Annotated in this window: 54 protein-coding genes and 2 pseudogenes (2 of these 56 cut by a window edge); 36 read left to right on the top strand and 20 right to left on the bottom strand. The window is 68.8% G+C overall.

What is annotated here, in order from left to right:
• From eccA to eccD, 10 genes are all read left to right on the top strand, one after another.
• Positions 1-671 carry the end of a type VII secretion AAA-ATPase EccA gene (gene eccA, locus K0O62_RS01090; RefSeq protein ID WP_073859441.1) on the top strand. The gene continues 1051 nt to the left of window position 1, outside the view, so 671 of the gene's 1722 nt are visible here — the last part of the coding sequence; the start codon falls outside the window, past its left edge; it ends in the stop codon at positions 669-671.
• Positions 672-673: 2 nt separating this feature from the next.
• The gene (gene eccB / locus K0O62_RS01095; protein WP_073859423.1) at positions 674-2224 is read left to right on the top strand and encodes a type VII secretion protein EccB; all 1551 of its coding nucleotides are present in this window, start codon (positions 674-676) and stop codon (positions 2222-2224) included.
• Positions 2221-4458 (top strand): type VII secretion protein EccCa, encoded by a 2238-nt coding sequence (gene eccCa, locus K0O62_RS01100; RefSeq protein ID WP_073859422.1) that lies wholly within the window; start codon positions 2221-2223, stop codon positions 4456-4458. Before eccB ends, eccCa begins: the two co-directional genes overlap by 4 nt.
• A 31-nt stretch (positions 4459-4489) precedes the next feature.
• Positions 4490-6268, top strand: a complete 1779-nt coding sequence (eccCb, locus tag K0O62_RS01105) for a type VII secretion protein EccCb (protein WP_073859421.1) — start codon at positions 4490-4492, stop codon at positions 6266-6268.
• A gap of 149 nt (positions 6269-6417) precedes the next feature.
• Positions 6418-6714 (top strand): PE domain-containing protein, encoded by a 297-nt coding sequence (locus K0O62_RS01110; RefSeq protein ID WP_073859420.1) that lies wholly within the window; start codon positions 6418-6420, stop codon positions 6712-6714.
• A 56-nt stretch (positions 6715-6770) separates the two neighbouring features.
• A complete protein-coding gene (locus tag K0O62_RS01115; RefSeq protein WP_234800300.1) occupies positions 6771-8111 on the top strand; it encodes a PPE family protein in 1341 nt (446 codons plus the stop codon).
• A 91-nt stretch (positions 8112-8202) separates the two neighbouring features.
• On the top strand, positions 8203-8502 hold the full coding sequence (locus K0O62_RS01120) for a WXG100 family type VII secretion target (RefSeq protein WP_073859418.1): 300 nt from the start codon (positions 8203-8205) through the stop codon (positions 8500-8502).
• A gap of 30 nt (positions 8503-8532) precedes the next feature.
• Complete coding sequence (locus tag K0O62_RS01125) at positions 8533-8820, top strand: WXG100 family type VII secretion target (protein WP_073859417.1); 288 nt, start codon at positions 8533-8535, stop codon at positions 8818-8820.
• Between the two features lie 87 nt (positions 8821-8907).
• Positions 8908-10356: a MinD/ParA family ATP-binding protein gene (locus K0O62_RS01130; protein ID WP_073859416.1), complete on the top strand. Its 1449-nt coding sequence runs from the start codon at positions 8908-8910 to the stop codon at positions 10354-10356.
• A complete protein-coding gene (eccD, locus tag K0O62_RS01135; protein WP_073859415.1) occupies positions 10353-11891 on the top strand; it encodes a type VII secretion integral membrane protein EccD in 1539 nt (512 codons plus the stop codon). Before K0O62_RS01130 ends, eccD begins: the two co-directional genes overlap by 4 nt.
• On the opposite strand, the gene K0O62_RS01140 is transcribed toward eccD, so the two are convergent.
• From K0O62_RS01140 to mycP, 4 genes are read right to left on the bottom strand one after another with little or no spacing between them, the layout of a single operon-like run.
• Positions 11888-12202 carry a YbaB/EbfC family nucleoid-associated protein gene (locus tag K0O62_RS01140; RefSeq protein WP_073859440.1) on the bottom strand — a complete coding sequence of 105 codons (315 nt, stop codon included), beginning with the start codon at positions 12200-12202 and terminating at the stop codon, positions 11888-11890. The two genes, eccD and K0O62_RS01140, sit on opposite strands and share 4 nt — an antisense overlap.
• A gap of 26 nt (positions 12203-12228) precedes the next feature.
• Positions 12229-13761, bottom strand: a complete 1533-nt coding sequence (locus K0O62_RS28840; protein WP_073859414.1) for a PPE domain-containing protein — start codon at positions 13759-13761, stop codon at positions 12229-12231.
• Positions 13758-15161, bottom strand: coding sequence for a type VII secretion protein EccE (gene eccE / locus K0O62_RS01150; protein WP_073859413.1), 1404 nt, complete (start codon positions 15159-15161; stop codon positions 13758-13760). Before eccE ends, K0O62_RS28840 begins: the two co-directional genes overlap by 4 nt.
• Positions 15158-16504 (bottom strand): type VII secretion-associated serine protease mycosin, encoded by a 1347-nt coding sequence (gene mycP, locus K0O62_RS01155; RefSeq protein WP_073859412.1) that lies wholly within the window; start codon positions 16502-16504, stop codon positions 15158-15160. The genes eccE and mycP overlap by 4 nt, the downstream gene beginning before the upstream one ends.
• 439 nt (positions 16505-16943) lie before the next feature.
• Here mycP and K0O62_RS01160 point away from each other — a divergent pair, with 439 nt between their 5' ends.
• On the top strand, positions 16944-18380 hold the full coding sequence (locus K0O62_RS01160; RefSeq protein WP_073859411.1) for a hypothetical protein: 1437 nt from the start codon (positions 16944-16946) through the stop codon (positions 18378-18380).
• Between the two features lie 70 nt (positions 18381-18450).
• Here K0O62_RS01160 and K0O62_RS01165 read toward each other — a convergent pair whose 3' ends face one another.
• From K0O62_RS01165 to K0O62_RS01180, 4 genes are read right to left on the bottom strand one after another with little or no spacing between them, the layout of a single operon-like run.
• On the bottom strand, positions 18451-18708 hold the full coding sequence (locus K0O62_RS01165; protein ID WP_073859410.1) for an HPr family phosphocarrier protein: 258 nt from the start codon (positions 18706-18708) through the stop codon (positions 18451-18453).
• Between the two features lie 31 nt (positions 18709-18739).
• Positions 18740-20707: a PTS fructose transporter subunit IIABC gene (locus K0O62_RS01170; protein ID WP_073859409.1), complete on the bottom strand. Its 1968-nt coding sequence runs from the start codon at positions 20705-20707 to the stop codon at positions 18740-18742.
• Positions 20708-20721: 14 nt separating this feature from the next.
• Entirely contained in the window at positions 20722-21699 is a 978-nt protein-coding gene (pfkB, locus tag K0O62_RS01175) for a 1-phosphofructokinase (protein ID WP_073859408.1), read from the bottom strand.
• Complete coding sequence (locus tag K0O62_RS01180; protein WP_073859407.1) at positions 21696-22475, bottom strand: DeoR/GlpR family DNA-binding transcription regulator; 780 nt, start codon at positions 22473-22475, stop codon at positions 21696-21698. Before K0O62_RS01180 ends, pfkB begins: the two co-directional genes overlap by 4 nt.
• 100 nt (positions 22476-22575) lie before the next feature.
• Here K0O62_RS01180 and K0O62_RS01185 point away from each other — a divergent pair, with 100 nt between their 5' ends.
• On the top strand, positions 22576-24255 hold the full coding sequence (locus K0O62_RS01185) for a phosphoenolpyruvate--protein phosphotransferase (protein ID WP_372512883.1): 1680 nt from the start codon (positions 22576-22578) through the stop codon (positions 24253-24255).
• A 10-nt stretch (positions 24256-24265) separates the two neighbouring features.
• Here the strand turns inward: K0O62_RS01185 and K0O62_RS01190 are convergent, their stop codons facing one another.
• Positions 24266-24421 (bottom strand): hypothetical protein, encoded by a 156-nt coding sequence (locus K0O62_RS01190; RefSeq protein WP_097933685.1) that lies wholly within the window; start codon positions 24419-24421, stop codon positions 24266-24268.
• A gap of 141 nt (positions 24422-24562) precedes the next feature.
• Here K0O62_RS01190 and K0O62_RS01195 point away from each other — a divergent pair, with 141 nt between their 5' ends.
• From K0O62_RS01195 to K0O62_RS28595, 11 genes and pseudogenes are all read left to right on the top strand, one after another.
• Complete coding sequence (locus K0O62_RS01195) at positions 24563-25534, top strand: pirin family protein (RefSeq protein ID WP_073859439.1); 972 nt, start codon at positions 24563-24565, stop codon at positions 25532-25534.
• A gap of 95 nt (positions 25535-25629) precedes the next feature.
• Entirely contained in the window at positions 25630-26265 is a 636-nt protein-coding gene (locus K0O62_RS01200; RefSeq protein ID WP_073859405.1) for a TetR/AcrR family transcriptional regulator, read from the top strand.
• Positions 26266-26326: 61 nt separating this feature from the next.
• A complete protein-coding gene (locus K0O62_RS01205) occupies positions 26327-27271 on the top strand; it encodes an SAM-dependent methyltransferase (protein WP_073859404.1) in 945 nt (314 codons plus the stop codon).
• 106 nt (positions 27272-27377) lie between these two features.
• On the top strand, positions 27378-28781 hold the full coding sequence (locus K0O62_RS01210; RefSeq protein ID WP_073859403.1) for an aldehyde dehydrogenase family protein: 1404 nt from the start codon (positions 27378-27380) through the stop codon (positions 28779-28781).
• A 32-nt stretch (positions 28782-28813) separates the two neighbouring features.
• Positions 28814-29677 carry an SDR family oxidoreductase gene (locus K0O62_RS01215; protein ID WP_073859402.1) on the top strand — a complete coding sequence of 288 codons (864 nt, stop codon included), beginning with the start codon at positions 28814-28816 and terminating at the stop codon, positions 29675-29677.
• A gap of 6 nt (positions 29678-29683) precedes the next feature.
• On the top strand, positions 29684-30649 hold the full coding sequence (locus K0O62_RS01220) for an NADPH:quinone oxidoreductase family protein (RefSeq protein ID WP_073859401.1): 966 nt from the start codon (positions 29684-29686) through the stop codon (positions 30647-30649).
• 27 nt (positions 30650-30676) lie between these two features.
• Entirely contained in the window at positions 30677-31387 is a 711-nt protein-coding gene (locus tag K0O62_RS01225) for a methyltransferase domain-containing protein (RefSeq protein WP_073859400.1), read from the top strand.
• Complete coding sequence (locus tag K0O62_RS01230) at positions 31384-31872, top strand: DUF456 domain-containing protein (RefSeq protein ID WP_073859399.1); 489 nt, start codon at positions 31384-31386, stop codon at positions 31870-31872. Before K0O62_RS01225 ends, K0O62_RS01230 begins: the two co-directional genes overlap by 4 nt.
• On the top strand, positions 31869-32417 hold the full coding sequence (locus K0O62_RS01235) for a YceI family protein (RefSeq protein ID WP_097933687.1): 549 nt from the start codon (positions 31869-31871) through the stop codon (positions 32415-32417). Before K0O62_RS01230 ends, K0O62_RS01235 begins: the two co-directional genes overlap by 4 nt.
• A 120-nt stretch (positions 32418-32537) precedes the next feature.
• Positions 32538-33107, top strand: coding sequence for a hypothetical protein (locus K0O62_RS01240; RefSeq protein WP_073859397.1), 570 nt, complete (start codon positions 32538-32540; stop codon positions 33105-33107).
• A 1946-nt stretch (positions 33108-35053) separates the two neighbouring features.
• Positions 35054-37240: pseudogene (locus tag K0O62_RS28595) on the top strand (cation-translocating P-type ATPase); the annotation flags it as partial.
• Positions 37241-37320: 80 nt separating this feature from the next.
• Here the strand turns inward: K0O62_RS28595 and K0O62_RS28955 are convergent.
• Positions 37321-37449 carry an Rv1535 domain-containing protein gene (locus tag K0O62_RS28955; protein WP_337373173.1) on the bottom strand — a complete coding sequence of 43 codons (129 nt, stop codon included), beginning with the start codon at positions 37447-37449 and terminating at the stop codon, positions 37321-37323.
• Positions 37450-37512: 63 nt separating this feature from the next.
• On the opposite strand from K0O62_RS28955, the gene K0O62_RS01250 reads away from it, so the two are divergent.
• Entirely contained in the window at positions 37513-37785 is a 273-nt protein-coding gene (locus K0O62_RS01250) for a hypothetical protein (protein ID WP_073859396.1), read from the top strand.
• 21 nt (positions 37786-37806) lie between these two features.
• Here the strand turns inward: K0O62_RS01250 and K0O62_RS01255 are convergent, their stop codons facing one another.
• From K0O62_RS01255 to K0O62_RS01270, 4 genes and pseudogenes are all read right to left on the bottom strand, one after another.
• On the bottom strand, positions 37807-38631 hold the full coding sequence (locus K0O62_RS01255) for a tyrosine-protein phosphatase (RefSeq protein WP_272939038.1): 825 nt from the start codon (positions 38629-38631) through the stop codon (positions 37807-37809).
• Entirely contained in the window at positions 38595-39848 is a 1254-nt protein-coding gene (locus K0O62_RS01260; RefSeq protein WP_073859395.1) for an acyl-CoA dehydrogenase family protein, read from the bottom strand. Before K0O62_RS01260 ends, K0O62_RS01255 begins: the two co-directional genes overlap by 37 nt.
• Positions 39849-39871: 23 nt before the next feature.
• A pseudogene (locus tag K0O62_RS01265) lies at positions 39872-41078 on the bottom strand (MFS transporter).
• Positions 41079-41136: 58 nt separating this feature from the next.
• Positions 41137-42018: a LysR family transcriptional regulator gene (locus K0O62_RS01270; RefSeq protein ID WP_073859394.1), complete on the bottom strand. Its 882-nt coding sequence runs from the start codon at positions 42016-42018 to the stop codon at positions 41137-41139.
• 71 nt (positions 42019-42089) lie between these two features.
• On the opposite strand from K0O62_RS01270, the gene K0O62_RS01275 reads away from it, so the two are divergent.
• Genes K0O62_RS01275 through K0O62_RS01285 form a run of 3 tightly spaced genes read left to right on the top strand, consistent with a single transcriptional unit; the run spans position 42090 to position 44863 of the window.
• Positions 42090-42737, top strand: a complete 648-nt coding sequence (locus K0O62_RS01275; RefSeq protein ID WP_073859393.1) for a response regulator — start codon at positions 42090-42092, stop codon at positions 42735-42737.
• A 1-nt stretch (position 42738) separates the two neighbouring features.
• The gene (locus tag K0O62_RS01280) at positions 42739-43947 is read left to right on the top strand and encodes a sensor histidine kinase (RefSeq protein ID WP_073859392.1); all 1209 of its coding nucleotides are present in this window, start codon (positions 42739-42741) and stop codon (positions 43945-43947) included.
• 10 nt (positions 43948-43957) lie between these two features.
• On the top strand, positions 43958-44863 hold the full coding sequence (locus tag K0O62_RS01285) for an alpha/beta fold hydrolase (RefSeq protein WP_073859436.1): 906 nt from the start codon (positions 43958-43960) through the stop codon (positions 44861-44863).
• Here K0O62_RS01285 and K0O62_RS01290 read toward each other — a convergent pair.
• On the bottom strand, positions 44853-45992 hold the full coding sequence (locus K0O62_RS01290; RefSeq protein ID WP_073859391.1) for an acyl-CoA dehydrogenase family protein: 1140 nt from the start codon (positions 45990-45992) through the stop codon (positions 44853-44855). The genes K0O62_RS01285 and K0O62_RS01290 overlap by 11 nt on opposite strands.
• Before the next feature lie 91 nt (positions 45993-46083).
• Here K0O62_RS01290 and K0O62_RS01295 point away from each other — a divergent pair, with 91 nt between their 5' ends.
• Positions 46084-46668: a TetR/AcrR family transcriptional regulator gene (locus tag K0O62_RS01295; RefSeq protein ID WP_073859390.1), complete on the top strand. Its 585-nt coding sequence runs from the start codon at positions 46084-46086 to the stop codon at positions 46666-46668.
• Between the two features lie 66 nt (positions 46669-46734).
• On the opposite strand, the gene pntB is transcribed toward K0O62_RS01295, so the two are convergent.
• The 4 genes from pntB to K0O62_RS01315 all read right to left on the bottom strand — a co-directional run bounded on the left by pntB (position 46735) and on the right by K0O62_RS01315 (position 51798).
• The gene (pntB, locus tag K0O62_RS01300; RefSeq protein WP_220045488.1) at positions 46735-48156 is read right to left on the bottom strand and encodes a Re/Si-specific NAD(P)(+) transhydrogenase subunit beta; all 1422 of its coding nucleotides are present in this window, start codon (positions 48154-48156) and stop codon (positions 46735-46737) included.
• A 38-nt stretch (positions 48157-48194) separates the two neighbouring features.
• Positions 48195-49730, bottom strand: coding sequence for a Re/Si-specific NAD(P)(+) transhydrogenase subunit alpha (locus tag K0O62_RS01305; protein ID WP_220045489.1), 1536 nt, complete (start codon positions 49728-49730; stop codon positions 48195-48197).
• 128 nt (positions 49731-49858) lie between these two features.
• Positions 49859-50746, bottom strand: a complete 888-nt coding sequence (locus tag K0O62_RS01310) for an oxygenase MpaB family protein (protein ID WP_073855334.1) — start codon at positions 50744-50746, stop codon at positions 49859-49861.
• 35 nt (positions 50747-50781) lie between these two features.
• Positions 50782-51798, bottom strand: a complete 1017-nt coding sequence (locus K0O62_RS01315) for a magnesium transporter CorA family protein (RefSeq protein ID WP_073855335.1) — start codon at positions 51796-51798, stop codon at positions 50782-50784.
• 109 nt (positions 51799-51907) lie between these two features.
• Here K0O62_RS01315 and K0O62_RS01320 point away from each other — a divergent pair, with 109 nt between their 5' ends.
• The 5 genes from K0O62_RS01320 to K0O62_RS01340 all read left to right on the top strand — a co-directional run bounded on the left by K0O62_RS01320 (position 51908) and on the right by K0O62_RS01340 (position 55601).
• Positions 51908-52342 (top strand): hypothetical protein, encoded by a 435-nt coding sequence (locus tag K0O62_RS01320; RefSeq protein WP_073855336.1) that lies wholly within the window; start codon positions 51908-51910, stop codon positions 52340-52342.
• A 91-nt stretch (positions 52343-52433) separates the two neighbouring features.
• Entirely contained in the window at positions 52434-52787 is a 354-nt protein-coding gene (locus tag K0O62_RS01325) for a hypothetical protein (protein ID WP_131817382.1), read from the top strand.
• A gap of 152 nt (positions 52788-52939) precedes the next feature.
• On the top strand, positions 52940-53803 hold the full coding sequence (locus K0O62_RS01330) for an ABC transporter permease (RefSeq protein ID WP_073855338.1): 864 nt from the start codon (positions 52940-52942) through the stop codon (positions 53801-53803).
• A complete protein-coding gene (locus K0O62_RS01335) occupies positions 53804-54832 on the top strand; it encodes a taurine ABC transporter substrate-binding protein (protein ID WP_073855339.1) in 1029 nt (342 codons plus the stop codon).
• Positions 54786-55601, top strand: a complete 816-nt coding sequence (locus K0O62_RS01340; protein WP_073855340.1) for an ABC transporter ATP-binding protein — start codon at positions 54786-54788, stop codon at positions 55599-55601. Before K0O62_RS01335 ends, K0O62_RS01340 begins: the two co-directional genes overlap by 47 nt.
• Positions 55602-55674: 73 nt before the next feature.
• Here the strand turns inward: K0O62_RS01340 and K0O62_RS01345 are convergent, their stop codons facing one another.
• The gene (locus tag K0O62_RS01345) at positions 55675-55785 is read right to left on the bottom strand and encodes a hypothetical protein (protein ID WP_019514171.1); all 111 of its coding nucleotides are present in this window, start codon (positions 55783-55785) and stop codon (positions 55675-55677) included.
• A 146-nt stretch (positions 55786-55931) separates the two neighbouring features.
• Here K0O62_RS01345 and K0O62_RS01350 point away from each other — a divergent pair, with 146 nt between their 5' ends.
• The 3 genes in view from K0O62_RS01350 to K0O62_RS01360 are tightly spaced (at most 50 nt apart) and all read left to right on the top strand, a layout consistent with a single transcriptional unit that may run on beyond the window.
• Complete coding sequence (locus K0O62_RS01350) at positions 55932-56573, top strand: TetR/AcrR family transcriptional regulator (RefSeq protein ID WP_073855341.1); 642 nt, start codon at positions 55932-55934, stop codon at positions 56571-56573.
• A 33-nt stretch (positions 56574-56606) separates the two neighbouring features.
• Positions 56607-57383, top strand: a complete 777-nt coding sequence (locus K0O62_RS01355; RefSeq protein ID WP_073855342.1) for an SDR family oxidoreductase — start codon at positions 56607-56609, stop codon at positions 57381-57383.
• Positions 57384-57433: 50 nt separating this feature from the next.
• Positions 57434-57671, top strand: partial view of a ferredoxin reductase gene (locus K0O62_RS01360; protein ID WP_073855343.1) — the start only. Its footprint extends 902 nt past the window's final position; the window shows 238 of its 1140 coding nt (coding positions 1-238); the start codon lies at positions 57434-57436; its stop codon lies beyond the right edge, outside the window.

Consider the following 57671-nt stretch of genomic DNA (forward strand, 5'->3'; position numbering starts at 1 on the left):
TGGCCGGGCTGGGCGTGATCGCCGAACCGAAGCTGGTGGAGACCTCCCGCAAGGACTTCGTGGCCGAGTACGAGGGCCAGTCGGCGGTCAAGACCTCGCGAGCCATCGACCGCGCGGTCGGCGGGGTGTTGTTCATCGACGAGGCCTACACCCTGGTCCAGGAGCGCGACGGGCGGGCGGACCCGTTCGGCACCGAGGCGCTGGACACGCTGCTGGCCCGGATGGAGAACGACCGTGACCGCCTGGTGGTGATCATCGCCGGCTACAGCGCCGACATCGACCGGCTGCTGGAATCCAATGACGGTCTGCGGTCGCGTTTCTCGACTCGGGTCGAGTTCGATTCGTACTCCGCCGAGGACATCGTCGACATCTCGAAGGTCATTGCCGAGGCCAACGACTCGCAGTTGAGCGAGGAAGCCGCCAAGCGGGTGCTCGATGCCGCGACCCTGCTGCAGGATCGCACGCTGAACGGTAAGCCGGCACTGGACATCGCCGGTAACGGCCGGTACGCGCGGCAGCTGGTCGAGGCCGGGGAGCAGAGCCGGGACATGCGGCTGGCCCGCTCCCTGGACATCGAGAGCCTCGATGTGGCACAACTCAGCGAGATCAGTGCCGAGGACATGAGTTCCGCGATCGCCGCGGTGCACGCCCGGCTGAACATCGGCGAGTAGCGATGGCAGGTTTCCGGCTCACCACCAAGGTTCAGGTCAGTGGCTGGCGATTCCTGCTCCGTCGTGTCGAGCACGCGATCGTGCGGCGCGACACCCGGATGTTCGACGATCCGCTGCAGTTCTACAGCCGGGCGGTGATGGCCGGTGTCGTCATCGCGGTGGTGGTCTGCATCGGTGCGGTTCTGCTCGCCTATTTCAAGCCACTGGGCAAGCGAGGTTCGGACACCCTGCTGGTGGATCGCACGACCAACCAGCTGTACGTGCTGGTGCCCGGATCCGACGATCTGCGGCCGGTGTACAACTTGACCTCGGCGCGGCTCGTGCTGGGAAACCCCGCCAACCCGTCGGCGGTGAAATCCGAAGAGCTGAACCGGATGCCGAAGGGACAGCCGATCGGCATCCCGGGCGCGCCCTATGCCACCCCGCTCGGTGCCCCGACCTCGAGTTGGTCGTTGTGCGACACCGTGATCAAGCCGGACAGCGTGGCCCCCGAGGTGCAGACCTCGGCCCTGGTGATGCCGCTGGCGACGGACGCCTCGGTCGGGCCGATCAAAGCGAACCAGGGTGTGCTGGTCACCTATCAGGGCCGTACCTGGCTGGTCACCCAGGACGGCCGGCATTCCATCGACCTGGCCAACCGGGCCGTCACCTCCGCGGTGGGGATCCCGGTCACGGCCAAGGCGACCCCGATCTCGACCGGGCTGTTCAATGCGCTACCGAACGTCGGACCCTGGCAACTGCCTGCGGTGCCGTCCGCCGGAGGCCCGAATACCGTTGGGCTGCCGCCGAATCTGGTGATCGGATCGGTTTTCAAGACCATCACCGACAACACCGAACAGCGCTATGTGGTGCTGAGCGACGGGGTGGCCAAGGTCAACGGCACCACCGCGGCGGCGCTGCGTGCCACCAACTCGTTCGGGCTGATCACCTCACCGTCGGTGGAAGCCAGTGACGTCGCGGCAATCCCGGAGGAGGTGTTCGTGTCCCCGCTGCCCGATGAACCGATGGACATCCGGCTGCCGCAGGACGCGCCCACGCTGTGCTGGTCCTGGCAGCGTGAACCGGGAGACCAGGCGCCGCGGCAGACCGTCATCAGCGGCAGGCACCTTCCGGTGCCGGCCTCTCGGATGAACGGTGGCATCGATCAGATTGCCGGTGATGCAACCGTGTTCATCGATGGCGGCCAGTTCGTCCGGCTCCAGTCGCCAGACCCCCGGTACGGCGAGAGCCTCTACTACGTGGACCCGCAGGGCGTGCGGTACGGGCTGCCGAACGAGGACACCGCCGGCGCGCTGGGCCTGAGCGGCCCGTTGACCGCACCGTGGCAGGTGGTCAGCCTGCTGATCGATGGGCCGGTGCTGACCAGGCAGGCCGCCCTCCTCGAACACGACACGCTGCCCCCGGACCCCAACCCGCGCAAGGTCGATGGCGCCCCGAACCAGGCGACACCGGTCGGTGCGGCGAACCCGCCGCCCGCGCCGGGCGCGCCGGCGGCCGGATTGCCCGCGCCGGCCCCGGGCTCGCCACTGCCTCCCGAAGGAGCAGGCGGATGACGACCAAGAAGTTCACCCCGATCATCAAACGCGGGCCCCGGCTCACACCGGGCGAAATCAACATCACCCCACCGGACGACCTGGGCATCGACATCCCACCGTCGGGCATCCAGAAGGCGCTGCCCTGGGTGATGGGCGGCGGCATGCTCGGGATGATCGCGATCATGATCTTCACCGGGATCCGGCAGTTGTCGCCTTACATGCTGATGATGCCGCTGATGATGATCATGGCGACCGTCGGATTCATGGCCGGCGGTGGTCCGGGCGGCAAGAAGGTGCCCGAGATCAACGCCGATCGCAAGGAGTACCTGCGTTACCTGGCCGGGCTGCGCACCCGGGTGACGACATCGGCGGCCGCGCAGGTGACCTTCTTCAACTACCACGCGCCGCACCCGGAAGATCTGTTGTCCATCGTCGGGACCCACCGGCAGTGGTCCCGGCAGGCCAATGCCGACTTCTACGCGGCCACCCGGATCGGGGTCGGCGCCGAGCCGGCGGTCGACCGGTTGCTCAAGCCGTCGGTCGGCGGTGAGCTCGCCGGGCCGCAGGGCGCACCGCAGCCGCATCTGGAGCCGGTCAGCCACATGTGGCTGATCAAATTCCTGCGTACCCACGGATTGATCCACGACTGCCCGAAACTGGTGCAGCTGCGGACCTTTCCCACCATCGCGGTCGGTGGCGACCAGGAACGCGCGGCCCGGCTGCTGACCGCGATGATCTGTCACCTGGCGGTGTTCCATCCGCCGGACCTGCTGCAGATCCGGGTGCTCACCGACAGTCCGGAAGACCCGGAGTGGACCTGGCTGAAGTGGTTGCCGCATGTGCAGCATCAGACCGACACCGACGCGGCCGGCCCGACCCGGCTGGTGTTCACCCGCCCGGACGCCCTGGCCGATCTGACCGCGCGCGGGCCGCACACCGCGGATGCGGCACCCAGCGGGCCCTATGTCGTGGTCATCGATCTCACCGGGGGCAAGGCCGGCTTCCCGGTCGACGGTCGGGCGGGCGTCACCGTCATCACGCTGGGCAACCACCGGGGCTCGGCCTACCGGATCCGCCTCGACGCCGACGGCTCCGCCGATGACCGGCTGCCGAACCAGACGTTCCGGCTGGTGGCCAACGCCGCCGACCAGATGACGCCGGCACAGGCCGGCCGGCTGGCGCGCAAGCTCGCCGGCTGGTCGATCACCGGCACGATCATCGACCGCAATACCCGGGTGCAGAAGAAGGTCGCCACCGAATGGCATCAGCTGGTCGGCGCGCAATCCGTCGAGGAGGTGACACCGGCACGCTGGCGGATGTTCACCGACACCGACCGCGACCGGCTCAAGATTCCGTTCGGCCACGAACTCAAGACCGGCGACATCATGTACCTCGACATCAAGGAGGGCGCGGAGTTCGGCGCCGGCCCGCACGGCATGTTGATCGGGACCACCGGCTCCGGAAAGTCCGAATTCCTTCGCACCCTGATCCTCTCGTTGGCCGCGACCCACCATCCAGACCAGGTGAACCTGCTGCTGACCGACTTCAAGGGCGGATCGACCTTCCTGGGCATGGAGAAACTGCCGCACACCGCGGCGGTGGTGACCAACATGGAGGAGGAGGCCGAGCTGGTCAGTCGGATGGGGGAGGTGCTCTCCGGTGAACTCGACCGCCGCCAGTCCATCCTGCGCCAGGCCGGCATCCAGGTCGGCGCGGCCGGTGCGCTCTCCGGTGTGGCCGAGTACGAGAAACATCGTGAGCGGGGCGCCGATCTGGCGCCGTTGCCGACGTTGTTCGTCGTCGTCGACGAGTTCGCCGAGCTTCTGCAGAACCATCCGGACTTCATCGCGCTGTTCGACCGGATCTGCCGGGTCGGCCGCTCACTGCGGGTGCACCTGCTGCTGGCCACGCAGTCGCTGAACACCGGCGGCGTCCGCATCGACAAGCTGGAGCCGAACCTCACCTATCGAATCGCACTGCGCACCACGAGTTCTGCCGAGTCCAAGGCGGTGATCGGCACCCCGGAGGCGCAGTACATCACCAACAAGGAAAGCGGTGTGGGCTTCCTGCGGGTCGGCATGGAGGATCCGGTGAAGTTCCGAAGTGTCTACACCGGAACCAACCACGTACCCGCGTCGGCGATCACCGCCGACGGTGAGGTGGCGCCCCGGCAGCATCCGCCGAGCGAGGTGCGGATCCAGCCGTTCACCGCCGCGCCGATGATGGATGCGACCGGGGTGACGTCGCGATGACCGTCAGTGAAGGGCCGGAGGCGGATCGCGCATGACGACGGCAGAGGAACCGCGCGTTCTGCGGGAGGTGGTGCTCGGTCAGCTGGCCACCGGGGAGGCCCGCGCCTACAAGATGTGGCTGCCGCCGCTGACCGATCCCACACCGGTCGACGAACTCGTGGAACGCGATCAGCGCCAACCGCTGCGCTTCGGTCTCGGCATCATGGACGAGCCACGCCGGCACCGCCAGGAGGTGTGGGGCATCGATGTTTCCGCCGCGGCCGGCAACATCGCGATCGGCGGTGCGCCGCAGACCGGAAAGTCGACTTTCCTGCAGACGTTGGTGCTTTCGGCGGCTGCCACCCATACCCCGCGTCAGGTGCAGTTCTATTGCATCGATCTCGGCGGCGGTGGCCTGATGTATCTGGAGGACCTGCCGCACGTCGGTGGCGTGGCCACCCGCTCTGAGCCGGACCGGGTGAACCGGGCCGTCGCCGAGATGAAAGCCGTTCTGCGCCAGCGGGAGGCGATGTTCAAGCAGTTCCGGGTGGGCTCGATCTCCAGTTACCGCCAGATGCGGGAGGACCCCCAGCATCCGGCCTCCGCAGACCCGTTCGGAGACGTCTTCCTGGTGATCGACGGTTGGCCGGCGTTCGTGGCGGAGTTCCCCGATCTGGAACCGGTGGTGCAGGATCTGGCCGGGCAGGGGCTGGCCTTCGGCGTGCACACCATCATCTCCACGCCGCGCTGGACGGAGCTGAAGTCCCGGGTCCGTGACTATCTGGGCACCAAGGTCGAGTTCCGCCTCGGCGATGTCAATGAGACCCAGGTGGACCGGATGACCCGGGATATCCCGGCGAATCGGCCGGGCCGCGCCATCTCGATGGAGAGGCACCACCTGATGATGGGCGTGCCGCGGCTGGACGGGGTGCACAGCGCCGCGGACATCGTCCCGGCGATCACCGCGGCCGTCGAGCACATCGCCGCACTGCACACCGACGAGGCGCCGCGGGTCCGGGTGCTGCCCGAGCGGATCCATCTGCGCGAGCTCGATCCGGCGCCGCCCGGACCGGATTCGGATTACCGCACCCGGTGGACCATTCCGCTGGGGATCCGCGAATCCGACCTGTCGGTGGCGGCCAACAACATGGCGATCACCCCGCATCTGCTGATCTTCGGAGCGCCCAAGTCGGGTAAGACGACGATCGCGCACGCCGTCGCGCAGGCGATCTGCGCGCGCAACAGCCCGCAGCAGGTGCGCTTCATGCTCGCCGACTACCGGTCCGGGCTGCTGGACGCGGTGCCGCAGAGCCATCTGCTCGACGCCGGCGCGGTCAACCGCAACAGCACCACGCTGGAGGAGTCCATCAAGGCGCTGGCGGTCAACCTCAAGAAGCGTCTGCCTCCACCCGATCTGACCACCGCGCAACTGCGTTCGCGGTCCTGGTGGACGGGCCCGGATGTGGTCCTGCTGGTGGACGATTGGCACATGATCGTCGCGGCCGGCGGGATGATGCCGCCGATGGCTCCGCTGGCCCCGTTGTTGCCGGCGGCGGCGGATATCGGGCTGCACATCGTGGTGACCTGTCAGATGAGCCAGGCGCATCGGGCGACCATGGACAAGTTCGTCGGCGCCGCCTACGGCGCCGGATCCCCGACCCTGTTCCTGTCGGGGGAGAAGACGGAATTCCCGACGAGCGAGTTCAAACTCAAGCGCAGGCCCCCTGGCCAGGCACTTCTGGTGTCGCCGGACGGCAAGGAAGTCGTGCAGGCGGCCTACATCGATCCCCCGGCAGAAGAAGTGCTCCTAGCACACCCAAACCGCGGTTAGGATGGGATTCGAGGCGCTTCAGCAAAATTTACGACTGGGCGCCAGCAACGGGTCGGGGGGAACGATTCTGATGCGACGGAGCAACGGCTGCGTCCCCCCTTATGGAAGCTATTTCCAGCAGTTTTGGAATCTGTGAGGAGGAACGGCACATGCAACCCATGCAGCACAACCCCGCGGTGGTGGGCATCGGCGGCCAGGTGGTCGCAAACGGTTCACGTGGCCTGGCGACCGGGACGGCCGCCACCGCGGAGGCGGCCGCGCTGGTACCGGCCGGAGCGGAAGAGGTATCGGCGCAGGCTGTGATCGCTTTTGCCGGTGAGAGCGTGCAGATGGCCGCACTGAACGCGTACGCGCAGCAGGAACTGGCACGTGCCGGCGCCGCCTATCTGGAGGCGACCGGCATCTACACGACGGTGGACGGCGAAGCCGCCGCGACACTCTCCTAGCCCCATCCGGCTTCCGCTCCCGACGAGACCGAGCAGCAGACCATGGCCAGCAAACTATGACAACGGTACCCGCAATCGTGCCGATGCTGTATGCGGCGTTGCCACCGGAGATCAACACCGGCCGCCTGATGGCGGGTGCCGGTGCTGCGCCGATGTACCAGGCTGCTGCTGCTTGGGAGATGCTCGCCATCGCCATGGAGACCCAGGCCGAGGAGCTGTCGGCCAGTCTGGCCTCGCTGGCGGGGGCTTGGCAGGGCGGGGCGAGCGAGCGGGCGGTGCAGGCGACCATGCCGATGGTGGTGTGGCTGCGGACCAGTGCGCTGCAGGCGCAGAAACGGGCCATGCAGGCCATTGCGCAGGCAAACTCGTATCTGCTGGCGATGGCGGTCACTCCACCGCTGGTCGAGATCGAATTGAACCATGTCACCCACGCGGTGCTGGAGGCGACGAACTTCCTGGGCGTGAACGCGATCCCGATCGGCATCAACGAGTTCGACTACTTCGTGCGGATGTGGACCCAGGCCGCCACCGCGATGCACGGCTACCAGGCAGAGACCGCGGCGAATACGGTGTTCGAACCGATCTCGCCGTTGAAACCCATCGTGATGCCCGGTGTCGGCGAGGCCGCACTGGGATTCGCGTCGGGCAGACTCGCCGCGACGCTGCCCGGATCGATCATGCGGGAGACGGCGTTCGCGCACGTGACCGCCCAGGCGACCACCGAGTCGGCCGCACTGCTGGCCGGACGTGGTGCGGCACTGGGTAATCAAGCGGCCAACGCGGCGCAGAGCCAGACCCGCAAGGCCGACAACACCGCGCAGCAGGCCCAGGGCGAGCCCGAGCAGCTGATGAGTTCCGTGCAGCAGGGCGCGCAGATGGGTATGCAGCTCGGATCCCAGCTGGGTTCCATGGCGATGCAGGCGCCGCAGCAGATGATGCAGTCCGTCGCGCAACCGATGCAGCAACTGGTCGCACCCCTGCAGCAGGTCAGTTCGATCTTCGGGCAGATGGGTTCCGGTGGACCGAACAACGGCGCCCAGTTCGGGTTGATGGGTGCGAGCCCGTTCTCGAACCACCCGCTGGCCGGCGGAGCCGGTCCGGCCACCGGTGCCGGCCTGGTGCGGGCGGCCTCGCTGCCCGGTGCGGGCGGCAGCATGGCGAGCACGCCACTGATGAACAGCCTTGTCGCACAACCATCGACCACGGCTGCCGCACCGGTCGGCGCCGCGGCAGGCGGCAGCGGTTCGGGTCTGGCCCCGGTGGGGGGCGCCGGCGGCGGACCGATGGGGGCGATGGGGAATGCCGGCAAGAGCGGCGGCAAGAAGCAGAGCCTCGCGGCGCCGTCGCAGCTCGCCCATGATCTGGGCGAGGAAGAGGACGACGGGGACGACTGGTGAATCGTCACACGACACATGACTTCCCGGCCGAGGGGGCTGGAAGACTCGCCATCCGTGGTGAGGACACAGGAAAACAGAAAGAGTACCGAGCATGGCAATGAATACCGATGCCGCTGTCCTCGCCAAGGAGGCAGCGAATTTCGAGAGCATTTCCGGCGAACTGAAGGGGGTCATCGCTCAGGTCGAGTCGACCGGCGGTGCGCTCGCCGCGCAGATGGTCGGCCAGGCCGGCACCGCCGCCCAGGCGGCGCTGATGCGCTTCCACGAGGCCGCCGCGCGTCAGGTCCAGGAGCTCAACGACATCTCCGCCAACATCCACACTTCCGGTACGCAGTACACCGCGACCGACGATGACCAGGCCGCGACGCTGTCGTCGGCGATGAACCTCTGACCTCGACGACTTTGTAGAAGGAGCTGACACATGACGAATCAAGTTTGGGATTTCGGTGGAATCGAAGGCGGCGCCGGCGAGATCCACGGCGCCGTGGGCGTCACCCAGGGACTGCTCGACGAAGGCAAGGCCTCGCTCGCCTCGCTCGCCTCGGTGTGGGGAGGCTCCGGCTCGGAGGCCTACCAGGCGGTGCAGATGCGTTGGGACAGCACCTCCGCCGAGCTCAACGCTGCGCTGCAGAACCTCGCGCAGACCATCAGCGAGGCCGGATCGTCCATGGCACAGACCGAAGCCGGTGTCACCGGGATGTTCGCCTGATACCACGCGACCTCGGGTGGGCGGACCAGCCTTGGCATGTCCGCCCACCCAGTGCGTTTCGTGGTCCGTCTGACTTGAGAGGTATCTATGTCGGCCGACTATGACCGGCTCTTCCACTCCTCGGGTGCTGCCGACGCGGCCGACGAGGACGCCGCACACCGCGAAGGCGGATCGTCGCCTACCGGGGCCGGCCCGATGCCGATCAGCCCATCCGGGTCGGGCGCACCCGGTTACGCCGGTGAGCACGTGGCCCCGCCCATGCCGATCGCGCCCGCCTCGACGTCCGCGGCTGCGCCGCCGACGCAGACCTCGTCGGCGCCGCCCGAGCGAGCCACCGAGGTCACCACACAGATTCCTGCGACGCCCTCGACCACCGGGCCGCAGCGTGTCCAGAACGGGATGCTGCGCACGCCGCAGACCAACCCGTCACCCGGCGCCCGGTTCGAGCAGCATTACGCCGCGCCGCCGCCACAGCCGCGCCCGGCTCCGGCCCCGGCACCGAGCCAGCACTTCAACACCGAGGCAACGGAATCCACCTGGTCCCCGGCTCAACCTCCGCCCGCCACCGGGCAGCCGGCCCCGACATCGGCGGCCACCATGGGCAACCACCGCGCGATCGACGCACTGTCGCATGTCGGCGTGCGCGCCGCGGTGAAGATGCCCTCCCAACGCGGGTGGCGGCATTGGCTCTACATGCTGACCCGGATCAACATGGGTCCCTCGCCGGACGAGTTGTACGAGATGGACCTGCAGGCACGCGTCCGCCGAAATGCCCGGGACTCGTACCAGATCGGTGTGTTCGGGCTCAAGGGCGGAGTCGGCAAGACCGCCGTCACCGTGGCGCTGGGGTCTGCCTTGAGCCGGGTCCGGGGCGACCGCATCCTGGCCATCGACGCCGACCCCGATGGTGGCAACCTGGCCGATCGGGCCGGCAGGCAGTCCGCGGCGACCGTCTCGGATCTGTTGTCGGACAAGGAATTGTCGAGGTACAACGATATCCGCGCGTACACCAGCATGAACGCCGCGAACCTGGAGGTGCTGTCCTCCGAGGAGTACAGCGCCGCCCGTCGGGAGTTCAACGACGAGGACTGGAAAGCCGCCATCGGGGTGGTCTCCCGGTACTACAACCTGGTGCTCGCCGACTGCGGTGCGGGGCTGTTCACCAACTCGTCGCGCGGGGTGCTGTCCACCGTCTCGGGCATGGTCATCGTGGCCAGCGCCTCGATCGACGGGGCGCGTCAGGCGGCGGTGACGATGGACTGGTTGCGCCAGAACGGATATCAGGATCTGCTCGGCCGGTCGTGTGTGGTGGTCAACCACGTCACCCCCGGAAAGACGAACATCGACGTCGAGGACCTGGTCCAGCAGTTCGAGCGGCATGTGGCTCCCGGCCGGGTCGTGGTGTTGCCCTGGGACAAGCACATCGCCGCGGGCACCGAGATCCAGCTGGAACTGCTCGGCCAGACCTTCCAGCGGCGCATCCTGGAACTGGCCGCGGCACTGTCCGATGACTTCGACAGGCTCGAACGGCGTTGACCACCACCGCAGCCCCGTCCGGGGCCTCCGCGCCGTCGGCGGTCACCCCGGGCCGGCCCTCGACCACCAGGGTCACCATCCTGACCGGCCGGCGGATGACGGACCTGGTGCTGCCGTCGTCGGCGCCGATCGAGGCCTATATCGACGAGACCGTGTCGGTGCTGGCCGAGTTGCTCGATGATGCCCCCGCCGATGTGTTGTCGGGCTTCGACTTCAAGGCACAGGGCGTATGGGCGTTCGCCCGGCCCGGTGCGCCGCCGCTGAAGGCGAGCGAATCGCTGGATGATTCGGGGGTGGTCGACGGCTCGCTGCTGACCCTGGTTTCGGTGAGTCGGACCGAGCGCTACCGGCCGCTCGTGGAGGACGTCATCGACGCCATCGCGGTGCTGGACGAGTCCCCGGAGTTCGACCGCGGCTCGCTGAACCGGTTCGTGGGATTGGCGATCCCGGCGGTGTCGACCACCGGCACGCTGACCGCACTGGCGGCCTGGGCCCAGTCCGGGCAGTCGTGGTGGTGGGCGGTCGCGCTGGCGGTGCTGGGGCTGGGTCTGCTCGCCGGTGGCATGGTGTCGCAGAGCCGGTACCAGAACATCGATCTGGCCGAGAGCCTGATGCTGGCCGCGTTGCCGCCGTTGGCCGCGGCGGCGGCGCTGGCGGTGCCATTGCCCAGGGAGGCCGACGGACTCGGCGCGCCACAGCTTGCCGCCGCAGCCGGGTTGACACTGCTGTTCACGCTGGCCACCCGCGGTGGGCCGCGCAGACGGGCCGATGTGGCGTCGTTCATCGCGGTGCTGACGGTGGCGATCACCGCGGCAGCCATCACCTTCGGCTACGGCGGTCAGGAGTGGGTACCGGCCGGTGCCATCGCATTCGGACTGATCGTGGTCACCAACGCCGCGAAACTGACGGTCGCGGTGGCCCGCATAGCGTTGCCGCCGATTCCGGCGCCGGGGGAGGCCGTCACCAACGACGAACTGCTGGACCCGGTTTCGCGGCCCGACATCGCCGACGAGGAATCGCCGACCTGGCAGGCGATCATCGCGTCGGTACCGGACTCCGCGGCGCGGCTCACCGAGCGCAGTCAGCTGTCGAAACAACTGCTCATCGGGTTTTTGTCGGCCGGAGCGGTGATCCTGGCCGGTGGGGCGATCTCGGTAGTGGTGCAGGGGCACTTCTTCGTGCACAGCATGATCGTGGCCGGGCTGGTCACCGTGATCTGCGGGTTCCGGTCCCGGCTGTACGCCGAGCGGTGGTGCGCCTGGGCGTTGATGGCCGTGACCGTCGCCGTCCCGACCGGGGTGGCGATCCGGCTGTGCCAGTGGTACCCGGACCGGGCTTGGCTGGTGCTGGCGATCTACCTGCTCGTCGCGGTGGTCGCGCTGATCACGGTCGCTGCCACCGATAACGTCAACCGGCTGTCACCGGTCACCAAACGCATCTTCGAGTTGTTGGACGGGGCCTCGATCGCTGCCGTCATCCCGCTGCTGCTGTGGATCGCCGGCGTCTACGACCTGTTGCGCAACCTGCGTTTCTAGGGGGTCCCGGTGATCTCGGCGACCGCCTCGTTGAGGCGGTCCTGGTCGGCGGCAATGGATTCCGACGCTTCGGCGGTGGCGTTGAGCAACGCCTCGTTCAGGCGCTGCTCCACGGTGTCCGAGCCCAGGCGCAGCAGACCGTCGGCGATGAAGACGTCGACCAGATGCTGGTGCCCGTTGAGGGTCACCTCGACGGTCTCGGATTCGTCTGTGGCGGTGAAGGACTCACTGGCCATCTTGTGGAGCTGCTGATCCATCAGTTCTTGCAGGCGGCCGGCCTGACGCAGCACCGCAGCCACCTCGGGGTGCATCCCGGTATCGCCGGCGGGATCGGTGCTCACTTGGCATCCTTGTCCTGCACGTCCCTGCGCCGCCGGTTCCCGATCACGGGCTCAGTGTAGGGCCGGTCCTCCACGTACAGTTCCTCATCCGGCGCGAAGCGCGGGTCGCGGCGTTTCTCCTTGCCCTGCTGGCCACCGCCGTGGCCCATGCCGCCCATACCGCCCATGCCGGCGCCCATGGCCGAGGCCGGAATGGCGCCGGACCCGCCACCGCGCGCGGCCGCAGGTCCCGGAGCCACGGTCTCGGGCCCGACGTTGGGCTGCAACGGCATCGACGGGACACCGCCACCGCCGGCGCCCCCACCAGAGCCGCCGCCGGCGCCCGCCGGGGAGACGCCCGGATCGTCGAGGCCCAGATCTGGCAGCCCGGGCTCGGGCATGCCACCAGCGGGTAGCCCGCCACCGGGGAGACCGCCGGAGGGCGTGCCTCCGGAGGGCGTGCCGCCGGAAGGGGAACCCCCACCCGGTGGTGACCCGCCGCCCGCGGGCGGACCGCCACCCGGCGGGGCGCTCGGGGCCTGCCCCGGTGCGGCGGTGCCCACGGGCTGCGGCGCGGTCGCTGTTGGCGATCCGCCGCCGGATCCGGCACCCGATCCGCCGCCGGTGCCGTCCGTGCCCGGGCCGGTGGGTTTCTCCTCGAGCTTCTTGAACTTGCCACTCCGGTCGAGCTTCGTGCCGGGAGAATTCAAGGCAGCACGGATCGGTGGCGCCGGCGGTTTCACCGGCGTGATCATCGATCCGGCGGCGTACTCGCTGAGCACCTGTTCGGACCGGGCCTGCAATTGCTGGTACTTGACCATCAGCAGCGCCATCTGGGCTGCGTCGGTGGTGCTGCGCAACGGGACGGTGACCGCCTGGACCTCGGCCTCGGTCGGGTGCGCGGCGACGGCGCTGCGATGGACGCCGGACAGATGCCTGGCATGCTCGGCCAGTGTCCGCGCGGCGTCCGCCATCTCCTGCAACCATGCCTTGTGACGGCCCAGCGCAGTGCCCGCGACCTCGGCGGCGGTGCCCTCCCAGCCGATGGCGTCCAGGTCGAAAACCTCGGCACGTGCGTCCAATTGGCCGGCGTAGGCGGTCCAGTCCGAGGCGAAGTCATCCAGTGTGGCGGCCTGGTCGGGCTGGGCGATCTGCTTGGCGGCGACCTCGACGTCCAGGTAGCCCGGTGGCGCCGGGCAGCCCGCAATGGGCATGTGCGGCGTGGGAATCGCGCCGTCGGCCTGGGGAACTTCGGCCGCTGCGATCTCGGCCACGGTACCGTCGAGTGCTGCCGCTCCGGCCGCATCGGTCGCTTCGTAGGTGGCGGCCGCCCCCTGGAACGCCCGTGAGAGCAGCTTGGCCTCTTCCTGTCCGGCCTCGATGAAGGACTTCATACCGTCGCCCTCGGCGATGACCTGCCGGACGGCGACGCCGGCGAGATCCAGGCCGCAGGGGGGATTCGGTGGTGTCGGTGTGGCCGGCAACGGTATGTCGAGTTGGGCAGCCTTGTTCCGCAGGTCTGCGGGCTCCACCTCCAAGGGCGCTGTCATGACACCCCCTCCAATGCCATCTGGTAGCGGCTCTCCTCACGCGGATTGATCAACCGGATCGGTAGCTGACCGTGCCGCGGAGTCTCGATGAAGTTGCTGCGCAACACAACCCGGCCGATCCCGGGATGGGGGCCGAGATAGGTCGTCGAATTGGGCCAGGACACCTTGGCCACCTGCCCGATCCGGCCGTTGACGAAACCGGCGAATTCGCCGAACTGAGGGCCGAGCGTGATGACTCCGCCGGCCGCCGCGGATCGGATCACGAACTGGGTGAACAACCGGGCGTCGCCGAGATTGATGCTGACGTCGACATCGTCGAACGGCATGTACACCGGGTAACGGTCGGCGGTCTCGCCGATGAGCACACCGGCCGACCCGATGGGCAGCTCGTAGTGCCGGTCGGTGACCGGGCTCTGCCCCAGCAGGGCTGCCCGCTGGCCGCCGAACAGGCACGAAAATCCGCGCGGTGTCGATGGATTGGCGAGCGTGGTCAGCAGGACCGTGGTGGTGGGCGCCTGGCCGGGCCGGATCCGCACCCGGGTGATGGTGTGATCGGCGCGTGCCGACCACCACATGTCGGGTCCGCCCGGCGCCACGTACGCGGCGGTGAAGGTGCTGCGACCCTTGATCGAGGACCAGGATTCACGTTCGAAACTGATTTCGGTGGCGCGGTCGAAGTCATCGAAGCTGCGACTGCAGCGCGCATCGATCCCGTTGCCGGCCAGTTGATCCGCGATGCGGGTGGCCGAGGCGACCAGATACCGGGCCAGCCCCGAGACGCCGGCGTCGCGGCGTTGAGCGGGCCTGCGGGTGTCCTCGGGGTCGGCGCGCAGCACGATCCAGGTTCGGCGGTTCGCCGGGGCCGGGTAGGGGCCGACCACCTGTTCGTAGAGCGCGACCAGCCCGGCCGGTGCCGTCTTCCCGACGCGGAACCCGGCCGACACCACATCGGCTTCGACTTCCGGGCAGTGCGCCCGGAGAAGTTCTTCCACCACGCGGGTATCGACCACGTCATCGGTGAACGCCTCGCCGTCGACCAGCACGGTCGGGGTGAACGGCCGGGGGATCAGCTCGATGATCGCGACGAGATGGTCGCCCTGCCAGCGCACCGCGACGTGATCGCCGGGGAGCACCGTCGATCCCACGGCCGGCTCCGAGGGTGGCGGTGGCGGTGTGGTGTGCCGTCTCCGCCAGGAGAACAGGGCCGCAATCCAGCCGGTCGCCCGGCGGCCACGGACGGTGAGTGTGGTCGCGGTGGCGATCAACACGGCCAAGACGATGCCGAGCCAGAGCAGATGGAGTGCGGAGAAGATCGCGACGACGGCCGGGATGAGGATCGCCGCCCACAACAGGTGGCCGGTGCTGAAGCGGAAACCGAACTGGCCGAGGAACTCCTTCATCGGCGCCTCATGGCTCGTCGGGCCAGCGCGCCGATCCCGAGGACCAGTGCCAGGCCGGCGCCGATCAGCACGACCATGGTGATCGGGCCGCGGTCGGGAGGGTCGATGACCACCGGGGGCGGTAATTGCTTGACCCGGTAGGGCGCCGCCTTCGGGCCGGGCGGGACATCCCAGGTCAGCGCCGCCACCGGGTCGATGACCCCGGCGCCGACGTAGTTGTCCACCCCGCCGCCGGGGTGGCGGGCGGTGGAGGTGATGCGGTTCGTGATCTGAGCGGCGGTCAGGTCCGGGAAGCGTTGGATGAGCAAGGCGGCCAGGCCCGAAACGTACGCGGCGGCAAAGGAAGTACCGGCGATCGGGATAGGCCCGTCGGCGCCGTTGAGCGCGTTCACCGGATTACCGTCGTAGCCGAGCGCGGTGATGTTCTCCGCCGGCGCGGCGGCGTCGACCCAGGGCCCGGACATCGAGAAGGTGCTGGGCTGACCGGTCTGCCCGATACCGCCGACGGTGAGCACCAGCGGCGAGTACCAGGCGGGCGACACGATGGTCTGGACCTGTTTCCAACCGCGTGGATCGTTGGGCACATCGGCTTCCGGTGGCGGATTCTGCGTGCAGTCCTGACCGGTATTCCCCGCTGCCACAACAACGATCGCCCCCTTGATGTTGACCGCGAAGTTGATCGCCGCGCCCACCGTGGCCTCGTCGATGGGCCGGGTCGACTTGTAGCAGGCGGCCTCGCTGATGTTGATGACCTGGGCGCCGAGGTTGGCCGCATGCACGATGGAGCGCGCCAGGCTGCGGAGCGATCCGGCGGTCTGGGTGCTGTTCGGATCGTTCGGGTCACTGCGCGAACCCACCGGCTGGAAGTTGTCCGAGGTCTGGCGCAACGACAGGATCCGTGCCTGCGGGGCGACCCCGACGAACCCGTCGGTGGGTGCGGGCCGACCCGCGATGATGGCCGCGGTCAGGGTGCCGTGTGAGTCGCAGTCCGACATCCCGTTGCCGGCCTTGTCCACGAAATCACCGCCGGGTTCGGCGGGCACCCGGGGCGAACCGTTCACGCCGGTGTCGATGACCGCGACGGTCACCCCCGCGCCGGTGGCGAACTTCTGCGCATCGGCGATGCGCAGGTAGTCGTTCGCCCACGGCCTGTCGGTGAAATTCGAGTCCGGGAAGCTGATGGGCGAAGAGCACTGGCGACGTTGCTCGGTCGGCTGGTCGGGGCCGGTCTCGTCGGGCGGAACGGCTGCCGCGTCGATGGTCGGTGGCTCGATCGCGGTGGCCGGCGGCGCCGTCAGCAGGACCAGCGCCATGGCCGCGAGCAGCGCACCGATGCGTCGCACAGTTGTTCTCCCCCTTGCAATCCCCGGTTGCGGGTGGTGCTGACACGACCCGCGGCAGAGAAAAAGCCACCTTCCGGCGGCGTACGAACGCCGTCGGCCGAGCTGTCACCTTTGCCAGAGCAAGTTTAGTGCTGTGCGGACCCGCCACGTTCCGCTTTCTCGGTCCGCTCCGCCGCGGACTGCGCCGACCGAATCCGCTGTTCACCGGGGGCGCTGAGGCTGATGCCGAACGCAAAATTGAGGGGCGCTAAATAAGGTTAGGCGATCCTATTGCCAATTAGCTAAGGCTAAGTTAATGTTCCGTCCGCACTTGGCAAATTTTAACTAAGGCGTCAGTAAGTCACCACCAGGAGAGAACGTGTACCTAACAGCCCCCGCCGCTGCCGCGGCCGGCGCATCGTGCGTCGCAGCCCCCTCGGCTTCCCGCCCTAATCGGTTCATGATTGCCGGTGTGGCGGCGGCCGGTGCCGCAGCCATGGCGATCAACCCGGTCGCCCCGATGGTCCCGGCCCTGCCGGATGTCAAGCAACACGCCATCCAGCTCGCGGCAAACCCGCTCGCGGACTTCGGTGGGCTGTTCAAGAACACCCTCACCAACGTCGGCGTGCTCGGCGACCAGGTGATCGCCGGCACGATCCCGGCCGTGGCGCAGGCCATCACCAACCCGCAGCTGTACGCCGACTTCATCAAGTTCCTCGGCTCCAACGTGCTGAACCCGCTGCCCGCATTGCAGCAGGTCCTCGGCTTCAACTCGCTCTACGGCGGCGTCCTGGGCCTCGGCATGAAGGAAGGCGCCGTAGCGCTGCAGGAGCGACTGCAGCAGCTTCCCGGCAAGCTGGCAGCCACCTTCGAGTTCCTGCAGAAGGGGCAGTTCGTCGAGGCGTTCAGTGAGATCAACGTCTGGTTCCTGGTGAGCATCGAGCGCGCCCTGGTGCCGCTGCTGCCCACGCTGGGCATCCCCGGCGACATCCTGGCGGCGCTGCCCGGCGGCGAGCGCCTCTCGGCGGTGTTCGACACCATCCTCAAGCGCGGCATCTTCACCGAGTTCACCCGGTCGATCATGGGCCCGCCGATCACCGCGCTGCTGCAGTTCTCGGTGATCCTGGACACCGTGCGGCACGCGGTGGTCACCGGTGACGCCAAGACCGCCATCAGCGAACTGGTCGCTCTGCCGATCAAGGTCGTCAACGCCTTCGTCAACGGCTTCACCCCGCCGTTCGAAACCCGTAGCCCGTGGACGGGCGTCCTGGGCCCGAAGGGCACGCTGACCTACTTCCTGCACGACCTGCCCAAGGCGTTGTTCGACGCCATCAACAACCCGGTGTACCCGACGCCGCCGGTCACCACGCCCACCACACCGGCACTGGCCCAGGCGACGTCGATCTCGACGGGCGGCGCCACCGTGGCCGTCGACCTCGCCGACGAGTCGTCGGCCGAGGCCGCCCCGGTCGCCGGGGACGCGCCGGCGGAGGCTCCGGTCGGAGCGCCGGAGGAGACCGTGGTCCCCGTCGCCGAGGAGGAAGACGACAGCGAGGCCGCCGATGAGGCCGCCGATGAGGCGGTCGACGAGGCCGCCGACGAGGCGGGTGACGAGGCCGGTGGCGGCGCGGACGGGTCGGACAGCCTGTCCGATGACGACAGCGAAGCCGATACCGACGGCGATGAGGACCGGGACTCCTTGTCGGGCAACGGCTCGACCGGCAACGGTTCGACCGCGCAGGACGATTCCGACACCGACAGCGACAGCGACTCGGACAGCGGCTCGTCGCGCGGCGGCTCCTCGTCGAGCAGCGGCTCGACCGATGGCGACTCGTCGACCGGCAGCTCGTCCGGTGGGAGCGGCTCGGGCGGCGACAGCTCGGGTAGCGACGACTAGCCACACCCCGTGATCGTGAGATGGCCCCCTCGGAAACGAGGGGGCCATCTTCGTTCTGCGCAGGATGCGGTCAGGCGTCGAGATCCTGGGTGACCAGGTCGGCGATGGTGGCCAGCGCCGCCTCGTCCTCGGAGGCCACCGTGACCTGTGCGCCGTGGCCGGCGCCCAGCGTCATGATCATCAGGGCGGAGCCGGCGTCCACGGGTTCGCCGCCGTCGACGGACAGGGTCACCTCTGCCCCCGCGTTGACAACGGCCTCGGCGATGATCGCGGCCGGCCGCGCGTGCAGGCCGATCGAGGATCCGACGGTGACGGTCTTCTCGGGCATTGCGTAACTCCTTCTCGTTGGGTGGTGCGGGTCAGGCGGAAACAGCGCGGCGGGGCGAGATGAACTGCTTGGCGGCGACGACCGTGAGAGCCGAGACGACGGTTCCCGCCACCAGTGCGATCAGGAACCACAACAGGTTGCCGATCGCGAAGAACACGAAGATGCCGCCGTGCGGGGCCCGCAGCGTCACGCCGAACGCCATGCACAGCGCACCGGTGATGGCACCGCCGAACATCATCGACGGGATGACCCGGAGCGGGTCGGCAGCGGCGAACGGGATGGCGCCCTCGGAGATGAACGAGGCACCGAGTAGCCAAGCGGCGCGGCCGTTCTCCTTCTCCGGCTCGCTGAACAGTCCCGGCCGGATCGTCGTGGCCAGCGCCATCGCCAACGGCGGCACCATGCCGGCGGCCATCACCGCGGCCATGATCTGGAACGACCCGGTGGTGGCCGCGGCGAGACCCGCGGTGGCGAAGGCGTAGGCCGCCTTGTTGACCGGGCCACCGAGGTCGAAGCACATCATCAGACCGAGGATCACCCCGAGCAGCACCGCCGAGGTGCCGGTCAACCCGTTGAGCCAGTCGGTCAGGCCGGTGTTGATCAGGGCCAGCGGCCGGCCGATCAGGAAGAACATGATCAGGCCGACGACCAGCGAGGCGACCAGCGGGATGATCACGACCGGCATCAGGCCGCGCAGCCATTGCGGCACCTTGAGATTGCTGATCCACAGCGCGACGAACCCGGCGATCACGCCGCCGACGATGCCGCCGATGAAGCCGCCGCCGACGAACACCGCCAGCGCACCGGCGGTGAAGCCGGGGGCGAGGCCCGGCCGGTCGGCGATCGCGAACGCGATGTAGCCGGCCAGCGCGGGCACCAGGAAGTTGAAGGCCAATCCACCGAGGGTGAACAGGATGGCGCCGAGGTACTGCATCAGACCACCCTCGGGCAGGTTGGTCAGCGAGTTGTTCAAGGCGATGTCGTTGCCGTTGTCGGTGATCTCGTAGCCGCCGAACAGGAAGCCCAGCGCGATGAGCAGACCGCCCGCCGCGACGAACGGGATCATGTAGCTCACCCCGGTGAGCAGGATCTGTCGGGTGCGGGTGCCCCAGCCGACGTCCGAAGAACCCTCGGTGTCGGCCGCCGCGCCGGCACTGCCCTCTACCCGGGGAGCCTTCGGATTGTCCGCGGCGGCAACCGCTTCGGCGATCATGGTGTCGGGCTCGTTGATTGCGCGTTTCACGCCGGAGGCGATCACCGGCTTGCCGGCGAATCGGCCGCGGTCCTTGACGCCCACGTCGGTGGCGAAGATGACGGCGTCGGCCCGGGCGATGGTCGAGGCGGGCAGTGGGGTGCTGCCCGAGGAGCCCTGGGTCTCCACCACCAGGTCGACGTCGGCGCGTTCGGCGGCCAGCTTCAGCGCGTCCGCGGCCATGTAGGTGTGCGCGATCCCGGTGGGGCAGGCCGTGATCGCCGCGATGGTCTTGCGCGTGGCGGGCGGTTGCGCGGGCTCGGCGGCCGGTGTCGGACTCGCCGGCGCCGGATTGACGACCCCGTCGACCAGCGCGACGAGTTCGTCGGCCGTGGTCGCCGTCCTCAGTGATTCGACGAAGTCCTTGCGCACCAGTGCGCGGGCCAGGCTGGACAGCAGCTTCATGTGCTCCTGGCCGCCGGATTCCGGTGCGGCGATGAGGAACACCAGGTCGGCGGGTCCGTCCGGAGCGCCGAAGTCGACCTTCGGGGACAGCCGGGCGAAGCCGATCGTCGGGGTGTCGACGTAAGGCGAGCGGCAGTGCGGGATCGCGATGCCACCGGGCAGCCCGGTGGCGGACTGGGCTTCACGGGCCATCGCCGCGGTGATCAGGCCGTCGGCGTCGGTGGTCCGACCGGCGCGGGCCAGCAGTCCGGCGATGCGCGAGATGACGGCCTGCTTGTCGGTGCCGGCGTCGGCGTCGAGCAGGACCAGGTCGGTGCTGATCACCGAGGTTGTACTGGACATGGTGGCCTCTTCGTTCAGGAGTCGGTCGGGGTCGGCGAAATGACTTTCACCGGTACCGCATTGAGATCGATCAGGTCGGGGGACGGTAGGGCGGATCCGGGCAGCGCGGCCGCTGCGCTGCCGTAGGCGACGGCCATCCGCAACCGGTCGGGGGCGTCCGCGCCGGACAGGGCGGCCCGGACATAACCGGCGAGCGCGGAATCGCCTGCGCCGACGGTGCTGCGCGGGGTGATGGGCGGTGAGCCGGCCAGCCAGTTGCCGGCCGGGTCGACCAATACCGCGCCCGCCGCCCCGAGGGTGACCAGGATGGTGCGGGCCCCGCGGTCCACGAGTTGGCGTGCGGCGTCGACCACCGGTCCCGGATCGCCCGCGGCGGCGGCATCTTCGAGTTCCTGTGCGGACGCCCCGGTCAGGCCGGCCAGCTCCTCGGCATTCGGTTTGATGAGATCGGGAGCGGCCCGGCCGAAGGAGGCGGCGAGGGCGGCCAGCGGGGCGTCCGAGGTATCCACCGCGACCCGGCAGTCCTGTTCCGCGAGCTGGGCGACCACCTCGGCGTACCAGTCCGCCGGGACGCCGGGTGGCAGCGAACCCGACATCACGATCCAGTCGGCCCGGTGTGCGGCCTCCACGACGCTGCGGGTCAGTGCCGACAGCGCGTCGGCGGTCATCGCCGTACCGGGCTCGTTGAGTTTGGTCGTGGTGCCGTCATCCTCGGTGATGGCGATGTTGGTGCGGACCGCGCCGTGCACGTGCACCGCGGCGAACGGGACCCCGGCGGCGCGCAGTGCCGCCAGCATCGGATCGTCGTCGGCTGCGGGCAGCACCGCGAGTGCGTCCACCCCGGCAAGGCCGAGGGCCCGCGCCACGTTCACCCCCTTGCCGCCGGGTTCGTCGGTCACCGAGCTGATCCGGTGCACCGCTCCGCGGGTGAGGGTCCCGGGCAGCGTGACGGTGCGGTCGATGCTGGGGTTGGGGGTGACCGTGACGATCATGCGGTTGCTCCTGCGCAGGTGACTTCGACGCCGAGCCCGACGAGCTCGTCACGGGCCGAGTCGGCGATCTCGGTATCGGTGATGAGTGCGTCGACGCTGGAGATCGGCGCAAAGCTGTGTAGTTCCTCGCGGCCGATCTTCGACGAGTCTGCGACCACCACAACGTAATTCGCGGACCGCACCATGGCCCGTTTGATGGCGGCCTCCTCGCCGTCGGGAGTCGAGAGGCCGTGCCGGGCGGTGATGCCGTTGGTGCCGATGAACGCGATGTCCACCCGCAGCCGGCCCAGGGTGGCCAGGGCCTGTTCGCCGACGGCTGCCTGGGTGAGGCCGCGGACCCGTCCACCCAGCAGTTGCAGGGTGACCGAGGGTACCGCCGACAGTCGGGCGGCGATGGGCACCGAATTGGTCACCACCACGAGATCGCGGTCGGTGGGCAGGAGCGCGGCGACGCGACTGGTGGTGGTGCCGGCGTCCAGCAGCACGCTGGCACCGCCTGCGGGGAAGAAGTCGGTTGCTGCCGCGGCGATGGCGTCCTTGTGTGTGGAGCGGGTGGCATCGCGCTCATCGACGTCCTGCTCGACCAGGTGCAGCGCGCGCGCCGGTACCGCGCCCCCGTGTACCCGGCGCACCAGTCCGGCCTTGTGCAGCACCGCGAGGTCCCGGCGCACGGTCTCGGTGGTCACGTCGTAGGCCTGGGCGAGTTCGGCGACCGAGGCGCGGCCCTGCGCCATCACCAGCGCGGCGATGGCGTGCTGACGTTCCTCGGCGTACATCGGGCTCCGTTCAGGGGATTCCGTCAGTGCAAATGTTGGTATGTGTGGTTTTACGCTTGTTTCTGTTGACTTGTCAATGCTTTTCTGTAATCTGGATCACATGAGCACTTCGTCGACGACGGCACAGGTTCTGAGCGGCGTCCCGGTGGTGGCCGGTGTCGCCTACGCCCCGGTGATCCGGCCCGGAGCGCGGCCCCCGGCGCCCCCGGCCGACGACACGGAGATCAATGAGGCCGACCGCCCGGCCGAGGTGGCCCGGATGAAGGACGCCGCCGCCGCGGTGGCCGACCGGTTGCGCGAGCGTGCGGCGCACGCCACCGGGGTCGCCTCGGAGGTGCTGGCCACCACCGCGGCACTGGCGCAGGACCGGGCCTGGCTCGGCGATGCCGAAAAGCGGATCCGAGCAGGAAATTCCGCCGAACAGGCGGTCAGCGGCGCGATCGCCAAGATCGCCGACGCGCTGGCCCGGGCGGGCGATCTGATGGCCGAGCGGGTCACCGATCTGCGCGATGTGCGCGACCGGGTGCTCGCGCAGCTGGCCGGTCTGCCCGAACCCGGGGTGCCGGTGCCCGACGTGCCGTCGGTGTTGTGCGCCGAGGACCTGGCGCCCGCCGACACCGCCGGTCTGGATCCCGCGCTGGTGGTGGCCCTGGCCACCACCCTGGGGGGCCCGACCAGCCACACCGCGATCATCGCCCGCCAGCTCGGAATCCCGTGTGTGGTGGCGGTGGACGGGCTGGATGCGGTGCCCGCCGGAGTGCCGGTGATGGTCGACGGGGGCCGCGGGACGGTGACGGTGTCCCCGGACGCCACCTCGGCGGCGCGGACCGTCGAGGAGTCGCGCCGCGACGCCCATCGGATCGCGCAGTGGACGGGGCCCGGCCGCACCGCCGATGGGCACCCGGTGGCGGTGTTGGCGAACGTTCAGGACGGTGCGGCGGCGCGGACAGCGCGGCAGACTCCGGCCGAGGGGGTCGGTCTGTTCCGCACCGAAATGTGCTTCCTGAACCGTGATACCGAGCCGTCGGTCGATGAGCAGGCCCGGATCTACGGTGAGGTACTGACGGCGTTTCAGGGTGCCAAGGTCGTGATCCGCACCCTGGACGCGGGCTCGGACAAGCCGCTCAAATTCGCCGGCCACCGGGACGAGGCCAATCCGGCACTGGGCGTGCGGGGGGTGCGCATCTCGTTCGGCAACCCTGGGCTGCTGTCCCGCCAACTCGAGGCGATCGCCGCGGCGGGACAGGCCACCGGCACCGATCCGTGGGTGATGGCGCCGATGATCGCCACCGCCGACGAGGCGAAGACCTTTGCCGCACAGGCACGTTCCTACGGATTGACCCCCGGGGTGATGATCGAGGTACCCGCCGCGGCCCTGCTGGCCCGCCACATCCTCGAGCATGTCGACTTCCTGTCGATCGGTACCAACGATCTGGCCCAGTACACGATGGCGGCGGACCGGATGTCGTCCGAACTGGCCACGCTCACCGACCCGTGGCAGCCCGGCGTGCTGGCCCTGGTCGAGATGACCGCCCGCGCCGGCGCGGCCGCCGGAAAACCGGTGGGCGTCTGCGGGGAGGCGGCCGCCGATCCGCTGCTGGCCTGCGTGCTCGTCGGGATGGGGGTGACCTCGCTGTCCGCGGCGGCGACGGCGGTACCCGGTGTCGGTGCCGCGCTGGCCGCGGTGACGTTGGAGCGCTGCCGCGCCGCGGCGCAGGCGGTGGTCCAGACGGCGAGTGCCGCGGACGCACGGTCCGCGGCACTCGCAGCGTTGGGGTAGGCGGTCCCCGCTAGAACCAGACTTTTCGACCACCCACCGGGCGGCCGACGGCACCGAGGATCCACAGCACGACGCCGACCACGATGAGGATCGCGCCGATCGTGTACAGGATCGACAGACTCGTGAAATATCCGATCAACAGGAGAATGATGCCGAGCACGATCATGACGGTAGGTCCTTTGTTCAGCTGAAAAACGTTGACCCGGGGAGAATTGCCACTTCGGTCAAATTTCAAACAAGATCAGGAATAAATGGACTGCGGTCCGGTTATATGGGTATCAACTCCACCCGCCTTGAGGAGATACCGATGCCCGCCATCACCGCCGACACCCTGACCCTGCCCCGGATCGCCGCGGCCACAACGGCCGATACCGAACGCCCTGTCCGTTCCATCACCACCGGCCCCAGTGGCTATGAGGGGGAAGGATTCCCGGTCGTGCGCGCCTTCGGCGGCGTGTCGGCCGCCGATCTCGATCCCTTCGTGCACATGGACCAGATGGGCGAGATCGAGTACCAGCCCGGGGAGCCGCGCGGCACGGACTGGCATCCGCACCGCGGTTTCGAAACCGTCACCTACATGATCGACGGGCGCTTCGCGCACCAGGATTCGCACGGGGGTGGCGGCCTGATCACCGATGGCGCCACCCAGTGGATGACCGCGGGCTCGGGCATCCTGCACATCGAGACCCCGCCGGCCGAACTGGTGGAAAGCGGTGGGCTGTTCCATGGTGTCCAGCTGTGGGTGAACCTGCCGAGCAAGGACAAATTCGCCTCTCCGCGTTACCAATCCATCGAGGGGCGCGCGGTGACCCTGCTGTCGTCGGAAGACGGGGGTGCGCTGGTGCGCGTCATCGCCGGTGACATCGACGGGCAGCGCGGACCCGGGCAGACCCACACGCCGATCACGCTCGCGCACGCCACCGTTGCGCCGGGTGCGCGGTTGGATCTGCCGTGGGACCGCGGCTACAACGCCCTGGTTTACGTGCTGTCCGGGCGCGGCGCCGTCGGGCCCGTCGGGCATCCGATTCAGCAGGGCCAGCTGGCGGTCCTCGGCCCCGGTGACCGCATCACGGTGGCCGCCACGTCGAGGCAGGACGGCAACCGTCCCGCCCTGGAAGTGTTGCTACTGGGTGGGCGGCCGCTCCGCGAACCGGTGGTCCAGTACGGGCCGTTCGTGATGAACTCCAAAGCCGAGGTTCTGCAGGCATTGGAGGACTTCAATGCTGGAAGATTCGGTTCGCTGCCAGCCAACGCGCTGACCCCGCACCGGGTGCGCTGAGTGCACCCCGTGGTGTTTGCTGAAATGCGATGTCGATGCGCATTCGCAACTTTGGCGCACTAGTGGGGCGGGTGATCTGTGGCACAATTTTTACTGTGCCGCATATAGCCAGCCGAGGGCCGGGTCGCCCGCCAGCCGCCAAGGCGGCGGAGACCCGTGAGCGGATCCTGCGGGCTGCGCGAGAGGTGTTCAGCGAACTGGGTTATGACGCAGCGACATTCCAGGCAATCGCGGTGCGCTCCGATCTGACCAGGCCGGCGATCAATCATTACTTCCAGAGCAAGCGCCTGCTCTACCGCGAAGTCGTCGAGCACACGAACGGGATTCTGGTCCGCGGCGGGGAGGAAAAGGCCAGGGCGGAGACGAGTCTGCTGAAGAGGCTGTCGGCGTTCTTCTCCATCGCCGTACAGGTCGACACCAAGGATCGATCGGTGGCCGCCTTCCTGGTGACCTCGGTTCTGGAGGCGCAACGTCATCCCGAACTCAAAGAGGACGAGTACGACCCGCTGGCGAACTCCCGGGCGTTCGTCCACTGGGCGGTCACCGATGCGATCGAGCGCGGTGAGTTGATCACCGAGTCGGACGTGTCGACGGTGGTGGAGATGCTGGTGGCGGTCATGTGGGGAATGGGCTTCTACGCCGGCTACGTGGGCAGCCACGACGAGTTGGTGTCGGTGGTGGCTCAACTGGAATTGCTGATGGCCAACAAACTCTGGGAGCTGAGCGGGTAGCCGAGCCGGCGGGCGTCGGTAGCTCCGGATAGCCCATCTAACTAGTCGGTAGCATCGCGGTATGAGTTCATTGCGCACCCACGACGACAGCTGGGACATCGCCTCCAGCGTCGGAACCACGGCCGTGATGGTTGCCGCCGCACGCGCCGCGGAGACCGCGAGCGCCGATCCGCTGATCAAGGACCCCTACGCGCGCATTCTGGTGGAGGGGGCCGGCGGCGGGCCGTGGGGTCTGATGATGGACGAGGGCTGGGTGGCCCGCGCGGCCGAGATCGACCCGGACGGTGCGGCGATGTTCGCCCATATGGGCAACTACCAAGCGGTCCGGAGCCGATTCTTCGACGACTTCTTCATCGCCGCCGGTGCGGCCGGAATCCGCCAGGTGGTCATCCTGGCCTCCGGGCTGGACTCCCGCGCCTACCGGCTGGAGTGGCCGGCGGGCACCACCGTCTTCGAGATCGACCAGCCCAAGGTGCTGGAGTACAAGGGGTCGGTGCTGGCCGAGCACGGCGTGGCGCCGGCCGCGAACCGTCATGAGGTGGCCGTCGACCTCCGCCACGATTGGCCCCGGGCATTGCGCGCGGCCGGATTCGACGCCGATGTCCCGACCGCCTGGCTGGCCGAGGGCCTGCTGATGTACCTACCCGCCGATGCGCAGGACCGGTTGTTCGCCCAGATCACCGACCTGTCGGCCGCCGACAGCCGGATCGCGGTGGAAACCGCTCCGATGCAGGCCGAGGAACGGCGCCGGCAGATGAAGGAGCGCTTCGAACTCATCAAGGCGAAGTTCGGCATCGAGGACAGCCTGGACGTCGGTGAGCTCATGTACAACGACCCCGACCGGGCCGATGTGGCCGTCTGGCTTGCCGAGAACGGCTGGGACAGCACGGCCGTCGCCGCGGCCGCCGAGATGCGCAGACTGGGCCGTTGGGCGCTGCCGGACGGTCCGGATACACCCGACGACAACGCCTTCTCCCAGTTTGTGACCGCCACCAGGCGTAGATAGCACCGCAGTTCGGAACTGACCGGTTTCCGTCGCGCTGAATTCGGGTCTTCTGGACCGACCGACCGGATGGTTAGGATCGAGTTTCCCCGGTCTGGAAGGACGCTCGATGACCACGCATGCAGATGTACCCACGTCAGCAGCCGTGACGGATATCCCGGCGGCGGTCGCCGGACTCCGCGCGACCTACGCCACCGGTCGCACCCGTGATCTCGAATGGCGTAAGCGGCAGCTCCGCGGCCTGGAGAAGCTGGTGGTCGACAACGAGACCGCCATCGCCGCAGCGCTGGCCACCGACCTGGGCCGCCAGCCATTCGAGGCGTGGCTGGCCGACGTCGCCAGCACCGCAGCCGAGGCGGCCGACGCGGCCAAGAACGTCGGGAAGTGGGCCAAGCGCCGGTACCGGCTGCTGGAACTCTCGCAGTTACCGGGACGCGGCTGGGTCGAGTACGAGCCCTTCGGCACGGTGTTGGTCATCGGTGCCTGGAACTTCCCGTTCGCGCTGACCCTGGGTCCCGCCGTCGGTGCGCTCGCGGCCGGCAACACCGTGGCGCTCAAACCGTCCGAACTGGCGCCGGCCTGCTCGGCGCTGATGGCCGAGCTGGTGCCCAAGTATCTGGATCCCGAGGCCGTGGTCGTCATCGAAGGCGACGGTGCGGTCAGCCAGGAACTCATCGAGCAGGGCTTCGACAAGATCTGCTTCACCGGTGGCACCGAGATCGGGCGCAAGGTGTACCAGAGCGCCGCCGCCCACCTCACCCCGGTGACCTTGGAGCTGGGCGGTAAGAGCCCGGTCATCGTCGCCGCCGACGCCGACCTGGGCGTCGCCGCCGAGCGCATCGCGTGGACCAAGCTGATCAACTCCGGCCAGATCTGCATCGCGCCGGACTATGTGCTCGTCGACGCCTCGGTGCGCGACGAACTGATCGCCAAGATCAAGGCGGCGATCCAGCGGTTCGAGGCGCAGGCCACCGGCGGCAAACGGATCGTCAACCGCCGGCACTTCGACCGGCTCACCGCAGCGATCGCGGCCACCGAGGGCGACGTCACCGTCGGAGGTGGCTCCGAGCCGGCGAAGCTGGAGATCGAGCCGACCGTCGTGGTGGACCCGTCGGTGCGTGAACCGTTGATGACCGACGAGATCTTCGGCCCGGTGCTGCCCATCGTCACTGTCCAAAACCTGGATGAGGCAATCACTTTCGTCAACGCGCGGCCCAAGCCGCTGGCGGCCTACCTGTTCACCAAGAGCAAGGCGGTCCGCGAACGGGTGATCCGTGACGTGCCCGCCGGAGGCATGGTGGTCAACCATCTGATCTTCCATTTCGCCACCACCAAGCTGCCGTTCGGCGGTGTCGGCCCGTCCGGGATCGGCGCGTACCACGGCCGCTTCGGCTTCGAGGAGTTCAGCCACCGCAAGTCGGTGCTGAGCAAGCCGACCCGACCCGACTTGGGCAAGCTGATCTACCCGCCGTATACAGAGAAGGCGTGGAAACTGGCCCGTCGGCTGTTCTAGCCGCCGGATTGACCAAACAGGAGAGGAACGCAATGCCCGGAGTGCAGGATCGCGTCGTCGTCATCACCGGAGCCGGTGGTGGTCTCGGCCGTGAATACGCCCTGACCTTGGCCCGTGAGGGTGCCAGCGTCGTCGTCAACGACCTCGGTGGTGCGCGGGACGGGTCCGGAGCCGGACACAACATGGCCGACGAGGTCGTGGCAGAGATCAAGGCCGCCGGTGGCCGGGCCGTCGCCAACTACGACAGCGTTGCCGAGCCCGAGGGCGCCGAGAACATCATCAAGACCGCGATCGACGAGTTCGGCAAGGTCGACGGCGTGGTGAGCAACGCCGGCATCCTGCGTGACGGCACCTTCCACAAGATGACCTACGAAAACTGGGACGCGGTGCTCAAGGTGCACCTGTACGGCGGTTACAACGTCATCCGTGCAGCGTGGCCGCACTTCCGCGAGCAGAACTTCGGCCGTGTCGTGGTCGCCACCTCCACCAGCGGTCTGTTCGGCAACTTCGGCCAGGCCAACTACGGCGCGGCCAAGCTCGGCCTGGTCGGCCTGATCAACACGCTCGCCCAGGAGGGCGCGAAGTACAACATCAAGACCAACGCCGTCGCGCCGATCGCGGCCACCCGCATGACGCAGGACATCCTGCCGCCCGAGGTCTTCGAGAAGCTCACCCCGGAATATGTTGCGCCCGTGGTCGCCTACCTGATGACCGAGGAACTGCCCGATACCGATTCGGTGTTCATCGTCGGCGGCGGAAAGGTGCAGCGCACCGCGCTGTTCCAGAACGACGGCATCACCTTCACCGAGGTGCCCTCGGTGGACGATATCGCCGCCAAGTGGGGCGAGATCACCGACCTGTCGGCGGCCAAGCAGGCCAGCTTCAAGCTCGGTTAAGAATTCGTGAAAGCCCTTGTAGCGCAGGAGCTCACAGGTCCTGCCGGGCTGGTCTACGCCGACGTCGATGATGTGGTGGCAGGCGACGCCGTCATCATCGACGTCGGTGCGGCCGGCGTCTGCTTCCCCGATCTGCTGCTGACCCGCGGCGAGTACCAGCTGAGGCTGGAGCCGCCGTTCATCCCGGGCATGGAGGTGGCCGGAACGGTGCGTTCGGCCCCGGCCGGATCGGGTTTCACGGTCGGCCAACGGGTTTCGGGGCTGTCCATGATCGGCGGCTACGCCGAGCAGGCGGCGGTGCTGCCGGCAAATGTGGTGCCCACTCCCGACGGTATCGACGATGCGTCGGCGGTGGCGCTGCTCGGCAACTACTACACGATGTACTTCGCCCTGGCACGCCGTGCGGCACTGCGGTCCGGGGAGACCGTGCTGGTGCTCGGATCCGCAGGCGGTATCGGCGTCGCGAGCATCCAGATCGCCAAGGCACTCGGTGCCCGGGTGGTGGCGCTGGTGCACCGCACCGATGCGCAGGACTTCGTGGCCGGCGTCGGCGCCGATGTGGTGCTGCCGCTCGGGGATGGCTGGAAGCAGGCCGTGCTGGACGCCACCGACGGTCGCGGCGTGGACGTGGTGGTGGACCCGGTCGGCGGTGACGCCTTTGACGACGCCATCCGGGTGCTGGCCCCCGAGGGCCGGCTGCTGGTGATCGGATTCGCTGCCGGCCAAGGCATCCCGACGGTCAAGGTGAACCGGCTGCTGCTGCGCAACGTCAGCGTGGTCGGGGTCGGCTGGGGTGAATTCGTCCGGCAGACACCCGCCGCGCAGGCCGAGGTCGGTGCCGGACTCGGCGCACTGGTCGCGGCGGGGTTGCGTCCGCCCGCCCCGGTGACCTACCGACTGGCCGACGGTGCGCAGGGTCTGCAGGCGCTGGCCGACGGAAAGGTGCGGGGCAAGCTGGTCCTGGTGCCCTAGCGGCAATTCGGTCGGTAGCGTGGAACCGTGGACGACGCACTGCGCCAGGCGATCGAACTGCTTCTCGACCCGCCTGCCCACCCCGACGTGAGCCGGGGCTACCTCGACCTGCTGCAGTCCGGCACCGATGCGCCCAGCAACTCCGGCGTCATCCAGAAGGCCTGGGCGTCCCGGGCCGGATCGATGCTCTACGACCATGCGCAGCTGCTCAACCGCCGGTTGCTGTCGGCGACCCGGCCTCCGCTCGATTGGCTGGGCGTCCCGCCCGGCGGGATCGCGCTGGACGTCGGCAGCGGCCCCGGCAACATCACCGCGGCGTTGGCCCGAGCTGTGGGCCCGGGCGGTGCCGCCCTGGGGGTGGACATCTCCGAAGCGATGCTGGAGCGTGCGGTCGCGGCCCAGGCCGGCCCTCGGGTGGGCTTCGTCCGGGCCGATGCCCAGCGACTGCCGTTTCGGGACGCCAGTTTCGACGCGGTCGTCTCGCTGGCGGCCCTGCAGTTGATGCCCGACGTCGTCGCGGCGGCGTCGGAGATGGTGCGTGTCCTACGGCCCGGCTGCCGGATCGCGGTCATGGTGCCCACCGTGGGGCCCGCCGCCGCCATGCGGGTGCTGGCGAAGGGCGGCGCCCGCTTCTTCGACGAGGATGAGCTGGGCGACGTCTTCGAGGGACTGGGACTGGCCGGGGTGCGGACCAGGACCCGGGGCCCCATCCAGTGGGTGCGCGGGCAGAAAGCGTGAGCACTCTCGGCGTAGTTCTCGTCGCACTGGTGATCGCCGTCGGACTCGTCGGCATCGTGCTGCCCATCGTGCCCGGTGGCGGATTCCTGGTGCTGGGCGCGATCGCCGTGTGGGCGATCGTCGAGGGCACGACGGTGTCGTGGGTGACGCTCGGGATCGCGGCGGCGTTCTCGCTGACCGCCGAGGTGATCAAGTATGTGTGGCCGGTGCGGCGGATGCGGGCGGCCGAGGTGCGGACCTGGAGTCTGGTGGCCGGCGGCGTGCTCGGCGTGCTCGGCTTCTTCGTCATCCCGGTGATCGGCCTCGTGATCGGGTTCGTCGCCGGGGTGTACCTCGCCGAGTTCGCCGTGCGCCGTGATCAGCGTCGGGCGTTGGCGTCGACCGTGCATGCGGTCAAAGGTGTTGCGCTGTCGGTGGGGGTCGAACTGGCCGGTGCGCTGCTGGCCACGGGCGCGTGGGTGACCGCGCTGGTGATCACGCAGTGACCGAGTGGATTGTCGGCCCCGACTCGGGGGAGCTGCTGATACATACGGGTGTCACCGGGAGGGCAGCCCGGATGGGCCACCGGTTGACCATCGCGATGGGCCGCTGGCAAGCGGTGCTGCGGGACGAGGACGGTCACCTCCGTGGCGTCGAGTTGACCGTCGACCTCGACTCGTTGAGCGTATTGCGCGGCGAAGGGGGCGTCACCCCGCTGTCCGGCCCGGAGAAGGTGCTGGTGGTCGCCAACGCGATGAAATTATTTCGGGTGCAACGATTTCCGCAGGCACGGTTTGCGTCCACCGATGTGGAGAGCGCCGGGGAGACGCTGCGTGTGTCCGGAACGCTGGACCTCAACGGGCACACCGGTGCGCAGACGGTGGACGTGCGGGTCGAGGATGCCGGCGAATTCTGGCGTCTGAGCGGACGCGCCCGGGTGCGACACAGCGAGTTCGGCATCAAGCAGTATTCGATGCTCATGGGTGCGATGAAAGTGGCCGACGAGGTTGACGTGACGCTCACCGCCACCGTCGCCAAAGACCGCACCTGATCACCGGAGAGCGCAGCCTTCAGCGCATTCGCACAGGTTCCTGTCAGTTTGTGCATACCCCCGTGCGGCGTGACCAGAGGGAGTAGTGATGGGAGGTGGTGAACGTGAGGAGCCAGGATCATGAACATCGTCTCAGGCACTGTGGAGGCCATCGGCCGCACCGCTGACGCCGCAGCAGCCACGGCAGGAGCCATCGGTGGTGCCGCGGTCAACGGCGTGATCGGCGGTATCAAAGGCACCGGCTCCGGAATTCGTTCGGGGATGAGCCAGGGCAGCAGATCCTCGGCCGCCGCCGCACTCACATTGGCGGCCGTGGGCGCGGCGGGGATCATCGAATGGCCGGTGCTCTTGACCGTCGGTGGCGCAACGTTGTTGGTGCACGAAATAAACCAGCGCACTCGTAATGGACACGCCGATGGACACGCGGGGGAATCCGACGGTCGTGAGTCGGTGCGTACCGGGTCCCCGCCCAAGGCATCCACCACGAACGCGGCGACCAATCGATCGGCCACGAGTGCGGCGACCAATCGATCGGCCACGCGTGCGGCGACCAAACGATCGGCCACGAGTGCGGCGACCAAACGATCGGCCACGAGAACCACACCCAAACGATCCGCCACGAAGACCGCGCCCAAGGCGTCCAACCGCCGGACCGCGACCCGACGTCCAGGATCGTCCACCGGTAAGTGATCGGCCTCATCGGGCGGGCGATCCGCGGTGCAGTCGATCTGGCCGCGGCACCCCTCGGTGAGCTTGTCGGTGCGGCACCGGCGCGTCGGTACTGGCAGGGCGCCGACCGTTGCTGGATCGAGGTCCGCGGCCTGGACTCGGACCAGCATCGGCTCATCACGGCCGCCCTGAAGCAGGAAATCGGCGGTCGAACCGGTGTCCGGTCGGTGCAGGTGAACTATCCGGTGTCCCGTGTCATCGTCGAGGTGGGCGACGATCCGGAATCCCCGCGGCTGTCTGCCCTGTGCGAGCTCGTGGCGCAGATCGAAGACCGGTATCGACCCACCGGGCGGGCGCACCGGCCGGTGGATCTGCCCGGCGACGGAATCGTGCTGACAGAGAAGGCCATTGCCGCCGCGGCGAGCGGGATCGGCGTCTGTGCGGCCGTCGCCGGCCGGGCGTTGCGCTGGCCACGGATGCCCGCCGGACTGACGGCCGTCGTCGCCGTCGTCGATTACCAGCCCAAGGTCCGCGCCATGCTGGAGGCGCGGCTGGGCCAGCAGGCCGCCGACACCGTGCTGGCCGTCAGTGCTGCCACTGTGTACACCCTGACACAGTCGCCCGCCGCGGTGGCGGTCGAGTTCGTCCGCCACCTGGCGCAGATGGGTGAGGCGGTGGCCGCATCGGCGGCGTGGCAGACCCAGGAGCCCACCCTCGCCCGGCACGCCGACTGCCTGGAGGTCATACCCGCGACGCCCCGCCCGAGACCGGTGCCCGACGGTGCGCTGGAACGGTATGCCCGTCGCTGCGGACAGGCGCAGGGCGCAGCGGCTGCCGCGGTCGGCCTGCTGACCCGTGATCCGGCCGCTGCCGCGACCGCTGCCGGCGTCGCCGTCCCCAAGGCGGGGCGCTGTGCTCGCGAGACGTTCGCGAGCACCTTCGGCCGTGGACTGGCCGACCGGTGCGGGGCATTGCCGTTGCAGTCGGGCGCACTGCGCATGCTCGACCGGATCGATACCGTCGTCGTCGACCCGCGGGTGTTGGCCACCGAGGAACTGCGGATCGGCCGGTTCCGGCACGTCGCCGACCGTGACCGCGCGGCGGTGTGGCAGTGGGCGCAAGCACGGCTTCAGGCGGGTGAGCTGACCACCGGATGGCATCGTGTCGCAAAGGATTTCGCCGGCAACGGGGCCAATGGCAGGGCCCGGGGACAGGTGTTGGTGTGCTGGCGTCCCGATCCCTTGGCGGCCGGTGTGCTCGCTGAGATCCGGCGGTCCGGCGCCTCGGTGGTATCGGTGGACCTCGAAGAACTCGATGAGCTGCGGTCCTCGTTCGACGACCTGCACAGCGCCGACGGCGGGATCGACTCGGCATTGGCCGGGATGGTTGAGAGTCTGCAGCGTGAGGGCCGTACGGTGGCGGTCCTGTCGGCCAACTCTGCGCACGCCCTGCGGGCCGCGGACCTCGCGCTCGGATTGTGCCATCCCGATAGCCGAACGCCTTGGTGCGCAGATATTTTGGCAAATGACCTGCTGACGGTGTGGCGGATCATGCATGCGCTGCCCGCGGCGCGGCGGGCGTCGGAACGCGGAGTGGAACTGTCGTTGGGGGGATCAGCTCTCGGGGTGCTGCTGATGGTGCCGGGTGTCCGGGGCCAGGGGCCGGGCCCGGTCACCGTCAGTGCGGCGGCCGGGCTCGTCACCGGCTTCTGGCTGGCCCGCCGGGCGCTCCTGGATAAGCCGCCACGGCCGGCCAAGGTCGAGGACTGGCATGCGATGACGCCCGAGCAGGTCCGCCGGGTTCTGCCCGGATCTGCGGTGCCACAGGTGGATTCAACTGAGCCGGTGCGAGCGGGTCGGTGGGGTGCTTCGATACGCGGTCGGGTGGCCGAGATGACCACCGCGTTGGCCGGCGAACTGTCCGATCCGCTGACGCCGGTGCTCGCCGTCGGATCTGTTGCGAGCGCCATGCTGGGTTCGCCGGTGGACGCCATCCTGGTGGGATCGGTGTTGGCCGGCAACGCGGTACTTGCAGCCTCTCAGCAGCTGCGGGCCGAGCGACTGCTGCGACGGTTGCTGGCCGTACAGGACCCGCCTGCCCGCCGACTCGAGGGCGGCCGGGCGGCCACCGTCGCGGCGGCCGCTCTGCGGCCGGGTGACCTGATCGAGGTGCGGGCGGGGGAGGTGGTACCCGCCGACGGGCGGATCGTCGAGGCGTTCGACGCGGAGGCCGATGAGGCTGTGCTCACCGGAGAATCGCTCCCGGTGGCCAAACAGGTCGCTGCCACGCCCGGTGCCGTGCTCGCCGAACGCCTCTGCATGCTGTATGCCAGCACGACACTGGTCACCGGGAGCGCGGTCGTGGTGGTCACCGAGGTGGGTTCGGCGACCCAGGCCCGACGGGCGGTCGATCTCGGCCACGGTGCCGGCCCCACCGTCGGCCTGCAGACCCAACTGCGGGAATTGACCGATCGCGTGCTGCCCTACACCCTCGCCGGTGGTGCGCTGGTCAGCGGTTTGGGGTTGTTGCACCGGCAGCAGATACGCAGTGCGGTCGCCAGCGGAGTCGCCGTTGCGGTGGCCGCGGTACCGGAGGGGCTGCCGTTGGTGGCCACGCTGGCACAGCAGGCGTCGGCTCGACGCCTCACCCGCAGTGGAGTGCTGGTGCGAAGCCCACGATCGGTCGAGGTGCTGGGCCGCGTCGGTGTGGTGTGTTTCGACAAGACCGGCACGCTCAGCGCGAACCGGTTGCGGGTCACGCAGGTACGCCCGGCGGGTCGCGGGGTGTCACGTCAGCAGGTCCTGGACTCGGCCGCTCGTGCCACCCAGCCCCGAAACGGTGCCCACCATGAACACGCCACCGACTCCGCCATCGCCGAGGCGGGCAACACGGCGGACCGGCCGCCGTCGGACAGCGTCTACCTGCCGTTCCGGACCGGCCGGAAGTTCTCGGCCGCCATATCGGACGGCACCCTGTTGGTCAAAGGGGCGCCGGAGGTCGTGCTGGCCGCGTGCAGCGGCCTCGATGCGGCCACCGGCCGGGAGATCGAGGCGATGGCACGCGGTGGGCTACGGGTGATCGCGGTGGCCCGGCGGGATCTGTCCGCCGCGCAGGTCGCACGAGCCCGTGCCGATTCCGGCGTGTTCGCCGACATGTGCGGCAGCGGACTCGAATTGATCGGTTTGCTGGGTTTGTCGGACACGCCGCGGCCGGAGTCGGCCCACGTCTTGAAATCGCTGCAGCACAACGATATCGGTGTACGGATCATCACTGGGGATCACCCGGTGACGGCGATGGCGACTGCGGCGGAACTCGGCATGCCGGTGACCGCGCGACAGGTCATGAGCGGTGAGCAGTGGGAGGCGATGCCACGCCGGGCGCAGGAACAGGCAGTCCAGGAACGGTTGGTGTTCGCCCGGATGTCGCCGGAGCAGAAGGTGCAGATCGTCACGACCCTGCGACGCACCCGGCAGGTGTGCGCCATGGTCGGCGACGGCGCCAACGATGCCGCCGCGATCCGTGCTGCCGATATCGGTATCGGCGTCGCCGCGCGGGGCAGCGATCCCGCCCGCAGCTCGGCCGACGTTCTGCTGCTCGACGGGCGGATCGGATCGCTGATCGATGCGTTCGACGAGGGCCGTCAGCTGTGGAGGCGGGTGCACGCCGCGGTGTCGGTACTGCTCGGGGGCAACGCCGGGGAGGTGGTGTTCTCCGTCATCGGAAGTGCGCTGACCGGACGATCACCGCTGAACACCCGACAGTTGCTGCTGGTGAACATGCTGACCGATGCGCTGCCGGCGGCCGCGCTGGCGGTCAGCCCCGCGCGCTCGTTCACCGGCGCCGCACACGGACCCGCCCGGGGCGAGTTGTGGCGCTCCGTGGCCATCCGGGGTACGGCGACCGCGGGCGCGGCCACCGGTGCATGGCTGTCGGCGGGATTCATGGTGGCCCCGCGTCGCGCGTCCACGGTGGCCCTGGTCGCGCTGGTCTCGACCCAGCTGGCGCAGACGCTGATCGACTCGCACAGCCCCCTGGTGGTGGCCACTGCGCTGGGCTCGCTGATGACGTTGGGCGCTCTGATCAGCACCCCCGGCATCAGCCAGCTTTTGGGTTGCACCCCGCTGGGCCCGATCGGATGGGCAACGGCGCTGACCGCAACCGGCCTGGCGACCGGCGCCGCCGCGGTCGCACCGAAGGTGCTGTCGGCGCTCGTCCCGGCCGAGCCGCCGTCGGATCAGTCGTCGATCTCGATGACGCCGCAACGCCACAACACCGCATACAACTCGCGCAACGGAACGGTCAGGACGCGGGACACGGCCTCGGCCAACGGTTGGGCGGGCAGGCCCGCGCCGGAATCATTCACGCCCGCAACCGTCGGCAATGGAGGCGTCGGAAAGCCGAAGCCGACATGACGAAGAGGTGACGAATGGCCGAAGTTTCACAGCGGAGGAAGGGGCACCGCGATGCGGTGCACTCCGTGCGCCACGCCCGCGGGTTCTCCGTGACACTGCCGTGCGTGGGCAGGGTCAAGGTTCCCCATCCCGAACAACTGGCGTTCTACGGCGCGCTCGGTGTCCTGGCGGCGGTGGAGATCATCGACTGGCCGGTCGCGCTGTTGGTCGGAATGGGGCACCTGTTGGTCCAGGACGAACACAACCGGATCGTCCAGGAGATCGGCGAGGCACTCGAAGAGGCCTGACCGGCGCGACCTCCGCTGGCGCTAGCCGACCAGGGTGGCGCGCAGCCTCTTGATCTGCTCGTCGGTGACGCCGGCGGCGTCCAGGAATCCGTTCACCGAGCCGTAGGTCTGGTGAAGCTTGTGGTGTGCCGCTTCGAGGTACTCCGAGCGGACCCCGAGCACGGCATCGGTGAGCCGGGCCTCGGCAAACGTCAGCACCTCGGGGTCCTCACCGGCCCGCGCCTTCACCGATTCCATGATGGAATCGCGCAGCGGGTCGATGGCGTCGTTGCTGCGCAGGAAATCGGTCAGGATCGACTCGCGTGGCACGCCGACGGTCTCCAGCACGGTGGCCACGGTGAAGCCGGTGCGGTCCTTACCGGCGAAGCAGTGCGCGATCACCGGTCGGCCCTCGGCCAGCAGTGCGATCACCTGGCGCACCGCCACCTGCGCACCGGTCAGCGTCGGGAACTCCTCGTACACCTCGGTCATGTACCGCTTGGCGGACTCGGCGACATCCTCGCCGTCCGGTGACTCCGACATCACCCGCTGGAAGGTCGTCTCGTGCGGGGCCTCCTGCGTGGAATCGTCCTCGAAATGGAACGGCAGGTGGTGCAACGCGACCCCGGCGGGTACCTGCCCGGGTCCGCGGCGCTCCAGCTCGCGCCGTGACCGCAGATCGGCCACATCGCTGATACCGAGCGACAGCAGTGCCGCCCGACCCTCTTCGGTGAGCCGACTCAACTCGCTGGACCGGAACAGCAGCCCCGGCCGGATACCGGCGGACTCGGCAACATCTCGAAAGTTCCACGCTCCCGCCAGCACCTCGGTCACCGTCCGGCCACCGCCGTGCTCGATGGGCGGCACACCGCCGTGGCGAAGGGGCTCTTCTCTCTGCCGAGTTCGGCGCGGGCGATGGTGCGCATATGCACCTCGTCGGGTCCGTCGAACAGGCGCATGGCGCGGTGCCAGGCGTAGAGGCGGGCCAGCGGGAAGTCATCGCTAACCCCGGCGCCGCCGTGCACCTGGATGGCACGGTCGAGAACGTCGCAGGCGATCTGCGGGGCCACCGACTTGATCTGGCTGACGAGCACGTGGGCGGCCTTGTTGCCCTGCTGGTCGATGGTCCAGGCGGCCTTCTCGCACAGCAGCCGGGCCTGGTCGATCTCGTTGCGGGACTTGGCGATCGCCTCGCGCACCACACCCTGCTCGGCCAGCGGCTTACCGAACGCGATGCGGGTCTGCACCCGGTCGATCATCAGTGCCAGTGCGCGCTCGGCAGCACCCAGGGCACGCATGCAGTGGTGGATGCGGCCCGGGCCGAGCCGGGCCTGCGCGATCGCGAAACCGCTGCCCTCCTCGTGGAGCAGGTTGTCCACCGGTACCCGGACGTTGTCGAACACGATCTCGCAGTGCCCGTGCTGGTCCTGCCAGCCGAACACCGGCAGCGAGCGCTGGATGTCCACCCCGTGGGTGTCGACCGGGACCAGGATCATGGACTGCTGGGCATGGCTGGCCGCGTCCGGGTTGGTGCGGCCCATCACGATCAGGATCTTGCAGCGCGGGTCGGCCGCGCCGGTGATCCACCACTTGCGGCCGTTGATGACGTAGTCCGAACCGTCGCGCAGCATGGTGGTCTCGATGTTGCGGGCATCGCTGGAGGCCACCGCGGGCTCGGTCATCGCGAACGCCGAGCGGATCTCACCGGCCAGCAGGGGTTCCAGCCACTGCTTGCGCTGCGCCTCGTCGGCGAACAGGTGCAGGGTCTCCATGTTCCCGGTGTCGGGAGCCGCGCAGTTGAACACCTCGGGGGCGATCTCCATGCTCCAGCCGGTCAACTCGGCCAGCGGCGCGTAGTCCAGGTTGGTCAGGCCCGACTCCGAGGGCAGGAACAGGTTCCACAGCCCGGCGGCCTTGGCCTTGGCCTTGAGCTCCTCGACCACCGGCGGCACGGTGTGGTCCTTGGGCCCCTTGTCCTCGCGGTAGGCGTGGTAGGCGGCCTCGGCCGGGAACACGTTCTCGACCATGAAGTCGGTGAGCCGCTTGTGGTAGTCAGCCGCCTTGGCGGACATCGAGAAGTCCATGACCGTCACGATAGGCCACCTGGTTAGACAACTGGCAGCTGGGCGCGTGGTCGAAGTACCAGCAGGGCCAGCACACCCGCCAGCAGGGCCAGCCCGATGACGATTCCGGCCACCGCGGCCCAGCCCGCGGCATCGAACGCCAGCCCGCCCACCCAGCCGATCGCGCTGGACCCGGCGTAATAGGACAGGTTGTACAGCGAGGACGCCTGGGTCCTGCCGGTGTCGGAGGCGTAGGCGACCCACCCGGAGGCGATGGCGTGCGCGCCGAAGAACCCGGCGGTCGCGATCAGCAGTCCGGCCAGGATCGCGACCAAGTTCGTGCTCAGCGTCAGCGCGGTGCCGGCGATCATGGTGGCGATGGAGCCGATGAGCACCGTGCGGCGGCCGAACCGCCCGGCCTCGGCGCCGGCCCGCGCGGAGGCCCAGGTGCCCGCGAGATAGGCCAGGAACACCAGGCTGACCAGGGTGTGCGGCAGGCCGAACGGGTCGGCGGTCAGCCGGAAACCCAGGAAGTTGTAGATGGCGACGAAGCCGCCCATGAGCAGGAAGCCCTGGGCGTACAGGGCGAGCTGGCGCGGTGAGCGCAGGTTGTCCCGCAGTCGCCGGATCAGGTCACCTCCGGTGGACGGCCGGAACCGGCGGGCCGGGGGCGCCAGCCGCACGAAGGCCACCGCGGACAGCGCGCACAACCCGGCGACGGTGAGCACACCCAACCCGCCAGCCGGCGTGCTCGGCGAGCGGGCCGGTGACCAGCCGGCCGGCCAACCCGCCGATGGTGGTGCCCGCCACGTAGCTGCCCGCGGCGCGCGCGGCATGCCCGGATTCGATCTCCTCGGTCAGATAGGCGATGGCGATGGCCGGCACGCCGCCGAGCATCAGACCCTCGAGGAAACGACCGGACAGCAGCATGCCCGCGGTCGGTGCCAGCGGCACCAGTAACCCCAGAACCGTTGCCGCCGTGATGGATAGCGTCATGGCCTGGACCCGGCCGATCCGGTCGGCCAGTGCCGCCCAGGGGATCACCCCGACGGCCAGGCCCACCGTCGCGGCCGACACCGTCAGCGCGGCGTCGGCGGCACCGGTGCCCAGATCGCGGGCGATCAGCGGCAGTACCGCCTGCGGCGAGTACAGCTGGGCGAAGGTTGCGACGCCTCCGAAGAAAAGTGCGGCGAGCAGGCGGCGGTACTCGGAGGACCCGCGCGAATGGCCTTGCCAGTCAACGGGGCTCAGAGTCGTTGTCACCGGGACGACGGTAGGAGCCTAAGGTCGATGTGTCCAATGCATGAAGTTATGCAGATTCATGCTTGATATGCATGATGAAGTCGGCGAGACGACGCGCCGCCGGAGCCAGTTCGCGGTCCGCGTTCCAGGTCAGACCGATCTGCCGCTTGGCCGTGGGCTCGGTGAGCGGGATGTAGGCGACACCGGGATCGGCGTGATCGGGTCTGGGCGTCGGCACCACGGCCACCCCGAGTCCGGCGCCGACCAGGCCCTCCACGGTGGGAAGCTCCATCGCCTCGAACACCACCGGCGGCGCGATACCCGCCTGCTCGCACAATTCGTCGGTGAGCCGGCGCAGACCGAAGCCGGGTCCCAACACCACAAAGGGCTCGTCGGCGGCGTCGGCCAGGCGCAACCGGGTCCGGGTCGCGAACCGGTGATCGCGCGGGACGGCCAGACACAGTCGTTCCACGTCGAGAACTCGCCACGGGTACCCGGGCGGGCGCGGTGAGGTGATGGCCAGATCGGACCGGCCCCCGGCCAGCCGCGCCAGGATCTCGTGCGCCGCGCCCTGGAACAGGTCGAACTGCACCCGGGGCGCCTCGGCGCGGAACCGGCGCAGCAGGTCGGGCACCAGGCCGCCACCCTGGGAGTGCAGGAAGGCCAACCGCACCATCCCGGTCTCCGGATCCTGCAGGGCGGTGATGCGCTCGGTGGCCGACCGCATCTCGTCGATACTGCGCCGCGCATGCTCGAGCAGGATCCGGCCGTAGTCGTTGAGTTGCAGTCTGCGGTTGAGCCGGTCGAACAGCGGTGCCCCGACCGCCGATTCCAGCCGGGCCAGTGACCGCGACAGCGTGGGCTGGCTGATACCCAGTTCGGCCGCCGCGTCGGTGACGTGTTCGGTTTCGGCGAGCGTCACGAACCACTGCAGTTCTTCGATGTTCATCACCGCGAATTTTCCCGCAGTGCCGAGCCAAATCGGCTTTCGGACCGGCGTGTCGTGACAAGCTGCACGGCATGCAGGATTCGGCGCAGAAGGTGAGTGTTGTGGTGGGTGATGACCACCCGATGTTCCGCGACGGTGTGGTGCGTGCGCTGGCCGCCAGCGGTTCCATCGAGGTGGTCGGCGAGGCCGAGGACGGGGTGGCCGCACTGGAACTGATCCGCACCCACCAGCCGGCGGTGGCGCTGCTGGATTACCGGATGCCCGGGATGGACGGTTCCGAGGTGGCCGCCGCCGTCGTGCGCGGCGATCTGCCCACCCGGGTGCTGCTCATCTCCGCCCACGACGAGTCCGCGATCGTCTACAAGGCTCTGCAGGACGGCGCCGCCGGTTTCCTGTCCAAGGAGTCGACCCGCGGAGAACTGGTCAGCGCGGTGCTGGACTGCGCCCGCGGCCGCGATGTCATCGCCCCGGCGCTGGCCGCGTCGCTGGCCGGGGAGATCCGTCGCCGCAACGAGCCGGACATCCCAGCGCTGTCCGGTCGGGAACGCGAGGTGCTGGCCATGATCGCGCGGGGTCTGACCATCCCGGCGATGGCCAAGGAGCTCTACCTCGCGCCGTCGACGGTCAAGACGCACGTGCAGCGGCTCTACGAGAAGCTGGGCGTCGGCGATCGCGGGGCCGCGGTGGCCGAGGCGATGCGCCGCAAGCTGCTCGACTGACGTGGCGCCCCTCGTCGAATTCTTCGCGGCCGCACCGGTACGGGTGTCGGCGGTGCTGCGGCTGCCGTTGATCGCGTTGATCGCGGTGCTGGTGTGGATCTGGGACGTCGACCACTGGCTGCCCGGCCTGTATGTGGCGGTATTGGGCGGATACGCCGTCATCGCGGTGGCGTGGGTGATCGCCGCACTCAGGGGTCCACTGCCGCGGTGGGCGGACTGGGCCTCCACCGGCGTCGACGTGCTGCTGATCGCGGTGCTGTGTGTGGTTTCCGGGGGCGCCACCGCCGCACTGCTGCCGGTGTTCTTCCTGCTGCCCATCTCGGTGGCGTTCCAGGACAAGCCCTGGCTGACAGCGATCATCGGGACCGTCACTGCGGGCGCGTATCTGGCGGTGTGGATCGTCTACTCCAAGCGGGACGACCGGATGGGCCTGCCCAACATGGTCTATACGCACTTCGGGTTCCTGCTGTGGCTGGCGGTCGCCACCACCGCGTTGTGCCTGGTGCTGGCGATGCGTGCGGCGCGGGTGAAGGCACTGCTGGGGATACGCAATCAGTTGGTCTCCGAGGCCATGCATGCCGACGAGCAACACAGTCGTGAGGTCGCGGAGAATCTGCACGACGGCCCGTTGCAGAACCTGCTGGCGGCCCGGATGGAACTCGACGAGATCCGGGAGCGGATCTCCGATCCGGGGTTGGACGCGGTGCGCGCGGCCTTGCAGGACACCGCCAAGCAACTGCGCTCGACCGTAACCGAGCTGCACCCGCAGGTGCTCGCGCAGCTCGGTCTGACCGAAGGGGTGCGGGAACTGCTGCGCCAGTTCGAATCCCGCACCCGGTGTGAGGTCGACGCCGAACTCGACGAGGTGGGCAAACCGCAGTCCCAGGCCCTGCTCTACCGGGCGGCACGGGAACTGCTGGCCAATATCGGCAAGCACGCCGACGCGCACGAGGTGAGTGTCCGGCTGTCGCGGTCCGGTGACCGGGTGGTGCTCACCGTCGCCGACGACGGCCGCGGCTTCGACCCGGATCTGGTGGCGGAACGGCTCGCCGCCGGCCACATCGGGCTGGGCTCGCTGCAGGCGCGCGTCGATGCGATGGGAGGATCGATGGACATCGATGCCGCGCCGGGGCGCGGGACCACGGTGACGGTCACCTCGCCACCGGAGCCCGCGATAAATGCCTCGCCCGCACGGGTTGCCGACCGGTAGCCTCCCGCTGGTGAAACTGCGCGTCGTCCTCGTGCTGCTCATCGCGGTCGTGTCCGCGGTCCTGGTCAACGCCTGGGTGGTCACCGATACGGCGCGCGCAGCGCAGCCCTTCGGCGGGGGACACGTCCTCGAGCTGGACGGCCCGGATCTCAACGTGAGGGAATACGGCCCGCCCGGGGAGCGCGCTGTCGTTCTGCTGCACGGGTATTCGGCATCCATCGAGTGGTGGGAAGAAGTGGCGCCGCTGCTGGTCGATGGCCGGCGGGTGATCGCGGTCGACCTCGTCGGCCATGGTGGGTCCGAGGCGCCACGGGAGGCCGCACCCTATCGACCCGAGGGGCAGGCCGAGGCCGTGCGCGAGGCGCTCGATGCGCTCGGGGTGCGCCGGGCCGTCCTGGTGGGGCATTCGATGGGCGGTGCGGTCGCGGCGGCCCTCGCCGACCGGTACCCGGACGTGGTGGAGCGCGTGGCGGTCTCCGACACCCCGGGGGCCGCCGACCTGGTCGCCATGCCGTTGCTGGGAAAGATGGTGTGCTGGCCCGTGATCGGGCCCACGCTGGACCGGTTCCGCACCGTCGACGCGATCACCGAGAGTTCCCTGCAGACCGGGTTCGACGCCGAGTACCCGGTGCCGGCGTTCGCGCACCGGTCGCTGGAGCGGCTCACCTACGCCGGCGTGTGCGACTCCAAGGAGTCCTCGCGGCCCCCGGTCGCCGACACCCTCGCCGCGCTGGGCAAGCCGGTGCTGGTGGTCTGGGGTGAGACCGATGTGCTGACGCCGACCGCGCCCAACGTCACCCGGTACACCGCGGCCGGGATGTCGCCGCGCATCATCGCCGGGGCGGGGCACAGCCCGATGGTCGAGAAGCCGGCCGAGTTCGTCTCGGCCATCGCCGATTTCGTGGCTAGGCGATGAGACTGCGCGCCATCACCATCCGCTGGATCTGGTTGGTGCCCTCGAAGATCTGGGTGATCTTGGCTTCCCGCATGTACCGCTCGGCGCGGAAGTCGCGGGTGTAGCCGACCCCGCCGAGCACCTGCACGGCGTCGGTGGTGACCTTCATCGCGGCGTCGGTGGCGACCAGCTTGGCGATGCTGGCCTGCGAGCCGTACGGCAGGCCCAGGTCGCGGCGACGTGCGGCGTCCAGGTAGGTGGCCCGTGCGCTGGCCACCGCGGCGGACATGTCGGCCAGCATGAAGCCGAGCCCCTGATGGTCGATGATCTTGCGGCCGAACGTGGTTCGTTCGTTGGCGTAGCGCACCGCGTCGTCGAGGGCGGCCTGGGCGATGCCGACGGCCACCGCGGCGATGCCGAGACGTCCGGAATCCAAGGCGGAAAAGGCGATCGGCAGGCCCTGGCCCTCGATGCCGATCAGCCGGTCGGCGTCGAGGCGGGCATCGTCGTAGAACGCCGCGGTGGTGGGCACCGCGTGCAGGCCCATCTTCTCCTCCGGCGCGCCGAAGCTGAGGCCGTCCAGGTCGCCGGGCACCAGGAAGCAACTGATGCCCTTGCTGCCGGGCCCGGTCCGGGCGAACAGCGTGTAGAAGTCCGCGATCCCACCGTGGGTGATCCAGGACTTCGACCCGTTGATCACGTAGTGATCGCCGTCGCGCACCGCGGCGCACCGCAGCGCGGCCGCGTCCGAGCCGGCCTGCGGCTCACTCAGGCTGTAGGCGCCGATCTGCTCACCGGAGAGCATCCCGGGCAGCCAGCGCCGTTTCTGCTCCTCGGTGCCGAAGGCCAGCAGCGGATGCGAGGACAGGCTGTGCACGCTGACCGCGACCGCGACCGCCGCCCAGCGAGCCGCGATCTCCTCGAGCACCTGCAGGTACACCTCGTAGGGCTGGCCGCCCCCGCCCCACTCCTCGGACTGCGGAAGGCTCAGCAGCCCGGCCGCGCCGAGTTGGCCGAACACTCCCTCGGGGTAGGTCTCGGCCTTCTCATGGGCGTCCACGATCGGGTCGAGCACCTTGTCGGCGATCTCGCGGGTCAGCTCGATGAGCTCGTGAGCTTCCTGGGACGGGAGCAGGCGGTCGACGGGCACGGGAGGCGCCTTTCGCAAAGTAGTACTGATCAGGGTCGCGCAGTATCAATCGTCAGAGTACTGGATGATCGAGTGCAGTACTATTTCGGCCATGCTGGATGCGCCCGACGACGGCTTCGGTACCCGTCGACGGACCCGACTCTTCGACGACCTGCTGGCGCTGTTCCTCGCCGAGGGCTTCAGCCACCTCACCCTGGATGAGATCGCGGCCAGACTGCGGTGCTCCAAGTCCACCCTGTACACCCTGGCCACCAGCAAGGACGAACTGGTCCGGCGAGTGACCGTGTACTTCTTCAAACGCGCCACCACCGCGGTCGAGGCGACCCTCGCGCAGGCCGGCAACGCCCGTCAGCGCGTCGCGGCCTACCTCACCGGGGTCGGCGCGGAACTGGCCGTCGCCTCGGACGCCTTCATGGCCGATATGAACGACTTCGCGCCGGCGCGGGAGGTCTACGAGGCCAACACCCGGGCGGCCGCGCTACGGGTCCGTCAGCTCATCGAGGACGGCGTCGGCGAGGGGGAGTACCGCGAGGTGCACACCTCGTTCGCGGCCGACCTGATCGCCACGATGATGGTCCGGATCCAGCAGCGCAGCGTCCGGGAGGCCACCGGGCTGACCGACGCCGAGGCCTACGCCGAGCTGGCCACGCTGCTCACCGAGGGGCTGCGGGCCTGAGGCCGAAAACACTTACGCCGAGGATCCCAGCCATCTGCTGGCTGGGATCCTCGGCGTAATGCGTGACTAGAGGGCGGCGTTGATGGCGTCGACGCGGTCCTTGGCGTCGCCGAAGAGCATCTGGGTGTTGTCCCGGAAGAACAGCGGGTTTTGCACCCCGGCGTAGCCGGAGGCCATGGAGCGTTTGAAGACGATGACGTTCTCGGCGTTCCACACGGTCAGGACGGGCATGCCGGCGATCGGGGAGCTGGGGTCTTCGGAGGCGGCGGGGTTGACGGTGTCGTTGGCGCCGATGACGAGCACGACCGAGGTGGCCTCGAAGTCGTCGTTGATCTCGTCCATCTCCAGCACGATGTCGTAGGGGACTTTGGCCTCGGCCAGCAGCACGTTCATGTGCCCGGGCAGTCGGCCGGCGACGGGGTGGATGCCGAATCGCACGTCGACGCCGCGTTCGCGCAGCTTGCGGGTCAGATCGGCGACCCCGTACTGGGCCTGGGCGACGGCCATGCCGTAGCCGGGGGTGATGACCACCGAGGAGGCGGAGGCCAGCAGTTCGGCGGCGGCTTCGGCGGTGATCTCGCGGTGCTCGCCGTAGTCCTTGTCTTCGGCGGGGCCGGCCTCGATGCCGAAGCCGCCGGCGATGACGGAGAGGAAGGAGCGGTTCATCGCCTTGCACATGATGTAGGACAGGTAGGCACCGGAGGAGCCGACCAGCGCGCCGGTGATGATCAGCAGGTCGTTGCCGAGCAGGAACCCCGATGCCGCCGCGGCCCAGCCCGAGTAGCTGTTGAGCATCGACACCACCACCGGCATGTCGCCGCCGCCGATGCTCGCGACCAGGTGCCAGCCCAGCAGCAGGGCGAGCACGGTGACCACGATGAGCAGCCACAGTTGCGGGTCGATGACGAACCAGACGGTGAGGGCGAAGAACACCAGCAGGGCGCCGATGTTGAGGTAGTTCTTGGCGGGCAGCATCAGCGGGGAGGACTTCATCCGCGCCGAGAGCTTCAGGTTGGCCACGATCGACCCGGTGAAGGTGACCGCGCCGATGAACACGCCGATGAAGACTTCGGCCGAGTGGATGCCGAGCATGCCCTCGGCGGCCATCGCGGCGGTGTCGGGGCCGTCGGGGTGGGCCTCGATGTGCAGGTAGCCGTTCCAGCCGACGAGGACCGCGGCCAGGCCGACGAAGCTGTGCAGCAGCGCGATGAGTTCGGGCATGCCGGTCATTTCCACGACCCGCGCCCGCCACAGCCCGATCGCCGCACCGACGATCATCGCGCCGATCAGCAGGCCCAGACCCAGCGGCTCGATGCCGCGGCCGAGCGCGAGCACGATGGTGGCGATCAGGGCGATGGCCATACCGGCGATGCCGAAGGTGTTACCGGCCCGCGACGTCTCGTGTTTGGACAGCCCGGCCAGCGCCAGGATGAACAGCAGCGCCGCGACCACATACGCCGCGGTGGCAGCGGTTTCTAGAGAAAGCATGCAGGAATCCGTTTCCGAGAAAGGGGTATGGGGCAGCGTCAGCTGCGGGAGAACATCGCGAGCATGCGGCGGGTCACCGCGAAGCCACCGAAGACGTTGATGCTGGCCAGCAGGATGGCCACGAACGCCAGCGCGGTGATGGCGGTATCGCCCTGTCCGATCTGCAGCAGCGCGCCGACGACGATGATCCCGGAGATCGCGTTGGTCACCGACATCAGCGGGGTGTGCAGGGCGTGGTGCACATTGCCGATCACGTAGTAGCCGATGACGATCGCCAGCGCGAACACCACCAGGTGCACCTGCAGCGCGGCCGGCGAGATCGCGATGAACGCGAACAGCGCCGCCGCCGCGGCGAACGTCAACCCCAACCGACGTGCGGTGCTCATCGGCTTCTTGGGTTCTTTGACCACCGGGGCCGCGGCCGCGGTCGCGGCGGCCGGAGCCGCGGAGACCTGCACCGGCGGCGGGGGCCAGGTGCTCTGCCCGTCGCGGACCACGGTGATCGAGCGCTGCACCACGTCGTCGAAGTCGAGGGTGAGCACCCCGTCCTTCTCCGGGGTGAGCAGCTTGAGCAGGTTCACCAGGTTGGTGCCATAGAGCTGGGAGGCCTGGGCGGGCAGCCGGCCGGCCAGATCGGTGTAGCCGATGATCCGCACCCCGTTGTCGGTGAGGATCGCCTCATCCTTGACGGTGCCCTCGACGTTGCCGCCGTTGGCCGCGGCCATGTCCACGATCACCGAACCCGGTTTCATCGAGGCCACCATCTCGGCGGTGATGATGCGCGGGGCGGGGCGGCCCGGGATCAACGCGGTGGTGATGATGATGTCGACGTCGGCGGCCAGCTCGGCATACACGGCGGCTTCGCGGGCCTTGTAGTCGTCGTCCATCTCCTTGGCGTAGCCCGTTGTGGAGACTTCAGCGACACCTTCCGCCGGGTCCGTGACCGACACGTACTCCCCGCCGAGTGAGGCGACCTGATCGGCGACCTCGGGGCGCGGGTCGGTGGCCTTCACGATCGCACCCAGGCTGCCCGCGGCGCCGATGGCGGCCAGCCCGGCCACCCCGGCGCCGACGACGAGCACCTTGGCCGGGGGCACCTTGCCCGCCGCGGTGACCTGACCGGTGAAGAACCGGCCGAAGGCGTGCGCGGCCTCCACCACCGCCCGGTAGCCGGCGATATTGGCCATCGAGGACAACACATCCAACGACTGCGCCCGCGAGATCCGCGGCACCGCATCCATCGCCAGCACCGTGATCGGCCGGGACGACAACTTCTCCACCAGATCCGGACGCAGCGCCGGCGAGATCAGACCGACCACCGTCGCCCCGTCACGCACCGCGGCGATCTCGGAGTCATCCGGCGCATTCACCTTCAGCACCACATCCGCGTTCCAGGGCGATCCGATGGTGGCCCCGGCCTCCACATAGGCGGCGTCGGAGAAGCTGGACGCGGCGCCCGCTCCACTTTCGACGACTACTGTGTAGCCGAGCTTGATAATCTGCCCGACGGTCTGCGGTGTCGCCGCGACGCGAGTCTCACCAGGTAGGGACTCGCGCGGTATCCCGATGATCACGTTGTTTCGATCCGATCTGCTTGGCCCAGGACGGGGTCAAAAGAGTCAGTGTAGGAAACGGTGTCGGCGGGTAGGGCACCCCGTCCACCCGACGCTGATCTTGACCGGTGCAGTGTGCGTCGGCAGGACTACACCGCGCGCGGCACCCGGCCCAGTTCGCGCAGCCAGCCGCGGCGCGCGGCCTGATGCCAGCGCAGCGGCGCCGGTACGGTGCGCCAGCCCTGCCGGACCGTCGCCCGCACCGATCGGTAGGCACGCTCGTCGACGCGCCGCCACCGGATGCCGAACCGTTCCCGCACGATCGGCGGCAGCCCGCCGAAGATGACCAGCCGCATCGGTGGCGCCAACGCGGCCCGCACCGGCAGGCTGGGCAGCAGCCGGTCGGTCAGCGGTTTGAGCAGCGGATGCGTCGGATAGTCCGGCGAGGCGCTCATGTCCGGGATCGCGGGACGCTGGATGAATTCGATCAGGTAGTCCGACGCGGGATTCGGTTGCAGCACCTCGCCGCAATAACGGTCGTATTCGCGGTTGAACTCGGCCAGCGTGTGCGGCACCACGGATTCGGTCATGCCGTAGCGGCGGTACCACTCGCAGCCCTCGCGGTAGAGCTGCTCACGTTCGGCGTCGTTGAGCCGGTGGGTGTCCCAGTGTTCGGCCAATCGGTGCACCATCATCTGGAAGGTGGCGTGCGCCCACCAATAGGTGTCCGGTGACAGGGCGTGGTAGCGCTCCCCGGAGGGCAGCGCACCCTTGATATCGCGGTGAAAATCGCGCACCCGCGTGCCGGTTTGGTCGGCCAGCGGGCCGTCGTACACCGCGCCCAGAATCCCTGGCAGGGAACGGAATACCCGATCAACCGGGTCGTCGAAGAAGTTCGAGTGGTCCATCAGGCCCTGACCGATCGCCGGGTGCATGGTCTGCATCAGTCCGGCGGTACCCCCCTCGAACGCGATTCGCATGTCCCCGGCCCACCGCCACAGCAGTGACTGCGGCCCGAGTGCGATCCGCGTACTCATGCCCCGAGACTGCCACGATCCGGCCCCGCCCGTGGTTATAACCAATCGCGTCGTTTGAACATCGCGTACAGCACGACGACCAGCACGACGATCACCGCCGAGCTGGTCAGGAAGCCCGCGACGGTGTCGACCCCGGGGTAGAGCACGTTCTGGCCGTAGAAGCCGGTGATGGCGGTCGGGACCGCGATGATCGCGGCCCATCCGGTGAGCTTCTTCATCACGGTGTTCAGCCGGGCGTCCTGCAGTGAGAGGTTGGTCTCGAACACCGTGGTGACCATGTCGCGCAGCGATTCGGTCCACTCCGAGGCGCGCAGCACGTGGTCGTACAGGTCGGCGTACAGCGGGTCGAGTTCGGGACTGGTCCTTGCGTCGAGCCTGCGGTGCTGGATGGTGCTCACCACCTCACGCACCGGCAACACCACGCGGCGCAGGTCGACCAGATCTTTGCGGACCCGGAAGGTGCGCCGCTGCAGGCCATGCGGCTCGGCCCGGTCGCCGGAGCCGGAGAACAGTTCGTCCTCCAGCGCTTCGATGGCGTCGTCGAGCACCTGGACGGCGTCGAAGTGCCCGTCGACCACCACATCGAGCAACCCGTGGACCAGGGCGCCAACCCCGTGGGACTGCCCGCCGAGTTCGTCGAACCGTCGTGAGACCTCGCCGATGTCGAACTCGGCGGCGCCGCTGTTGAGGCCGGGCAACCGCACGGTGATCAGTGCGCGCGGCAGCACGAAGGCGGAGATGCGGTGCTTGACCAACATCGACGCGCTGTCCCCGGCCGGCTCGTGGGTCCCCAACGCGTACACCGTGAAGAACGTATGAGATTGGTAGACGGCCGTTTTGGTGCGCTCCTTGGGGGCGACGGCGTCCTCGACGGCCCAGGTGTTGAGGCCGAGCTCGGCCGCCAGCAGGCGCAGGGTGTCGTGGTCGGGGTCGTAGATGTCGGCCCACACCAGTTGACGCTCGGATGCCAGGCAATCCGAGATGGCGTCGAAGGCGAACTCGTCGTCGTGGGGCTCGCCGTCTCGCCACAACCGACCGGTCACTTTGGTCACGTGGTCATCTTTCCCCGGAGCGGCCACGTTTCGTGGGACCCGCGGGTGGGAATGCCCCAATTTGCGTACGCGTCGATTACGGGGCGCCGCATCTGTCGAAGGAGCCAACATGTCCGACATCGAAACAGTGGTGGTCATCGGCGCGGCCATCCTCGCCATAGTGGTGGTCGTCAGTCTGTTAGTCGCAGCCAGCCGCAAACGCACCCAGGGCAAGCGTGAGCAGGCCCGGCAGCTGCGCGGAGAACTCAAAACCGAGCAGGAGCGGGTGGCCCAGCGGCAGGCGCTGGCCGAAGAGACCGACGCCCGTGCCCGCGCGGCGGCTGCCGAAGCCGAGGCCAAGGCCGCCGAGGCACGCCGACTCAGTGGGCAGGCCGCCGCGCAAGAGGAGACCGTGGAGTCCCACCGCGACGAACTCGACGAACGCCGCAAGCACATCGACCGCATCGACCCCGACGTGAAGTCCCGTCGGGATCGTGCCGGCGACGACGAACCCGACCGGCAGGTGATCGAGCAGCCGCCGCGGCGCGTCGAGCACCCGCGCTGACCGGGCCCGAGGATCTCGTTTGCGCAGCGAACGTGCATCGACATGGGGCGACCCGATCGCTGCGCCGGTCGGGGACCCCACCATGTACTCCATGGAATTGGTGGTCGAACGTGGGCAGGCCCGGTGCCCACGCTGTGTCGCGGTGGCGGACTACGCCTTCGTCGAACTGGGGCCGGAACTGCTTCGCTACGAAGTGAGTTGCCACGGTTGTGGGGAACGGTACCGAGAGAAACTCGGCCCGGTGGCCCCACCGGTGGGTGTGGTCGCGACCGCCGAGGTGTGGCCCCCGGTCCCGGCGCCCGCAGCCGTACCGGTGGGTGAACGCCTGCAGGCCTGGGCGGACGCCGCCCGCGGCGCGGCGATTGCGTTGTGGCACCGTGGGAATACGTGGGCGGCGGCGCTGCTCGACCGTATTCCGCGCGATGCCGAATCGAAAGCCGGATAAAATCAGGGCGATTCCAGCCCTTTTGCCGTCACTGCCCATCCCGGTAGTAATACCCGGGTGAACACCGCGCTGTCCGCCGACTCTTGCTGTCGCTGAGGCCATAAGCCCCAGCCCCCTCAGTAGTTCTCACAGCAAGAGAAAGCCGGCCCGCAGTGTCTGTCTTCGTCGATATCGTGCCCGAGGAGCCCAAGGCCGACCCGGCCCGGGCGGGTGTATCCGCGGCCCGCTGGCGTGGGCTGCTCACCAAGGCGGGTCTGCCGCTGCTCTCGGTTCTGGTGTTCTTCGCCGTCTGGCAACTCGTTGCCACCCTGGGTATTTGGAACCAGACCTTCGTGCCGTATCCCAACACCGTGTGGCGCGCCTTCATCGACGTGTCCACCACCCACGACGGTGCCCGCGGGTACGCCGGATACCTGCTCTACGAACACCTCTACATGACGCTGCGCCGGGTGTTGGCCGGCGTCGTCATCGGTGTCGTCGCCGGGGTGCTACTGGGGCTGCTGATGGGCTCGGTGAGCTGGATCCGCAGTGTGCTGGAACCCTGGCTGACCTTCCTGCGGGCACTGCCGCCGCTGGCCTACTTCTTCCTGTTGGTGATCTGGCTGGGCATCGACGAGGCACCCAAGATCACCCTGTTGGCCCTGGCCGCCCTGCCCCCCGCCGCCGTCGCGACCACCGCCGCGGTCGTCGCCGCCCCGGTCGGCCTGCAGGAAGCGGCCCGCGCGCTGGGCGCCACCCGGACTCAGGTGATCCGCGATGTGGTGGTGCCCTCGGCGCTGCCGGAGACCTTCACCGGCATCCGGTTGGCCGTCGGCATGGCGTACTCGTCGGTGGTCGCGGCCGAACTGTTCAACGGCATCCCCGGTATCGGCGGATTGGTCAAGGACGCAAGCAATTACAACAACACCCCCGTGGTGCTGGTCGGGATCTTCGCTATCGGGTTCTCGGGTCTGGTCATCGACGGTCTACTGCGGGCGCTGGAACGGCGCGCCGTCCCCTGGAGAGGAAAAATCTAGATGAAGTTCAAATCCCTTGTGGCCGTTGCTGCCAGTGCGCTGGCGCTGGCCGGCTGCGCGGTGGACAATTCGGGGACCGATGACGCGAAGCCCACCATTCGGATCGCCTACCAGGCGCTGATCAGCGGTGACCTGATCGTCAAGAACAACAAGTGGCTCGAAGAGGCCCTGCCCGACTACAACATCAAGTGGACCAAGTTCGACTCCGGCGCCGACGTGAACACCGCGTTCATCGCCGACGAACTCGACTTCGGCACCCTGGGCTCCAGCCCGGTGGCCCGCGGCCTGTCCGCGCCGCTGAACATCCCCTACAAGGTCGCGTTCATCCTGGGCGTGGCCGGCGAGAACGAGGCGTTGGTGGCCCGCGACGGCTCGGGCATCAACACCATCGCCGACCTCAGGGGCAAGCGGATCGCCACCCCGTTCGCGTCCACTGCGCACTACAGCCTGCTGGCCGCACTGGCTCAGGAAGGCTTGTCCGCCAGCGATGTTCAACTGATCGACCTGCAGCCGCAGGCCATCCTGGCGGGCTGGGAGCGCGGCGACATCGACGCGGCGTACTCCTGGCTGCCCACCCTGGACGAGCTGCGCAAGACCGGCAAGGACCTGATCTCCAGCCGGCAGCTGGCCGAGGCCGGTAAGCCGACGCTGGATCTGGCGACCGTCTCCGACGAGTTCGCCACCGAGCATCCCGATGTGGTCGACGTCTGGCGCCAGCAGCAGGCCCGTGCGCTCGATGTGATCGCCGACCAGCCCGAGGACGCGGCCAAGGCCATCGCCGCCGAGATCGGCCTGCCCGCCGAGGATGTCGTCGGCCAGCTCAAGCAGACCGTGTTCCTGACCCCCGCCGAGGAGGCCTCGGCGGAATGGCTGGGTACCGAGGGCAAGCCAGGCAACCTCGCGGCGAACCTGCAGAGCGCCTCGCAGTTCCTGGCCGACCAGAAGCAGATCCCGGCCGCCGCGGATCTCAAGACCTTCCAGGATGCGGTCTACACGTTGGGATTGCCCGGTGCCATCACCGGAAGCTGACCGGCGGGGCGGCCTGCGGATCGCCAATGTTGCGCACCGCTACGGCAGCGGTGCAGATGCGGTGACCGCGCTCGGCCCGGTCGATCTCGACGTGGAACCGGGCGCATTCCTGGTCCTCGTCGGAGCGTCCGGCTGCGGGAAATCCACGCTGTTGCGGCTGATCGCCGGGTTCGAGTCGCCCAGTGAGGGGCAGGTACACGTCGGCGGTGCCGCGCCGACCCCCGGCGTCACCTCCGGGGTGGTGTTCCAGCAGCCCCGGTTGTTCCCGTGGCGCAGTGTCGGCGGGAACATCGACCTGGCGCTCAAGTACGCGAAGGTGCCGCGCGATCTGAGGCCTGAGCGCCGAGCGGCGATCTTGGAGCGGGTCGGGCTGGAGGGCACCGCGAGCCGCAAGATCTGGGAGATCAGCGGTGGGCAGCAGCAGCGCGTCGCGATCGCCCGGGCGCTCGCCGCCGAGACCCCGCTGTTCCTGCTCGACGAGCCCTTCGCCGCCCTGGACGCGTTGACCCGCGAACGCCTGCAGGACGACGTCCGCCAGGTGAGTGCGGAGTCGGGGCGCACCACGGTGTTCGTCACGCACAGCGCGGAGGAGGCGGCATTCCTCGGCTCGCGCATCGTGGTGCTGACTCGCCGGCCCGGCAAGGTCGCCCTGGATCTGCCGTCGGAGCTTCCCCGCACCGGGGTGGACGCCGACGAGTTGCGCCGCTCACCGGAGTTCCTGAAGCTGCGCAACGAGGTCGGCGAGGCGGTCAGGGCGGCCGCGGCCTGAGCTTTCCGCGCTTCCGGGCACGCAAAAAGCACCCGCCACGCTCAGGCGTGCGGGTGCTTTTGTGTCGGCCGGATCAGACCGGCGGGTACGCCGGCGGCGGGTAGACGCCGCGCAGGCCCCAGGCCAACCAGCTGAAGAAGAACTCGCCCTCATCACTGATGTCGTAATCGGGATTCGGATCCATGAGTACCTCCCAGGCACGGCCGCTTTTTCAGGAGTTTAGCCCGACCGGCACACACCGGGACACCGGATCGACGCTTAATGCTTAAACTGGCCAACCAGTTGATTGGTTTTCCGGGCTCGCCCCGGGTCAGTAGATAGTGAGTAGCGATGTCCACCGAATCCGCACCCAACGGATCGACCCGGCGCGATGAACTGCTGGCGGTCGCCGCCAAGCTGTTCGCCGCCCGCGGTTACCACGGCACCCGGATGGATGACGTGGCCGACGCGGTGGGCCTCAACAAGGCCACCGTCTACCACTACTACGCCAGTAAATCGCTGATCCTCTGGGATATCTACAAGCGCACCGCCGACTTCACCGTCGACGCCCTGCACGACGATCCCACCGCCACCGCGCGGGAGACGATCTACCACTTCACCCGCCGGCTGCTCACCGGCATCGCCACCGACCTGGAAGCGGCGGCCGTCTACTTCCAGGAAGGCCCCTACATCTCGGAGTGGTTCACCGAGGAGCAGGTCGCCTACATCCGGAAGGCCGAGTCCACCGTCTACGAGCACGTCCGCGACGTCATCGACCGTGGCATCGCCAGCGGTGAGTTCTACGAATGCGATTCGCACGTGCTGGCGCTGGGCTACATCGGCATGACGCTGGGCGCCTACCGGTGGCTGCGTCCGCACGGCCGCCGCACCGCCCAGGAGATCGCCGTCGAATTCAGCACCGCGCTGCTGCGCGGACTGATCCGCGATGAGACGGTCCGCAACGAGCAGCCACTGGGCGCAGCCCAGAACTAACGAAGCGAGGGCTTTGGCATGACGGACGTGGGAATGGCGGAGCTCTTCCGGCTCGATGGCAAGGTAGCGGTGGTCACCGGTGGTGGCCGCGGCATCGGCGTGATGATCGCGCGCGGGCTGCTGCAGGCCGGTGCGGCCAAGGTCTACCTGTCCGCCCGCAAGGAAGCCGAACTGGCGGCTGCGGTCGAGGAGCTGTCCCCGTTGGGCGTGGTCGAGGCCATCCCGGCCGATCTGGGCACCGAAGCGGGGGTGCAAGCGCTCACCGACGCGGTGAGTGCCCGCGAGGACCAGATCCACGCCCTGTTCAACAATGCCGGTGCGAACTGGGGAGAACCGTTCGAAACCTTCCCGGCCGCCGCGTTCGACCGGGTCTTCGACGTCAACGTCAAGGGCGTGTTTCTGCTGACCCGGGCTCTGGTGCCGCTGTTGAACGCCGGCGCCACCGAGGCCGATCCGGCCCGGGTGATCAACACCGGCAGTGTGGACGGTTTCCACATCCCCGAGGTGGGCCGCAACAACTTCTCCTACGCCGCCAGCAAGGCCGCCGTGCACGCCCTCACCCAGCAGCTGGCCGGTGAGCTGGCTCCGCGCATCCTCGTCAATGCCATTGCGCCCGGGCTGTTTCCGTCGAAGATGACCAAGGTGCTGCTGACCGCCGGCGAGGAGGCCGTGGGCGCGGCGTTGCCCCTCAAACGGGTCGGGCAGCCCGACGACATGGCCGGTATCGCGGTGTTTTTGGCCAGCCGCGCCAGCAGCTACGTGACCGGGACCGTCATCCCCGTCGACGGCGGGATCAGCGTCATCCGCTGATCTTCGGCGCCGGATGTGTGAATGCGGGTGCCCGCGGGTAGCCGGTGCACATGTGTTCACTCAATCTTCGCGGCCTCACCCGTTGGAGTGCGGCACCCGCGCGTGACGTCGCCACCGCGACCACGCCGAGAATCAACATGATCCGCGGTCTCGCGGCGCGGGCCACGACCCCACTGCTGCCCGACGACTACCTCAAGATGCTCAATCCGCTGTGGACCGCCCGCGAACTGCGCGGAGCGGTGGTCGACGTGCGCCGGGAGACCGAGGACTCGGCCACCGTGACAATCA

The sequence above is a fragment of the Mycolicibacterium diernhoferi genome (assembly GCF_019456655.1).
Classification (GTDB): domain Bacteria; phylum Actinomycetota; class Actinomycetes; order Mycobacteriales; family Mycobacteriaceae; genus Mycobacterium; species Mycobacterium diernhoferi.

Bases quoted from the DNA above. Each gene is read 5' to 3' on its own strand.
- eccE (WP_073859413.1), bottom strand. From the start codon at position 15,161: ATGAAGGAGTTCCTCGGCCAGTTCGGTTTCCGCTTCAGCACCGGCCAC.
- K0O62_RS01195 (WP_073859439.1), top strand. From the start codon at position 24,563: ATGCCCGCCATCACCGCCGACACCCTGACCCTGCCCCGGATCGCCGCG.
- K0O62_RS01210 (WP_073859403.1), top strand. From the start codon at position 27,378: ATGACCACGCATGCAGATGTACCCACGTCAGCAGCCGTGACGGATATC.
- eccB (WP_073859423.1), top strand. From the start codon at position 674: ATGGCAGGTTTCCGGCTCACCACCAAGGTTCAGGTCAGTGGCTGGCGA.
- K0O62_RS01340 (WP_073855340.1), top strand. From the start codon at position 54,786: ATGCGGTCTACACGTTGGGATTGCCCGGTGCCATCACCGGAAGCTGAC.
- K0O62_RS01180 (WP_073859407.1), bottom strand. From the start codon at position 22,475: ATGTACGCCGAGGAACGTCAGCACGCCATCGCCGCGCTGGTGATGGCG.
- K0O62_RS01295 (WP_073859390.1), top strand. From the start codon at position 46,084: ATGCTGGATGCGCCCGACGACGGCTTCGGTACCCGTCGACGGACCCGA.
- K0O62_RS01160 (WP_073859411.1), top strand. From the start codon at position 16,944: ATGATTGCCGGTGTGGCGGCGGCCGGTGCCGCAGCCATGGCGATCAAC.
- K0O62_RS01320 (WP_073855336.1), top strand. From the start codon at position 51,908: ATGTCCGACATCGAAACAGTGGTGGTCATCGGCGCGGCCATCCTCGCC.
- K0O62_RS01310 (WP_073855334.1), bottom strand. From the start codon at position 50,746: ATGAGTACGCGGATCGCACTCGGGCCGCAGTCACTGCTGTGGCGGTGG.
- K0O62_RS01275 (WP_073859393.1), top strand. From the start codon at position 42,090: ATGCAGGATTCGGCGCAGAAGGTGAGTGTTGTGGTGGGTGATGACCAC.
- K0O62_RS01190 (WP_097933685.1), bottom strand. From the start codon at position 24,421: ATGATCGTGCTCGGCATCATTCTCCTGTTGATCGGATATTTCACGAGT.
- K0O62_RS01240 (WP_073859397.1), top strand. From the start codon at position 32,538: ATGAACATCGTCTCAGGCACTGTGGAGGCCATCGGCCGCACCGCTGAC.
- K0O62_RS01270 (WP_073859394.1), bottom strand. From the start codon at position 42,018: ATGAACATCGAAGAACTGCAGTGGTTCGTGACGCTCGCCGAAACCGAA.
- eccCa (WP_073859422.1), top strand. From the start codon at position 2,221: ATGACGACCAAGAAGTTCACCCCGATCATCAAACGCGGGCCCCGGCTC.
- K0O62_RS01345 (WP_019514171.1), bottom strand. From the start codon at position 55,785: ATGGATCCGAATCCCGATTACGACATCAGTGATGAGGGCGAGTTCTTC.
- K0O62_RS01110 (WP_073859420.1), top strand. From the start codon at position 6,418: ATGCAACCCATGCAGCACAACCCCGCGGTGGTGGGCATCGGCGGCCAG.
- K0O62_RS01165 (WP_073859410.1), bottom strand. From the start codon at position 18,708: ATGCCCGAGAAGACCGTCACCGTCGGATCCTCGATCGGCCTGCACGCG.
- K0O62_RS01335 (WP_073855339.1), top strand. From the start codon at position 53,804: ATGAAGTTCAAATCCCTTGTGGCCGTTGCTGCCAGTGCGCTGGCGCTG.
- pfkB (WP_073859408.1), bottom strand. From the start codon at position 21,699: ATGATCGTCACGGTCACCCCCAACCCCAGCATCGACCGCACCGTCACG.
- K0O62_RS01140 (WP_073859440.1), bottom strand. From the start codon at position 12,202: ATGCACCCCGAGGTGGCTGCGGTGCTGCGTCAGGCCGGCCGCCTGCAA.
- K0O62_RS01125 (WP_073859417.1), top strand. From the start codon at position 8,533: ATGACGAATCAAGTTTGGGATTTCGGTGGAATCGAAGGCGGCGCCGGC.
- K0O62_RS01260 (WP_073859395.1), bottom strand. From the start codon at position 39,848: ATGGACTTCTCGATGTCCGCCAAGGCGGCTGACTACCACAAGCGGCTC.
- K0O62_RS01250 (WP_073859396.1), top strand. From the start codon at position 37,513: ATGGCCGAAGTTTCACAGCGGAGGAAGGGGCACCGCGATGCGGTGCAC.
- K0O62_RS01185 (WP_372512883.1), top strand. From the start codon at position 22,576: ATGAGCACTTCGTCGACGACGGCACAGGTTCTGAGCGGCGTCCCGGTG.
- K0O62_RS01215 (WP_073859402.1), top strand. From the start codon at position 28,814: ATGCCCGGAGTGCAGGATCGCGTCGTCGTCATCACCGGAGCCGGTGGT.
- pntB (WP_220045488.1), bottom strand. From the start codon at position 48,156: ATGCTTTCTCTAGAAACCGCTGCCACCGCGGCGTATGTGGTCGCGGCG.
- K0O62_RS01205 (WP_073859404.1), top strand. From the start codon at position 26,327: ATGAGTTCATTGCGCACCCACGACGACAGCTGGGACATCGCCTCCAGC.
- K0O62_RS01350 (WP_073855341.1), top strand. From the start codon at position 55,932: ATGTCCACCGAATCCGCACCCAACGGATCGACCCGGCGCGATGAACTG.
- K0O62_RS01170 (WP_073859409.1), bottom strand. From the start codon at position 20,707: ATGTCCAGTACAACCTCGGTGATCAGCACCGACCTGGTCCTGCTCGAC.
- K0O62_RS01355 (WP_073855342.1), top strand. From the start codon at position 56,607: ATGGCGGAGCTCTTCCGGCTCGATGGCAAGGTAGCGGTGGTCACCGGT.
- K0O62_RS28840 (WP_073859414.1), bottom strand. From the start codon at position 13,761: ATGACAGCGCCCTTGGAGGTGGAGCCCGCAGACCTGCGGAACAAGGCT.
- eccCb (WP_073859421.1), top strand. From the start codon at position 4,490: ATGACGACGGCAGAGGAACCGCGCGTTCTGCGGGAGGTGGTGCTCGGT.
- K0O62_RS01120 (WP_073859418.1), top strand. From the start codon at position 8,203: ATGGCAATGAATACCGATGCCGCTGTCCTCGCCAAGGAGGCAGCGAAT.
- K0O62_RS01115 (WP_234800300.1), top strand. From the start codon at position 6,771: ATGACAACGGTACCCGCAATCGTGCCGATGCTGTATGCGGCGTTGCCA.
- K0O62_RS01130 (WP_073859416.1), top strand. From the start codon at position 8,908: ATGTCGGCCGACTATGACCGGCTCTTCCACTCCTCGGGTGCTGCCGAC.
- K0O62_RS01325 (WP_131817382.1), top strand. From the start codon at position 52,434: ATGGAATTGGTGGTCGAACGTGGGCAGGCCCGGTGCCCACGCTGTGTC.